The organism is Streptomyces sp. CC208A (assembly GCF_030010625.1).
Lineage (GTDB): Bacteria > Actinomycetota > Actinomycetes > Streptomycetales > Streptomycetaceae > Streptomyces.
This window is the reverse complement of the sequence record NZ_JASCXN010000014.1, coordinates 55735-110776: the sequence shown is the minus strand read 5'-3', so window position 1 is coordinate 110776 and position 55042 is coordinate 55735. Positions and strand designations below refer to the sequence as shown.

Here is a 55042-nt window from a genome sequence, read left to right as displayed (position 1 = left end):
AAGTCCGCGATCCGCTCCGGCGTCCACGCCCCGCCCTCCGCGTATCCGGCCCGCAGCTCCCTCGGCTGCGCCCAGACCGCGATCTTGGGGCCTGCGATCGTGTAGACCTGGCCGGTGATCGACTCCTCGCGGGCCCGGTCGCTGAGCAGGTAGACGACGAGCGCCGCCACGTCCTCCGGCTCGCCGATCTCCTTGAGCTCCATGGGGACGTTGGCGGACATCCGGGTGCGGGCGACGGGCGCGACCGCGTTCGCGGTGACGCCGTACTTGTGGAGGCCGAGGGCCGCGCTGCGGACGAGCGAGATGATCCCGCCCTTGGCGGCGGAGTAGTTGGCCTGGGCGACGGAGCCCTGGTGGTTGCCGCTGGTGAAGCCGATCAGCGTCCCCGAGCCCTGCTTCCGCATGACCGCCGCCGCCGCGCGGAAGACGGTGAAGGTGCCCTTCAGGTGGGTGGCGACGACCGGGTCCCACTCCTCCTCGGTCATGTTGAAGAGCATCCGCTCGCGCAGGATGCCCGCCACGCACACGACGCCGTCGATCCGGCCGTACTCGGACAGCGCCACGTCCACGAGCCGCTGTCCGCCCGCCATCGTGGAGATGTCGTCGGCGACGGCGACGGCCGTGCCGCCGGCCGCCTCGATCTCCTTGACCACGGCCTCGGCGACCTGGGAGGTCGGTTCGCCGCCCTCGATGGAGACGCCGTAGTCGTTGACGACGACCTTCGCCCCCTCGGCGGCGCAGGCGAGGGCGACCGCGCGGCCGATGCCGCGTCCCGCCCCGGTCACGGCGACGACCTTGCCCGCCAAGAAGTTCCCCATCTCCGGCCCCTTCCCGCAGTTTCTGACGGTCCGTTAGATTCTATGGGTCGTCAGTTGCCGGAAGACAAGACCCCGGAGGCCCGGATGTCCCTCCCCGCCGCTTTCCACGAGATCGCCAAGCGCGTGAACAACTGGGGCCGCTGGGGCCGGGACGACGAGATCGGGACCCTGAACCTGATCTCCGACGAGGTGGTCAGGGAGGCCGCCGCCACCGTCCGCACCGGCCGCCGCGTCCCCCTCGCCGTCGAGCTGAGGCAGGACGGCGTGCAGACCGGCATGATCCCCGGCCGGGTCAACCCGCTCCACGTGATGGTCCAGGTCAACCAGGAGCTCTTCGGCCCCGGCACGGTCGCCACCAGCGACGACGCCGTGACCCTGGGCCTCCAGGCCGGCACCCACTGGGACGCCCTCCCGCACGCCTCGCACTCGGGCCGCATCTACAACGGCCGCCCCGTCGACACGATCACCCCGCACGGCCGCGCCGCCTTCAGCGGCATCCACACGGCCCGGCACGTCGTCAGCCGGGGGGTGCTCCTCGACGTGGCGGCGGCGAAGGGGGTGGACCGGCTGCCCGGGGACCACGCGGTGACGCCGGAGGACCTGGACGAGGCGGCGGAGTTCGGGCGGGTGACGGTACGGGCCGGCGACGTCGTCCTCGTACGGACCGGGCAGATGCGGCTGTACCTGGGCGGGGACAGGCACGGGTACGCGTTCCCCTCGCCCGGCCTCTCGATCCGTACGCCCGAGTGGTTCCACGCGCGGGACGTCGCGGCCGTCGCCAACGACACCCTCACCTTCGAGATCTTCCCGCCGGAGATCGACGACCTGTGGCTGGGCGTGCACGCGCTCGACCTGGTCGAGATGGGGATGCTCCAGGGGCAGAACTGGAACCTGGAGGAACTGTCCACAGCCTGTGCACAAGAAGGCCGTTACGCATTCCTGCTCTCCGCGATGCCGGAACCCTTCGTCGGCGGGACGGGCACGCCGGTGGCGCCGGTCGCGGTCTTCTGAGCAAGTCCGACCGGCGGTGCGCACGGGTGGCGGCGCGCCCGCGCGCGCCCCGAGCACGGCACGGTCCGCCGCCACCCGGCCACGACCCGCACATGCCGAGGGCACACGGCCCTCGGCTCCCCTCACCACGAATCGCTCACCCCGGGTGGGCAAAACGGAACGAACCGTCAACAGTGCACCCGGCCGGGCGACCCGACGCCCCCGGCCGGCGCGGCCTCGGCGGGCCTGCGGTCCACCTCGCACCAGATGCTCTTCCCGGCCCCCTCGCGCTCCCAGCCCCACCGGTCGGCGAGGCCGTCCACCAGCTCCAGGCCGCGCCCGTTGGTGTCCTCGCCGGCGGCGTGCCGGGGCCGGGGCGGCAGCTCGCTGCGGTCGGCGACCTCGACCCGCACCCCGCCCTCCGCCGCGAAGAGCATCCGCAGCACGGCGGGGCAGCCGGTGTGCACCACGGCGTTGGTCACCAGCTCGGAGATGAGCAGCACCAGCGTCTCCGCCAGCGGCTCGTCGTCCCCTATCCCGGAACCGGCCAGCCGTTTCCGGGCCCACCTGCGCGCACGCCCCACCTCCGCCGGGTCCGGCCCGACCTCCAACTGAACCTGAAGCACCTGCACCGTTCACACCATCCGAACCGGCGAACACACCTTTACGGAACGTGATTCCCTTGTGAGACAGCATGGTTGACGTACAGTCACCGCAACAAGCGCTTCGGGCATATTCCAGCGCGAAGGAGTACGCATGGTCCATACTGTGCGACGCACGCGGCGGGGAGTCGAACGCAGGGCGCGATCCGGGCTCGCAAGCACTCGCATCTCTCGGAGAGTACCGGAGCGGGGACCGCTCCCACTCCGCGACAACCCTCCTGAAGGACACAACCCGATATCGACATTCCACCCCGAATCGAACACGCTCCGTCACCAGTTCGGGCGTGAGGCGACCTCCTCAGAGCGCCGCCGCCACCTCCTCCGCCGCCCGGTCCCCCGGCAGCACGAGCGCGGCCCGCACCCAGGCCCGCTTCAGGTGCAGATGGACGTCCGCCTCCCACGTGAACCCCATGCCGCCGTGCACCTGGAGGCAGTCCCGGGCGTTCGCGACGGCCGCCTCGTCGGCGAGCAGCTTGGCGCCCGCGATCTCGACGGGATCGGCGGTGACGGCGGCGGCGTGCACGGCGGCCCGCGCCAGCTCGGTCCGCACCAGCATCCCCGCACAGAGGTGCTTCACCGCCTGGAAGCCGCCGATGACCTGCCCGAACTGCTCGCGCTGCCGGGCGTACGCCACAGCCGCATCGGTGCACCAGGCCGCCGAACCGACCTGCTCGGCGGCGGTAAGGAGTACGGCCTCCGGCACGTGCCCCCCGGTGCCGGGCACTCGATGAAGCGGCGTGAGCGGATCCACCGACCGCACCGAAACCGCGCCCCCGGCGGGCCCGAGCACCACGTCGGCGGCGTCCAGCCAGGGGACAAGGCCCTCGGGAGACACCTCGGTCACCACCGTACGGCCCTCCGCCGCCCCCTCCACGTACCCCGCCGCCACGTGCGTGGCGACCAGCGGCCCCGGCACCAACGCCCGCCCCACCTCCTCGAAGACGAGCGCCGCCTCCGGCAGCCCGAGCCCCACCCCGCCCTCCTCCTCCGGCAGCCGCAGCGCGAAGACCCCCGTCTCCCCCAGCTCCTTCCACAACTGCCGGTCGAGCCGCCCGGGGTCGTCGACGGCCGCCCGCAGGGCCTCGCGTCCGAAGCGCCCGGCGAGCAGTTCCCGTACCCCCCGCCGCAACGCGCGCTGGTCCTCGCTCAGTCGGAAGTCCACGGTCCGGCTCACCGTCCCTTCGGGAGGCCGAGGACGCGCTCGGCGACGATGTTGCGCTGGATCTGGCTGGTGCCGGCGGCGATCGTGTACGAGAGGGAGGAGAGCCGGTCGAGGTTCCACTCCCGGTCGAGGTCGAGCGCGTCGGGGCCGAGGACGTCGGCGGCGGTGTCGTACAGCTCCTGGCGGGCGTGCGAGTAGTGCAGCTTGAAGACGGAGCCGCCGGTGCCGGGGACGCCGCCGGTGGCCTGCGCCTCGCTGACGTTCCGCTGGGTGAGCCGCCACAGGGCCTGGAACGTGGCGGCGAGCCTGCCGAGGCGGCGGCGCAGGGCCGGGTCGTCCCAGCGGCCGTTCTCCCGTGCCGTACGGGCGAGTTCGCCGAGGAGGCGGCGGCAGGCGACGACCTCGCCGACGAAGGCGGTGCCGCGTTCGAACGACAGGGTCACCATGGTGACCCGCCAGCCGTCGTTCTCCTCCCCGACCCGGTTCGCGACCGGCACCCGCACCTCGTCGAGGAAGAGTTCGGCGAACTCGGCCGACCCGGCGAGGGTCCGCAGCGGGCGGACGGTGACGCCCGGCGCGTCCATGGGCAGCGCCAGCCAGCTGATCCCCCGGTGCCGGGGCGCCTCGGGGTCCGTCCGTACGAGGAGTTCGCACCAGTCGGCGACCTCGGCGTGCGAAGTCCAGATCTTCTGCCCGGTGACGACGTACGCGTCCCCGTCCCGTACGGCCCTGGTCCGCAGGGAGGCGAGATCGGAGCCGGCATCGGGCTCGCTGAACCCCTGGCACCAGACCTCGTCGCCGCGCAGGACCGGCTCCAGCCACCGCTCCCGCTGCTCCGGCGTGCCCTCGGCGTCGATGGTGGGCCCGGCGTGCAGGAGGCCGACGAAGTTGGCGCCGACGTAGGGCGCGCCGGCCCGCTCGGTCTCCTCCAGGAAGATCAGCCGCTGGGTCGGCGAGGCGTCCCAGTGCACGTGCCCGTACCCGGCGTCGTACAGGCGCCGCTGCCAGCCGCAGTCGTACGCCCTCCGGCCCGGCCAGTCGAGCGGGTCGGGCCGGGGCGGCAGCGCGGGCAGCTCGGCGGCGAGCCACTCCCGCAGCCGGGCCCGGAACTCCTCCTCCTCGGCGGTGTGGGAGAGGTCCATCAGACGATGCCCCGGTCGAGGTCGAGGTCGAGCATCCGGATGGCGTTGCCGCGCATCAGCTTGTAGACGGTCTCGTCGTCGAGGCCCTGGACGTGGTCGAGGGCGACCTCCCTGGTGTGCGGGAAGGTCGAGTCGACGTGCGGGTAGTCGGTCTCGAAGGTGGCGTTGTCCCGGCCGACGACGTCCAGGGACGCGATGCCGTGCTTGTCGCGGAAGAAGCAGCAGAAGATCTGCCGGTAGTAGTACGTCGACGGCGGCTCGGGGATCAGGTCGCGGACCCCGCCCCACGCGCGGTGCTCCTCCCACACGTCGTCGGCGCGTTCGAGGGCGTACGGGATCCACCCCATCTGGCCCTCGCTGTAGGCGAGCTTGAGCCGGGGGAACCTGACCAGGACCCCGGAGAAGAGGAAGTCCATCATCGAGGCCATCGCGTTGTTGAAGCTGAGGCTGGCCTGGACGGCGGGCGGGGCGTCGGGGGACGCGGCCGGCATCTGGCTGCTGGAGCCGATGTGCATGTTGACGACCGTGCCGGTCTCCTGGCAGACGGCGAAGAACGGGTCCCAGTAGCCGGAGTGGATCGACGGAAGGCCGAGGTGGGTGGGGATCTCGGAGAAGGTCACGGCCTTCACCCCGCGGGCGGCGTTCCGCCGGATCTCGGCGACGGCGAGGCCGATGTCCCAGAGCGGGATGATGCAGAGCGGGATGAGCCGGCCGCCGCTGTCGCCGCACCACTCCTCCACCATCCAGTCGTTGTACGCGCGCACGCACGCGAGGGCGACCTCCTTGTCCTCGGCCTCGGCGAAGGTCTGCCCGCAGAAGCGCGGGAAGGTCGGGAAGCAGAGGGACGCCTCGACGTGGTTGAGGTCCATGTCGGCGAGGCGCGCCTTGGGGTCCCAGCAGCCGCGCCGCATCTCCTCGCGGGTGATGCCCTCCAGGGTCATGTCGTCCCGGTCGAAGCCGACGGCGGCGATGTTCCGCTTGTACGGGAACCTGAGGTCCTCGTAGATCCACCAGTCGGTCGGGGGCCCGTCCGGGTCCATGGTGATCCGGTACTTCCCGCCGACGTAGGCGAGCTGCCCGATCCCGGCGGTGAGGGGCTTGGGTCCCCGGTCGCGGTACTTCGCGGGCAGCCAGGTGTCGAACAGGTGGGCGGGCTCGATCACGTGGTCGTCGACGCTGATGATGCGGGGCAGTTCGGTCATGACCCCTCCACTTATCTGATGGATCGTCAGATCCTGATGGAGTCAAGCTAACGCGTTTCCCCGGGTGCCGGTAGTGCTTGCCTAATGAGCCGTCACTTTCAGTTCGCTCACGGGTTCGCTGGCCGTACGCGTGACCTTTCTGTGGTGGTGTCGTTGATCGGATGACAGCACCAGGAGTGAGGGGAGGGGTGCCGGTGGGCCGGAGGCTGCCGCTGGGCGCGGGGGAGTCTGCCCGTACCGCCTGCGCACCCGTCCTGCTCCGGGCGGGTGTGGACGAGAAGACCGGGGAGGTCCTCACCGCGGCCGTTCTCACCGAGCGGGTCGGCTGGTGCGCCGACCTGGTGACCGGGATGACCGGTGCGCTGCTGTCCGGGCACTGGAACGCCGCCGACGTCGATGCGCTGGCCTCCGGCGTGGACGGTGGCGGACGCAGCCTGCCGTCGCAGGCGTGGATGGCGCTGCGGCGCCTGGGCTGGAGTGTGGCCCCGCCGGGCGGGGTGCGGGTGAACGACCGGATCGTGCGGATGGCCCAGGAGCAGGCGGGCCGGGTCCTGCGGTCGGTGAAATGGCGCGCCGATCTGGTGGCCGGGGTGCTTGCGGCCTGGCCCGCCGCCCCGGACAAACGCACCCGCGAGGAGTGGGACCAGGTACGCGCCGCGATCCCCGGCGGGGAGCACCTGCCCTCCGGCGTGATCCGCTCTCGCACCCGGCAGGTCGCCGCGTACGCGCGCCAGCACGGGCGTCTTCCGGCCGGTGTGTTCGAGCTGGAACCCTCGCCGGGTGCGGCGCGGATGCTGCTTCTTTCCGCGTGCGACGGCCAGCAGGCCGCCCTCGAACGCTCCGACGACAGGCGCCGGGCGCTGCTGCGCCTTCAGCTGCCCGTGCGCCCCGACCCGCGCAGCTACGCGGACTGGACCTGGGTGGCCTGCCCCATCGCGCTGCCGTCCACCATCCCGGCGGACGCGGTCCTCCACCTGCCCACCCTGCGCCCCACCGGAGGGAGAGTCCGCGCCGATCTGGCCTTCACCCACCCCGTGCCCAAGACGAAGCGCACCGGCCACACCGTGGCACTCGGGGTGGACTGGGGCCTCAACACCCTGCTCAGTGCGGGCGCGGTCCGGCTGCACGCCGACGGCACCCTCACCGCCCTCGGCGCCGGCGCCCAGTTCCGGGCCGCCGGGGTCCTGGCCAAACAGCACCGGCTGCGCCGCACCAGCGAGCACCTCAACGCCAAGACCGGCCACTACACCCGGCTCGCCGACCCCGCCCTGGACGCCAGGCACGCGGTGCTGGCCGAGGAGACCCGGCGGGTGTCGCAGCGGCGCTCGCACCTCAACGACGCCCTCGCCTGGGGTGCGGCCCGCTGGGCCGTGGACCAGGCCGTCGCGGCCGGGGCCACGGTCATCTACCTGGAAGACCTCAGGTCCCTGGAAGCCGGCGGCATGGGCCGCACCCACAACACCCGCCTCTCGCAGACCGTGCGCGGGAAGATCGCCGACCGGATGCGGCACCTGGCCGCCGAGGCGGGGATCGCCGTGGTCACCGTCCCCGCCAGGAACACCTCGAAGCACTGCCCGCACTGCCTGGCCCCGCTGCGGCACCGCAAGGCCCCCGACCGGCCCACCGTGCCGGGCTGGAAATGGGCCCTCTGCCCCCAGCCCGGCTGCGGGTGGCAGGGCGACCGGGACCAGGGCGCCTGGCGCCGCATCGCCGCCCGCGGCCTGACCCACCAGACCAAGACCACCACCGACCGCACCAGCGGCATCATGGTGATCCGCACGGTGGTCGACCGGCTCGAAACCGCAGCCGTCCTCACCACCACCCCGAGAACCGCCGGGTCGGGCCGGTCCAAGACCGGCCCGACCCGGCCGCGCACCCACCGCCCCGCGCCCAGGCGACGCGGGGCTCCCTCCCCGGCGGGCCCCTCATGCGGCCCCGCCGGCCGGCGTCCGGAGGGACACGCACCGACGGACCGGTCTCGACTGCCCCGCGCAGCCGACCGGCACCAGGACGTGGCCACGATCAGCACACCCACCACCCGCCGACACCGGCCACGAGGAGCAGCCCTGGGCGCCGGATTCCACCTCCACGCCCACGCCTCCCCACCCAGGTGGACAGAACCCGTACCGGACCCGACGGTTCACAAGGGATCACGCAGCTGATCAGAGACGCTAGCCCCGAGGGTCTGGACCGACAAGGACCGCCCCTCTACGCTCTCCGCACGATCTGACGCTTCGTCAGCAATGGAGGCCCTGGTGACCGCGACCGAAACCGAACAGGCGCAGGCCCTGGCTCAGGCCCTGGAACTGGGCGAGTCCCGCACCCTCTGGGAGCTCGTCGAGCGCCGCGCCGCCCTCACACCCGACCGGCCCGTCCTCCTCCAGGAGGACCGCGTCCTCACCTTCGGCGGTCTGCGCGAGCGCGCCGAGCGGTGCGCCGCCGGGCTGTACGCCAGGGGCGTCCGGCCCGGCGCCCTCGTCGCCTGGCAGCTGCCGACCCGGATCGAGACCGCCGTGCTCTCCTTCGCGCTCGCCCGTCTCGGCGCCGTCCAGAGCCCCGTCATCCCCTTCTACCGGGACAAGGAGGTCGGCTTCGCGCTGCGCGAGTCCCGGGCCGGGTTCTTCGCGGTGCCGGGGGTCTGGCGCGGCTTCGACCACACGGAGATGGCCCGGCGGCTCGGCGCGCGGGGGATCTTCGAGGCGTACGCCCCCGAGGACCTGCCCGACGGCGACCCGGCCGCCCTCCCCCCGCCGCCCTCCTCCGGCACCGACGTCCGCTGGATCTACTGGACCTCCGGCACCACCTCCGACCCCAAGGGCGTCCTGCACACCGACCGTTCGCTCCTCGCGGGCGGTTCCTGCCTCGCCCACGCGCTGCGCCCCACCGCCGCCGACGTCGGCTCGATGGCCTTCCCGTACGCGCACATCGCCGGGCCCGACTACACGGTGATGCTGCTGCTCTACGGCTTCCCCGCCGTGCTGCTGGAGCAGTTCGCGCTGCCGGAGTCGCTGGCCGAGTACCGGCGGCACGGGGTCACCGTCGCCGGCGGCTCCACCGCCTTCTACTCGATGTTCCTCGCCGAGCAGCGCAAGAACCCCGGCGAACCGGTCATCCCCACCCTGCGGCTCCTCGCGGGCGGCGGGGCGCCCAAGCCGCCCGAGGTCTACCACGCGGTGCGCAAGGAGCTGGGCTGTCAGCTCACCCACGGCTACGGTATGACCGAGGTCCCCATGATCACCATGGGCGACCCGGAGGACACCGCCGAGAACCTCGCCACCACCGAGGGCCGGCCGCCCGCGGGCATGGAGATCCGGATCGCCGACGACGGCGGGATACGGCTCCGGGGCGAGGCCGTCTGCCGCGGCTACCTCGACCCGGAGCAGACCGCCGCCGCCTTCGACGAGGACGGCTTCCTCGTCACCGGCGACCTCGGGCACCTGACGCCGAGCGGGCACCTCGTCCTGACCGGTCGTGTGAAGGACATCATCATCCGCAAAGGGGAGAACATCTCGGCCAAGGAGATCGAGGACCTCCTCCACGGGCACCCGGCCGTCGGCGACGCCGCCGTCATCGGCCTCCCGGACGCCGAACGCGGCGAGCGGGTCTGCGCCGTCGTCGAACAGCCCGAGGGCGCGGAGCCGCTGACCTTGGAGGGGCTGACCGCTTTCCTCCGCGCGGCCGGGCTCTCCGTCCACAAGCTGCCGGAGCAGCTTGAGGTGGTGGAGGCCCTGCCGCGCAACGAGACGCTGCGGAAGGTCCTCAAGTACAAGCTCAGGGAGCGGTTCGGGGAAACGAAGAGGACGGGGCCGACGGGGCCGGCGGCGGACTGACGGCCGGCCCCTCGGTCGCCCTGGGGGCCGGGATCACGGGCGACTCGCCCGCGAGGGCCGCCGGGACGTCCTCGTACACGTCGAAGAGGCGGGTCACGCCGAGCGCGGTGAAGACCCGCGTCACATGGCCCTGCGACTCCTCCGGCTCGGGCAGGACCAGGCGCAGCCGCCCGCCGCAGGAGCGCAGCAGCCGGCGGGCGGCGACGAGCACGCCGACCCCGCTGGAGTCGCAGAACCGGACCCCGGAGAGATCGACGACGAGGTCGTGCCGGCCGACGGCGACGGCGTCATGGACCCGTCGCCTTATCTGTGGGGAGGTCACCAGGTCCAGCTCACCGCGCAGGCGCAGCACCGTCCATCCGCCGCGGTCCGCCTCGTCGGCCTCGATCGTCGTCACGGACGGGCGCCTGCCCCGGCCCGCCGGGACGAAACCCCCCGGGCGAGGGATGACGCTTTCCTTACCATCCGTCCTGGTGTCAAGGGCGAAGTTGCGGCAAACAAGCGTGCGCCGTCGGCGGCTCGCATTACTTTGGAGTTCCGGACGGGGACCGAGATCGGGTGAGGCGCGGAAACGGAAGGCGGAGGGCTCGAATGGCGAACGACACACCACCGCGCTGGGACCGCAGGATGCAGCAGCGGCTCGCACGCGGTGAGGCCGCCGCCCTCGGCGAGCTGTACGACCGCTTCGCCTCCCTGGTGCACAGCCTCGCCCACCGGATCCTCGACGACGACCAGGCGGCCGACCAGGTCACCCGGGAGGTCTTCGGCCACATCTGGGAGAACCCCGAGACGTACGACCCCCGGCAGGGCAGCCTGCGCTCCTGGGTGGCCCGGCTGGCCCAGCGCCAGGCCGTGCACCGGCTGCGGGAGGCCGAGGCGACGGCGTACGCGGAGACCGGCGTCGGCTCGGCGGAGGAGCTGGAGGCGAAGGTACGGCGGGCCTCGGTCGCGGCCCGCGCCGACTACATCGTCACCTCCATGCCGGCCCCGCTCCGCAAGGCGCTCGAACTGGCGTACTTCCAGCGGCGGGACTACCGCCAGACCGCCGCCGACCTGGCGATCAGCCACGAGGAGGCCCGGCGTCGGCTGCGGCTCGGCCTCCAGCTCCTGTCCACGGCCCGCACCCGCCCGCTGGACGCTCCGCCGGGCGGCTACGGACGTGTTCTGTGACCGGGGCGAACGGCGAGGGCGAGGACCTCGCACGCGCCCCGTGGATACCGGGCCCGAGGGAGGCGGCGGACGACCACGCGGACCTGACGGCCCCGGCTCGCAGGCCCCCACCGGCGGACCCTCCGGAGGCCCCTGAGGAGGACCCGCCGCCCGACCTCTCCCACACCGTGCTCAAGTCCCTCCTCGGGGCCTGGGCACTGTCGGCGTGTTCGGGGGCGGAGACGCGCGCGGTGGAGGAGCACCTGACGGCGTGCGCGCCGTGCGCGGAGGAGGCGCTGCGGCTGCGGGACGCGGTGACGCTGCTGCACGAGGAGCGGGACCTGGACCTCGACCCGCTGCTGCGCTCGCGGGTCCTGGAGAACTGCCTGGGACGGCGCCCGGCCCGCATCCCGGTGCCCGCGTGGGCGACGCCGTACGACGCGGAGACCGCGCGGCTCGACGCGCTGCTGCGGGACATCGGCGAGTCGGAGTGGCACGCGCCGGTGCGGCTCAAGTGGTACGAGGACGACCGGCCGGTGCGGCGGAAGTCGACCGTCGCCGGGGTGATCGGCCACCTCCTGGCCGTCGACGGCCTGGTGGCGGGCGCCCTGGGACTCGCCGACCCGCTCGGCGCCGGCGTGCCGGAGCTGACGCCGACGGAGCGGACGGAGCGGTTCTGGGGGTCCCTCGACCGGCCGCCGAACCGGGAACTGCGGGCGCCGTGGCGGGAGCAGAGCCACGCCCTGATCCGGACGGTGTCGTTCGCGGGCCGCGGGGTGTCGAACCTGACGGTCACGTACGGCGACTTCGCCCTCCCCCTGAAGGACGCGCTCCTGGAGCGGGCCTTCGGATGCTGGCTCCACGCGGACGACATCGCGAACGCGGTGGCGTACCCCTACGATCCGCCCAGCGGCCCGCACCTGCACGGCATGATCGACCTGGCGGCGCGGCTCCTCCCGGCGGCCCTCGCCCACCGCCGCCGCACCGGCCGCGCGGCCCCGCCCCGCCGGCTCGTCACGGCGGGCGCGCCGGGCCGCTCCCTGCACCTGGAGGTGGAGGGAGCGGGCGGCGGCCACTGGTACATCGCCCTCGACTCCCCCGCGGCGCTCGGCTCCGCGGAGCACACGGTGGCGCAGGTCGCGATGGACGGCGTCGAGTTCTGCCAGCTGGTGGCGGGCCACATCTCCCCCGAGGAAGCGGCGGCCGGCCAAGACGGCGACCGAGAAGCCATCCACGACGTCCTCTCCGCCGCGTCCTCCTTGAGCCGCCTGTAGGGGCGCGCCCGGCGTCCCTGTGAGCTGCGCCCGCAACGGAAGACGCGGCCCCGGGCGCGGCCCGCCGCAGGGCTACGCGAAGACGACCGTGCGGCGGCCGTTGAGGAGGATGCGGCGCTCGGCGTGCCACTTCACGGCGCGGGCCAGTGCCTGGCACTCCACGTCGCGGCCGATCGCCACCAGCTGCTCCGGCGTCACCTCGTGGCCCACCCGCTCGACCTCCTGCTCGATGATCGGGCCCTCGTCGAGGTCCGCCGTCACGTAGTGCGCCGTCGCGCCGATCAGCTTCACGCCGCGGGCGTGCGCCTGGTGGTACGGCTTGGCGCCCTTGAAGCTCGGCAGGAAGGAGTGGTGGATGTTGATGATCCGGCCGGACAGCCGCTTGCAGAGGTCGTCGGAGAGGACCTGCATGTAGCGGGCGAGGACGACCAGTTCGACCTTCTCCTCCTCGACGAGCGCCAGCAGCTCCGCCTCCGCCGCCGGCTTGGTCTCCTTCGTCACGGGGATGTGGCGGAAGGGGATGTCGTACGAGGCGACGAGCTCGGCGAAGTCGGTGTGGTTGGAGACGACGGCGACGATCTCGACCGGCAGCGCCCCGATCCGGGACCGGAAGAGGAGGTCGTTCAGGCAGTGGCCGAACTTCGAGACCATCAGCACGACCCGCATGCGCTCGTCGGCGCGGTGGATCTGCCAGTCCATCTGGAAGGAGTCGCCCACCGCCGCGAAGCTCGCCCGCAGTTTCTCCACGGTCACCGGCGCCTCGGCCGAGAAGTGCACCCGCATGAAGAAGAGTCCGGTGTCACGGTCTCCGAACTGCTGGCTGTCCTCGATGTTGCATCCCGTGATGAAGAGGTAGCTCGACACGGCGTGCACGATGCCCTGCTTGTCCGGGCACGAGATGGTGAGGACGTACTGGTCGGTCATCGCAACAGCGTGCCACACCGCGGCGTCCGCGCCCCACCCCGTCCGTCCACCGGACCGGTCCCGAACGGATCCTCACGCGCGCGTGAGGATCCGCAGCGCCTCCAGGGAGTGCGGCGGCGCGTCCGGGTCGTCCCCGTCGGCGGTCGCGAGCCGGACGTGCGCCTCGCGCGCCGCCTGGACGGCCTCGGGCCAGCCGGGGTGCTCCAGGTAGGCGGAGACGGGCGCGTCGGGGCCGACCTGGTGCAGGATCCGCAGCACCCTGAGGACGGCGACGTCCACGAGCTGTGCCTCGCCGGAGTCCCGGAAGATCGCGCCGACGTACTTCTCCGCGGACCAGTTGTCGAGCCAGGTTTCCTCGACGAGCCGGTAGACGGCGTCGGTGACGTCTCCGTACCCCTCGTGGCCCGCGAGCCATACGGAGTGGTGGAACCCGGGATCGGAGAGCATGTGCAGCGCGGAGCGCACGTTGGCGCGCCAGCGCCACCACGGCATGTCGTTGAGCGGCATGCCGCCCATGGTGGAGGAGCGACGGCCGCGACGGGAAGGGGTGACCTGAGCGGGGACGGAACCGGCGGCGGGACCGGAGGCGGCACCAGGGGCGGAACCGGGGGCGGAACTGGACATCGTCCGATCGTACGGTTCCCCACCGACAAGCGGAGTCACACCCTCCTCTTACGCCCCGCGACCCCCGTAATTCACCTTCGCGTCACCCTCCGTTGAGCAGTGCACACTCCCGCGTTACCTCGGGCGCGGAAGGGTTCATGCACATGACCGGTAGGCGACTGTCCTCACTTCTCGCGTCCGTCACCGCCGCGGCGGTCGGCGCGTCGATCCTCACCGGGTGTGGCGTGCTCCCTGGTGCCACGGGGGGCTCCAGGGAGCCCGTCACGGTGATGACCTGGGCCCCCGACGAGACACGCGCGACCAACATGCCCGGCATGCCCGCCATGGCCCAGGCGTACGCCCGCTGGGTGAACGCCCAGGGCGGCATAGACGGCCACGAACTCCGTGTCCTCACCTGCAACGAGCAGAACACCCCCTCCGGCGCCGCCGCCTGCGCCCGCCGCGCGGTCCGCGAGAAGGCGGTCGCCGTGGTGGGCTCGTACAGCCAGAACGGCCGCGCCTTCATGGCCCCGCTCGAAGCGGCGGGCATCCCGTACATCGGCGGCTACGGCCTCACCGACGACGAGTTCTCCAGCCCCCTCTCGTACCCCGTCAACGGCGGCCTGGCCGCCCTGATCGCCGGACACGGCATGCAGCTCGCCGAGTCCTGCCGCAAGGTCTCCCTCGTCCGCCCCGACACCCTCGCCGGCGACCGGCTGCCCAAGCTCCTCGACGCCGGACTGAAGAAGGCGGCCAAGCGCGGCGCCGTCGACATCCCGGCGGTCGAGGACGCCACCGAGTACGCCGACCAGGCCAGCCACGCCCGGGAGAAGGCGGGTTCGGAGAACGGCTGCGTCGCCGCCGTCCTCGGCGAGCGCACCCAGACCTTCTTCGACTCCTTCCGGCGGCTCCCCGAGGCCACCGGCGGCGCCCAGGCGGAGGGCGAGGGCGACCGCGTGCGGATCTCGTCCGTCCTCGGCAGCGTCGGCCAGCCCGTCATCGACCGCACCGGCGGCGCCCGCAGCCCCTTCGAGGGCGCCTTCGTCACCGGCTGGTACCCGGAGGCCGACGACAAGAGCTGGGAGCCGATGCGGAAGGTCATCAAGGAGCACGCCTTCGCCGACAACCGGGTCGACCCGACCGACACCGGCGTGCAGACCACCTGGATCGCCTACACGGTCCTCAAGGAGGTCATCGAGTCCCTCGACACCGACACGGTCACCGCCTCCCGCATCACCGACGCCCTCGACCGCGGCACCCGCGTGGACACCGGCGGCCTCACCCCGCCGCTGCGCTGGATGTACGAGGACCTGCTCGGCGCCCCCGCCTTCCCCCGGATCGTCAACCACGAGGTGACGTTCCAGGTGGTCCGCAAGGGCCGCCTCGTGGCCCAGAAGCCGGGCTTCGTCGACGTCGGCCCGACCGTCACCGCAGGCGGCTGACCCACCTGGGCCCGGCGGGGCCGCCGCCTACAGCTGGGTGGCGCCCCGCCGGTCGAGGCCGTACTTGTCGGCGGTCGGGTTCCACAGCTTGGCCGCCTCCTTCTTGGCCGTGGTCGCCTCGCCGCTCTTGTTGTTGGCCGCCTGGAAGTGGTTGGTCGACTTGGCCTGGCCGTCCTTGCAGGCCTTCTTGTCCTTCTTCACCTGGACGGCCCAGGCCGCGTAGTGGTCGTCGGCCGAGGCCGACGCCTGCCACGCGCGCGTGAGGGCCGACGTCAGCGCCGCGTTGTTCGGGATCTTGTCCACGCTGAGGGCCTGGAGCCTGGTCACCAGGCCCCGGCGCTGCTGGGCCGCGCCGCGCAGGTCGGCGGCCGCCTTGTCGAGGTCCTTGCACTGCTTGATCAGCTCGACGGAGCTGATCACCGTGTCCCGGCTGCTGTTGCTGGTGGCGAGCAGCTTGTCCAGCTCCTTCGCCTGCGGCTCGGCCGGGTCGGGCTTCTTCTCCTCCGGCGTCTCGGAGGCGCCGTCGCTCGGCGCGGGGGCCTGCGAGCTCGGCGGCGCGCTCTGCCCGGCCGTCGGGGTCTTCTCGTCGTCGTCACCGCCGCTGAGCATGGCGCCCACGGTGAGCCCGACGGCCGCGCAGCCCACGACCACGGCCGCGATCAGCGCGACCGGCGACTTCCGGCGCGGCGCGGGCTCGTCGGCGTAGTAGTCGTCGTAGGCGTCGTGCCCGCCCTGCTGGTAGCCGCCGGGCGCCTGGTAGCCGTACTGCTGCTGGGGAGGCTGGTGGGGCTGCTGGTGCTGCGGCGGGTACGGGGCGGGCGCCGGCTGCTGGTACGCGGGGGGCGCGGGCTGCGCGGGCGCCGAGTCCCGGAACAGGCTGTCGAACTCGGCGGGCGGCTGCGACGGCACGGGACCGCCGGGCACCGGACCACCCGGCACCGGACCACCGGGCACGGGACCACCCGGTATGGGACCACCCGGTACGGGGGCGATGTACTGGGTCGCGTCCGAGGCGCCGGCCGGGGCGGGAGGCTGCTGCGGCAGGCGGCCGGTGCCCAGGAACTGGGTCTGGCCCCCGGCGCCCGCCCCGCCCTGCGGCGGGATCGGCGCCATGTGCTGGGTGGCCTGGAGGTCGGCGACCGGCGGCGGGTAGCCGTACCCGGCGGGCGGGCCCATGGGCGGGGCCGCGGGCGGCGGGTAGCCGTAGCCGGCCGGCGGACCGGCGGGAGGCATCGCCCCGGCGCCGCCCTGCGGCGGGACCGGTGCGATGTACTGCGTGGCCTGGAGGTCACCGGCGGGCGGCGCCTCCGGGGGCAGCGGCTGCGCGGGCGGCAGCGGCTGTCCGCCCGGCTGCGGCGGACCGCCGGCGGGCCCCCAGGCGCCGCCCCACGCCTGCGCGCCCCCCTGCTCCGGACCCTGTCCGTTCTGCGTCACCGGGACTCCTACCGATAAACCTATGGAATCGTCGGCTCACGCTACCGGCTGCGCCCGTGGCTCCGCACACGCGTGTGAGCCCGGTAACACCCTTCGTACGGAACGGGACCGGCCCCGGAACCGTCCGCTCAGGCCACGCCCGCCTCGAACCGCGCCTCGAACTCCCGCACCACCGCCTCGCCCGCGAACGGCTCCAGGCGGTCCCTCAGGTCCTCCAGGTACTCCGCACCCCGCGACGACCGCAGCGTGCCGAGGAGTTCGAGCGCGCGCGTGCCCGTCCGGCACGCCTCCTCGATCTCCCGCTGCTGCACCTGGGCCGCCGCGAGCAGCGCGAGCCCGATCCCGCGCCGCCGCGCCCGCCCCTCCGGATGCCCGGCGAGGGCCTCCTCCGCCGCCTGCGCCGCGGCCTCCGCCCAGCCCAGGTCCCGGTAGCAGTGGGCAAGTTCGTCGGCGAGGTACGCCCCGTCGAAGTGGGCGATCCACGCCGGGTCGTCGCCCGACTCCGGATCGGCCGCCTCCAGCGCGCGTACGGCACGTCCCGCCGCCGACTCGAAGGCGCCGACGTCCCCGAGCAGGGCGTGCCCGCGCGCCTCCGCCGCCAGGAACATCGCCTCCGCGCGCGGCGGCACCCCGCCCCGGGTCCCCTCCTGCGCGGCCCGCGCCAACTGGGCGATCTCCCGCGGGTTCCCCAGCTCCGCCGCCAGGTGGCTCATCGACGCGGCGAGCACGTAGCCGCCGTAGCCCCGGTCGCCCGCGGCCTGCGCGAGCCGCAGCGCCTGGATGTAGTACCGCTGGGCCAGGCCCGGTTCACCGGTGTCCACCGCCATGTACCCGGCCAGCTCGGTCAGCCGGGCCGCCGCGCCGAACAACTCCCGGCCCACCGACTCCCGGTAGGAGCCGGACAGCATCCCGGAGACCACGCTGTCGAGGTAGTGGACCACCACCGGGCGGATGTGCCCGCCGCCGAAGCGCCGGTCGAGCTCGACGAGCGCCGCCGTCGTCTCCCGTACCGCCACCACGTCCGAACGGCCGACCCTGGCCCCGGTCGTCCGCGCCACCTGCGCGTCCACGCCGCCGATCAGCCAGTCCCTGCTGGGCTCCACAAGCGCGGAGGCCGCGACCGCGGACCCGGTGAGGAACTCGCGGCGGCCCACGTCGCTCCGGTACAGCTCGCAGACCTGCTCGATCGCGTCGGGCACGGTCGGCGCGAACTGGAGGCCGACGCCCGCCGCGAGGTTCCGGCCGTTGGCCATCCCCACCTCGTCGATCGTCACCGTGCGCCCGAGCTTGCGGCCGATCGCCTCCGCGATGATGCCGGGCGCCCGGCCGCGCGGCTGCTGCCCGCGCAGCCAGCGCGCCACCGAGGTCTTGTCGTACCGCAGGTCGAGTCCGCGCTCCGCGCCGACCATGTTGACCCTGCGGGCGAGGCCCGCGTGGGAACACGCGGCCTCCTGGATGAGCGCCTGGAGCCTTTCGTTGGGCTGTCGCGGCACGAGCGGCCTGGCTGCCATGAGTGAACCCCCAGACGGGACACGGAACACGGAACATGGACGGACACGGACTGATCACTGCCCGGCGGATATCCGGTCAATGCCGATGTGAACACGCGAAACCGGACACGTCGGTCGACGGCCGCGACTCCCCCCCTCCCGGCCCGTCCCGTGTCCGCTCCCCCGCCCTTTCCGTACCCCTCCCCCGCTCCCCCGTCCCCCGCGCGCCCCCGCGCGTGCACCCATGCGCCCCGCATGCAGGATCGATGCCTCACACCCGGCGCCGCCGCGCCCGTAACCCCAGGTGACGGGCGCAGTTGTCTTCACCGTGGATGAGACCATCGGAGTCACGACGGAAGACGCACAGATCCCCAAGCAGCGAGGGGAGCAGCTGCTCGACAGCGCCGTGCGGTATGCGGAAGAGCGGCACTGGGACGTTTTCCCGGGGACCTGGCTGGAAGCCGTCGACGGCCGGGAGCACTGCTCCTGCGGCGCCGCCGACTGCCCCCTGCCGGGCGCCCACGCCGTGAAACCCGACTGGTCGACGCTGGCCACGGGGAGCGCGGTGGGCGCCCGCCGCATGTGGTCGAAGCAGCCGAAGTCCTCGATCCTCCTCCCCACCGGCCGCACCTTCGACGCGATCGAGGTGCCCGAGGCGGCCGGTTTCCTGGCGCTCGCCCGGATGGAGCGCATGGAGCTGACGCTCGGCCCCGTGACCTGCACGCCGGACCGCCGGATGTTCTTCTTCGTGCTGCCCGGCGCCTCGGCGAAGGTCCCCGACCTGATCCGCAAGCTGGGCTGGACCCCGGCCTCCCTCGACCTCGCCACGCGCGGGGAGGGGCATTACGTGGCGGCGCCGCCCACCCGGATCGGCGGCCGGGGCGCGGTCCAGTGGGCCCGGCGCCCCACCCCCGCCAACCGCTGGCTGCCGGACGCGGAGGAACTGATCAGCGCGCTCGCGTACGCCTGCGGGCGGGAGGCCGCGGAGTCCCGGGCCCGCCGCCAGTGACCAGGCCCCTTGCGATAACCGGGTCCCGCCGTCAGTGACCTGGGGTTTTCCCCGGCCGCCCCTTTAAGGTGGCTCAAAAGGCGTGCACAACGCCGTACGGGGACAACCGAAGGGTTGACGGATCATGCCTGACCAGGCATTCGACGGGACGTACGAAGCGGCGGGCGTCGCACCGGAACCATCCGGTGCGACGCCCGCCGTGCAGGTGGAGGGGGTGTGGAAGCGGTTCGGGCAGCAGATCGCGGTGAACGGGATCGATCTGGTGCTGCCCGCGGGGAAGTTCATCGGCCTCGTCGGCCCCAACGGCGCCGGCAAGACCACCACCCTCTCCATGATCACCGGCCTGCTGCGGCCGGACGCCGGCCGGATCCGCGTGGCCGGCCACGACGTGTGGCGCGACCCGGAGTCGGTCGCGCAGGTGAAGGCGCGGATCGGCATCCTGCCGGAGGGGCTGCGGCTCTTCGAGCGGCTCTCGGGCCGCGAACTCCTCGCGTACAGCGGCCGGTTGAGGGGACTGCCCGGCGCGGAGGTCGACAAGCGGGCCACCCAGCTGCTCGACGTCCTCGACCTGGCCGGTTCGCAGCACAAGCTGGTCGTCGACTACTCGACCGGCATGCGGAAGAAGATCGGTCTGGCGGCGGCGCTGCTGCACAACCCGGACGTGCTCTTCCTCGACGAGCCCTTCGAGGGCGTCGACCCGGTGTCGGCGCAGACCATCCGCGGCGTCCTGGAGCGGTACACGACCTCCGGCGCGACCGTCGTCTTCTCCAGCCACGTCATGGAGTTGGTGGAGTCGCTGTGCGACTGGGTCGCGGTGATGGCCGGCGGCCGGATCCGCGCACAGGGCCCGCTGGCGGAGGTGAAGGGCTCGGCGCCGACCCTCCAGGAGGCGTTCCTGGAGCTGGTGGGCGCGAACGGCCGGGCGGCGGCGGGCGATTCGCTGGACTGGCTGGGCGGCAAGGGCGAGCCCCGATGACGGCACCGACGACGCCGACGACACCGGCCACGCCGACGACGGCCGACGACACGGCCGCCCCGGTCCCGCTCACCCCGATCTTCGTCCGCCTGAAGCTGTCGCTGATGCGCAACGGCCTGCGGCAGTCCGGCGGCCGCACCGCCGCGTTCGTCGCCTCCCTGGTCGTGGTGATGCTGATCGCCGCCTTCATGGTGCTCGGCTTCCTGCTGCTGCGCGGCCACGCGGCGGCCGGAGCGGTCGCGGTCCTCACGGTCGGCGTCTTCGGCGCCGGCTGGGCGGTGATGCCGCTGTTCCTGCCGAGCGGCGACGAGACGCTGGACCCGTCCCGCCTGGTGATGCTGCCGCTGCGGCCGCAGCCGCTGGTACGGGCGCTGCTCGTGGCCTCCCTCGTGGGCATCGGCCCGCTGTTCACGCTCTGCCTGGCGGTCGGCGCGGTCGCCGCGGTGGCGCACGGCGCCGCGGCGACGGTGCTTGCGGTGCTCGCGGTGCCGCTGGTGCTCCTGGTGTGCGTGGCGCTGTCCCGGGCGATCGCCACGGCCAACGTCCGGCTGCTGTCCTCCCGCAAGGGCCGGGACATGGCCCTGCTGAGCGGCCTGCTGATCGCCCTGGGCATCCAGGCCGTCAACTTCGGCGCCCAGGCGCTGGGCCGCGCGAAGGACCTGTCGGTGCTCGACACGGCGGCGGCGGTGGTGGGCTGGCTGCCGCCGGCCTCCGCGGTGGCCGCCGTGCGGTCGGCGGCGGACGGTGACCTCGTCCTCGCCGTGGCACGCCTGCTGCCGTCGGTGGCGCTGCTCGTGGTGCTGCTGTGGTGGTGGCGCCGGAGCCTGGTGCGGCTGATGGTCGAGCCGGACGGTTCGACCGTCGGCGCCGCCCCTGACACGGTCCGGGACCCGGCGCGGGGCCGCGGCCCGGTGGCCCGGCTGCTGCCCGGCGGCCGTACCGGCGCGGTGATGGAACGTTGCTTCCGCTACATCTGGCGCGACCCGAAGACGAAGGCCGCGTGGGTGTCGGCGCTGGCGATCGGCGCCCTCGTCCCGATGTTCAACGCCTTCCAGGAGGCCGGCTCGGTCTACTGGGCGTGCTTCGCGTCCGGGATGCTGGGCGTGCAGATGTTCAACCAGTTCGGCCAGGACTCGTCGGCGTTCTGGATGGTGGCGCAGACGATCTCGTCCCCGGCGGACGCGTACGCGGAACTCCGCGACCGGGCGTACGTGATGATCGCGATCACGGTCCCGTTCACGGTGGTGGTGGCCCTGGGCACGGCCGCGGTGACGGGCGGCTGGTCGCAGCTCCCGGAGGTCTTCGGCCTGGCCTTCGCCCTGCTCGGCGCGATGCTGGCGCTCGGCGTGGTCGCCTCGGTGAGGTACCCGTACTCGATCCCCCAGGACTCGCGCCGCAACGTGGCACCGGGCCAGGGCGGCATGGCGATCGCCGCGATCTTCGGCGGCATGTTCGGCGGCCCGCTGCTGTGCGCCCCGCTGATCGCCCTCCTGGTCGGGCTCCGCGTCACCGACCACCACGGCATGCTGTGGCTCCTGCTCCCCCTGGGCGTCACCTACGGGGCCCTCCTCCTCTGGGGCGCCCTGAAGCTCATGTCGGGACGCATGTACCGGCGCCTGCCGGAGATCCTGGCGGCGGTCAGCAAGGGCTGACGGCGGTACGGAGACGCGCGAAGGGCCGCCCCGGCGCGGGATGCGCGGGGCGGCCCTCTCCTGTTCAGCGGAACGTGTGGGTCACCGTGATCGGGCCGACGATGTGGGCGGTCAACTACCCGGCCCTGAAGGGCCGGGCTTGGAGGTAGAGCCCAACTGGCTGCTGGGTTTTCTCCTCCGTCCAGCACCCTGAGCGGGTGCAGGGGCGTGTGACTCCGCCCCGCTTCGCCACAGCTTCCACGCACGGGCGCGGATGTTGCGGGAGGCATTGCGGTCTGCGTGATCAACGAATCCGCACGACCGGCACGCGAACCGTCCCTGAGAGACACGGTTCAGCTTGTCCGTGTGCCCGCACTCCGCGCACATGCGGGAGGTGCAGGCGGGGTCGACGAACAGGACGGGAACCCCGGCGCGGCGCGCTTTGTACTCCACGAACTGTCCGAGCTGGGCGAAGGCCCAGGAGTGCAGCGCGACCCGTTGGGGCTTGCGGAGCCGTACCCGGGTGCGGATACCGGCGAGGCCTTCCATGCCGATCCCGCGCCCGGTGCGTTCAGCCTCGGTCACGATGCGCTTCGAGATGATGTGGTTGGTCTCGGTTGCCTTGCGCCGCTCCTTGCGGCGCTGCCGCTTGAGCACGCGCTTGGCGGACTTGGTGCCCTTCTTCTGGAGCTTGGCCCGCAAAGCGAGTTGCCGCCTGCGGTAGCGGTTCAGCTCGCTTCCGGCATGGATCTTCCCGTCGGAGGTGGTGGCGATGTTGACGATGCCGAGGTCCACGCCGAGGAAGCCGTCCGGCTCGTACCGGTCGGCCTCGGGGACCTCGCATGTGGCGATGAGGAACCACATGCCGTCGCGGTGGACGAGGTCGGACTCGCCCTTGCGGTGCTCGGCCAGCAGCTTGCGAGCCTGCCCGGAACAAGCGAACCGCACGCCCCGCAGGCGTCCGGCCACCGTCCAGATGGACACGGTCTGCTCATCGACCTGCCAGGAAAGGCAGCGGTCGTCATACGGCTGCGCGGCGCCGGGACTGAAGGTGATCGGCTTCGCCTCGGCCTTCTTCCGGCGCTTACTGCCGGGCTTGCCGAGGTTCCCGTTGCGGATGTTCGCCTTGAGCGTCGAGTACGCGTCGGCGACCTTCCGCAGCACATGAAGCGCGGGCTGAGCCGACAGGCCCCGGCCCTTCAGGTCGCGATAGGCGAAGCCCTGCAACGCCTTGCGGGAGAACTCGCCCCGCCCATGGGCCTGGCCGGAGAGCCAGTTCGCTGCCTCGTTCGCCGTGCGCAGGGTGCGCTCAAGTGCCGACGCCACCTCGGGTGTCGGCATGAGGCGAACCTGCACGACGACCTTCATGAGCACACCGTAGCATCGTGTCTATGTCACCACGATGGGAACAGAATCCCGATATTCGCAGGGGTCGCAGCGTCGTTCACGCCCTCCACGCGCATCTGGTCTTCGTCCCGAAGTATCGGCGTGGAGTCTTCACCGACGAGATCCTGACCCGGTGCGAAGAGATCATGCGGGAGGTCTGCGTCAAGGCGGATGCCGAGCTGCGCGAGTTCAACGGAGAACGCGACCACGTGCACCTGCTCATCCACTACCCGCCGCAGGTCAAGCTGTCCGCCCTCGTCGGCTCGCTCAAGGGCGTCTCGGCGCACTACCTGCGCAAGGAGTACGCCGACCACATCCGTACGCACCTGTGGGGCGAGCACTTCTGGTCACCCTCGTACTTCGCGGCCTCCGCCGGCGGGGCCCCGCTGTCCGTCGTCAAGGAGTACATCGAGCAGCAAAAACGCCCACTGTAAGGCGGGCGTCAGAGCAGTCCGGAGAAGCCGCTCCTCCCGAGCCCTAAAGGGCCGGGATTCTTGGCTGGATCACGTTGAACTCGTCCAGTTCCTCGGCCGGGACCCACAGCTCCAGGATCGTGCGGCCGCCGGCCTGCTGGACCGGGTAGCGGGCGAGGAAGGCGGAGTCGACCTCGAAGCGGGTGACGTGGCCGACACCGCTGTGCTTCACGTTCCGGTCGCGGGCGATGCGGATCGCGTAGTCCTCGTTCAGGACGGGGTAGAAGATCGGCTGCTCGGGCAGCCGGGGCGGCCAGGCGCGCCGGCCCGACGCGCGGACGAGGGCGAGTTCCTCGGGGCCGGTGGGGCGCCAGAGGGTCGTCGTCGGCTTCGGGTCCGGTCGGCGGGGGCTGGTCAGGGCGGGAACGTATCCGGGTGGGGAAGGCGGCCGCCAGAGGTTTTCCACCGGGACGCGGAGGCCCGGCCGGGCACCGCGTTCCGGTGCCCGGCCGGGTCCTGACCCCTGCTAGATGTACGGGCGGGTGATCAGCTCGATCGCGTGGCCGGCGGGGTCCTTGAAGTAGACCCCGCGACCGCCGTGCTCGTTGTTGATCTCACCGGAGCGCCGCATCTGCGGATCGGCCCAGTGCTCGACGCCCTGGTCGCAGAGCCGCTGGTACGCCCGGTCGAACAGCTCGTCGTCGAGCAGGAAGGCGTAGTGCTGCATCTGGATCTCCACCGGCGGCTCCGCGAACTGGAGCAACACCCCGTCGTGGAGCTGGACGTTGGTGAAGGGACCCCAGGACGGCGCTTCCGGAAGTTCCAGCAACTCACGGAAGAACCGGGCCGATTCGTTGCGGTCCTTGGCGGCGATGATGGTGTGGTTGAACGTGACGGACATGCGGTCGACCTCGTTTTCGCTCGGCATGGAGACTGGGGAAATGGCCTCGTGATGCGCGAGCGCGGGGAGGTCCGCGTGCGTGAGGGGGATGGGGGTGCCTTCTGCGCACCCGCCGTGCGGTCAGCTACCCACCGGGTAGCCGATCCGTGCGTGGCATGGAGCCGATCCGGTGTTCACGTCGGAAGACCCTACGTGATCTACCCGCCCCCGACAACGGTACGGAGCCACCCCGGGTCCGGGTTGGTGTGCGCCCGGCCGTCCACGAAGACGGTGGGAACGGTCTCGTTGCCGTCGTTCACGGACCGGACGACCGCCGCCGCCTCCGGGTCGCGCCAGATGTTCACCCAGTACGCGCGGCGGGCGCGTGCTCCGAGGCGGAGCCGCAGGCGGATGCAGAAGGTGCAGCCGGGCCGCCAGTAGACGACGGGACGCCCGTCGGCCTCGCTGCGGCGCAGGGCCTCGGCGGAGGTGAGCGATCTCGGGAAGAGGAGAGGGGAGTTGACCCCGCCGAGGAGAAGGAAGACCGCGAGGAGGAAGAGCCCCGCCCCCGTGTCGCCCCTGGCGATCGAACCGGCGGCGAGCCCCGCGCCCACGAGCACGAACGCCGACGGGAGGGCCCAGGAACGCATCACCGGGCCAGGGTATCGCTCCTTCCTCCCGCGCCATGCGGAACAGCCGTCCCCCGGCCCGAGGGCGCAGGGGGGCCGGGGGACGACAGTCAGGTCCTCAGCTTCCCAAGGGCCTCAGGAACCTCAGGTCCACTTCGTGCACAAGACCGTGACGTCCGACCAGTACATGTACGGGCTCATCTGCCGCGTGAACGGGATGCCGACCGGGTTGCACATGTAGCGGGAGTAACCGGCGAACGACGCCTTCATGTATGCGTCGTTGTAGGCGGAGTTCTCGGCCGTCCACGTGCTCGACCCGGTGCCCCAGCCGTAGAAGTACTGGGACGAGTAAGCCGTCGTGCCGGCCGAGGCCGTACCCACGCCACCCAGGCCCACCAGGCCGAGCGCCGCGGTGAAGGCGAGAGTCAGACGTACGAAGGATCTCTTCATTGCCGTTTCGTCTCCCTGATTCTGGAGCGTGTCTCGCTCCGGAGGGGAAACTAACAGCGGGTCAGCACCGGTGACGGGGGCTTCGGCAAACGTGGCCGGAAAACGCAGGAGCACTCAACTCCCTTATCTCTCAAGGAGTTTGTCCAAGGATTGCCGCACGCCGAACCGAGGCCGACGTCAGCGTGCCTCCACGCGGTGGTGGCGGGCGCGGGTGAGGCACGTGGAGCCGACGTGAGCCGACCGGTGCGCTGATGTCCGGGCGGTGCTCATGGGACATGGCCCGGCACCCGGCTCAGGTTCCGGGGAGGATACGGCGCGTTTCGTAGGCCCACATCGCGATCTCGACCCGGTTGCGGGCGCCGAGTTTGGCCATCAGGCTGGCCAGGTGCGTCTTCACCGTGCTGAGGCTGATGTGCAGCGCGTCGGCGATCTCGGTGTTGGTCAGCCCGCGAGCGACGGCGAGGAGCACCTGCTCCTCGCGGGCGGTGACGGGGGAGACCGGCTGGGCCACGGGCCGCCCGGCGGGCAGGTCCGCGAACGCCTGGAGCAGACGGACGGTGACGCTGGGCGCGATGAGCGCCTCGCCGTCGGACGCCGACCGTACGGCCTGCGTCAGGAGGTCCGGTCCCGTGTCCTTGAGGAGGAATCCGCGGGCGCCGGCGCGCAGTGAGCCGTAGACGTACTCGTCGAGGTCGAACGTGGTGATGACGACCACGGCCAACGGGTCGGCGACGCCCGGTCCTGCGACCAGCCGGGTGGCCTCAAGCCCGTCGAGCACGGGCATACGGATGTCGAACAGGCAGACGTCGGGGCGCAGTTCGCGGGCCAGACGTACCGCTTCCCGTCCGTCGGCGGCCTCGCCGACCACCTCGATGCCGGGCTGGGCGTTCAGCATGATCCTCAGCCCGGTGCGGATGATCGCCTGGTCGTCAGCGACGAGGACGCGAATGGACGCCGCTCTCGGAAGGGACACCGCTCTCGCTCCTCGCTCTCGGCAGTTCGGCTTCGACGTGCCAGCCCCGGTCGGTGCCCGGGCCGGCTCGTAGTGTGCCGCCGAGCAGGGTCGCGCGCTCGCGCAGTCCGGTAAGTCCGTATCCGTCGCGGCCCCGGCCGGTGCGCCGGCCGTCGTCGCGCACGCTCACCCGTACCGTGTGCCGTTCCGCGGCGACCCGGACGACGAGCTCGGTCGCGTCGACCGCATGGCGCAGGGCGTTGGTCACCGACTCCTGCACGATCCGGTAGACGGCCGCGTCCACGGCCGGGGGCAGCGCCTCCAGTTCGCCGTCGAGCCCCAGGTCGACCCTGAGGCGACCGGCCGGGGTGCGCACCAGGCGCTCCAGATCCGCGACTCCGGCAGGGGGCGCCAGCTCGGCGCCGACCCCGCGGTCGCGCAGCGCGGCGACCATGGCGCGCATTTCCTCCAGCGTGCGCGCCCCTTCCTCCTCGACCCCCTCCAGCGCCTCGACGGCGGCGGACGGGTCGGTGCCCGCGAGCACCCGGCCCGCCTGGGCGATGATCACCATGGCCGACACGTGGTGGGCCACCGTGTCGTGCAGTTCCCGGGCGAGCTGCTCGCGCTCGCGGGAGCGCACCTGCTCCAACTGCCGCTCGCGAGCGGTCACCCGGAACCGCACGGCGGCCCCGACCACGCCGGGCAGCAGCAGGAAGACGACGCCCACGGCCTTTTCGACGACCGGGGTCTCGTCCATGACGGCACACAGCGTGCCGACCGCGACGATCACCGCGCCGCCCAGCACGATCTCGCGTCCCGATCCCCACCGGGGCAGCGCGTACACCAGCACGAGCACGACCAAGCCGGTGTACAGGCCGACGGGCTCGCGCGGCGCGGCGACCAGCGAGGCCACCTCTAACGGGATCATCGAACCGAACGCCAGCGTCACCATCGTCAGCGGGCGGGTCCGGCGCCACAGGGTCAGCAGGCACAGCCACACGGCGAACACCACCGCCACCGGCCACCACACGACGTTCTCGCGCAGGCCGGCCTCCAGCGCCACACCGGCGAGGCCCGCGGCGAGCAGCGCCCAGTCCCGCCGCACCCGGGCGGGCGCGCCGGGCGGCCGGGGTTCGGTCCACAGGGTTCGCAGGTCGTCTCGGAGCACGGTTCTCAGCCTAGGGACCGCGGCGTGCCGCGCATCGGCCGAAAGGACGGGTCGTCGCTCCGCCCCGGGGCCGACGGATCCGCGGCCCGCGGGCCGATGCCGCGGAGCGCCGTGGCGACGAGCCTCGGTACCGGCGGCCGTACAAGGACGGCCGACGAGGTGGTTGGAGGACCCGATGCTCTCGAAAGCCCTGTTGCGCCTGGGCGCAGGCGCCGCCCGCCATCCCTGGCGGGTGATCGCGGCATGGCTGGCCGCCGCCACGCTCGTCGTCCTCGCCGCCATCGCCTTCGGCGGGCGGACCGCGGACTCGATGACCGCTCCGGGACTGGACTCCCAGCGGGCCGCGGAACTGATCGAGCGGGCCGCCACCGGCCAGGAGGGGATGACCGCCCAGGTGGTCGTCACCCCCCTCGACGGCGCCGCGACGTTCTCCGACGACGACGGCGCGCGCACCGCTCTCGCGCGGCTGCGGGCCGAGGTGCAGCGGCTGCCGCACGTGCTCGGCACGAGCGACCCGGTGGGGGCGCTCGACGCGGGCGGGGACACCGCCGTGCGCGGCGGCCTCGTCTCGGCCGACGGGCGGATCGCGGTCGTCCGGGTGCAGTACCCCGACCAGAGCCGGCTGTCGTCCGAAGACCTCGACGCCCTCATCGCTCTCGGCGACCGGCTGCGCGCCGAACTGCCCCTGCGCATCGAGATGGGCGGGAACCTCTTCTACGCCTTCTCCGACCCCGACGGCGGCGTGAGCGAGCTGATCGGCCTCCTCGCCGCGGCCGCGATCCTGTTCCTGGCGTTCGGTTCGCTCGTCGCCGCCGCGCTGCCGATCGGCATGGCGGTCTTCGGGCTGACCGTCGGGGTCGCCACGATGACGGTACTGGCGGGGGTGACGGACGTCCCGACCTTCGCGCCGGTCCTGGGCAGCATGGTCGGGCTCGGAGTGGGCATCGACTACGCGCTGTTCGTGCTCGCCAGGCACCGGGAGTACCTCGCGCGCGGGCTCGATCCCCGCGAGGCGGCGGGGCGGGCGGTGGCCACGGCGGGGCGACCGGTGGTCTTCGCCGGCGGCACCGTCGTCGTGTCGATCCTCGGCCTGGCGGTCGCGAACGTGCCGTTCATGACGGTCGGCGGGCTCGCCGTCTCGATCGTCGTCCTGATCATGGTGGTCGCGTCGGTGACGCTGCTGCCGGCCTTCCTCGGCGCGGCCGGTCCGCGTCTGGGCCGGGCCGGCCGGATCGGCCGGGCGCTGGGGGCCGGCCGGATCGGCCGGGCTCTTCGGGCCGGGCGGCTCGGCCGCCGGCGGGGCGCGGCGGAGGGCGCCGTCCCCGCCGCCGGGTGGCGCCGCTGGATCGGGCACGTCACCCGGCACCCGGGGCCGTACGCGGTCGGCGCGGCGGGGCTGCTGCTGACGGCGACGCTGCCCGTGCTCGGCCTGCGCGTCGGCCTGCCCGACGACGGCTCACTGCCGCAGAGCCGGACCGAGCGCCGCGCGTACGACCTCGTCGCCGAGGGGTTCGGCCCGGGCACCAACGGTCCCCTCGTCATCGCCGCGGACCCCACCGGTGACCCGGGAGTGCTCGACCGGCTCGTCCGGGCGGTGGCGGCGGATCCGGGCATCGCGTCCGTCGCGCCGGCGCACATCGACCGGGCCACCGGCATCGCGACCCTCGTGGTGTTCCCGACCACCAGCCCTCAGGACAAGGCCACGGCCGACACCATCGCCCGGCTGCGCACCGACGTGCTGCCCACGGCGATCGGGCCCGGCCCGGCCAGGGCCCACGTCGGCGGCGCCGCCGCGAGCCTGTCCGACGTAGGCCGACGCACCAGCCAACGCCTGCCGGCGTTCGTCGCCGCCGTGCTGGCGATGTCGTTCCTGCTGCTGATGCTGGTCTTCCGCTCGGTCCTCGTACCGCTCAAGGCGGTACTGCTGAACCTGCTGAGCATCGGCGCGGCCTACGGCGTCATGGTCGCGGTCTTCCAGTGGGGCTGGGGAGGCGCACTCATCGGGCTGGAAGCGACGGTTCCGATCGTGTCGTTCATCCCGATGTTCCTCTTCGCCATCCTGTTCGGCCTGTCGATGGACTACGAGGTGTTCCTCCTCTCCCGCGTACGCGAGGAGTACCTGCGCACCGGCGACAACGGCACGGCGATCGTCGAGGGCATCTCGCGCACCGCCCGGATCATCACCTCGGCCGCCCTCATCATGGTGGCGGTCTTCCTGTCCTTCGCCGTCGCCGAGGACCCCTCCGCCAAGATGTTCGGACTCGGCCTGGCCACCGCGATCTTCATCGACGCCACGGTCGTGCGCATGGTGCTGGTACCGGCGACCATGACACTCCTCGGCCGGACCAACTGGTGGCTGCCGAAGTGGCTGGACCGGATGCTTCCCCGCGGCCCGGTCGGCACCGACGACACCGACGCGGAATCCACAGGTGAGGCCCCGCGTCCACGGCTGGTCGACCGTTGACTCGACGCCTGCCCGCCCCCCGCTTCGCGGCTTCCGTGACCAGGCCCTCCAGCAGGGCCTCGAAGACGCCGGCATCGCACCACCGCCGAAGGCGGTTGCGGACGGCCGACCAGGCGCCGGACTCCGTCGGCATCTCCCGCCACCGCCCGCCCGCCCTGGACCGCCGGATCACGCCCTCGAACCGCTACCGCAGTCGCTCGGGGGGAGGGGGGCGGGCCGTACTCGCCGACCGGCAGGCACGGCTCGATGAACTCCAGCTCCGGATCCGTCAGTTGCACTCGCGTCACGTAAGACCGTCTGCCGGACCGGACCGCGCCACGAAGGCACATCCCGCACATCGATCACGACGCGATACGCGACCTAGGCGCCGGACGCTCCGGCCCCCGCCGCACGGTCGAGGGCGGCCCAGGCGAGCCCCGGGCGTTCCGCGAACGCCTCGGCGACCAGGTCGCGCCAGTCCGGACGGGCGGGACGGCCCTCGGGCCGCCGGGCGGGCGGTTCGGCCCGCAGCGCGGCCTCGCGGCGGCAGGGGCCGCAGACCGTCTCGTCCGCGACCGGCCGGAAGGCGTGGGGCTTGTCGCCCGTCCCCTGGCAGGTCACCAGCGGACCGGGCGCCGCGCCAGGGGCCTCGCCGGGCAGGGCCTCCACCGGCTCCGGCGGAAGCTTCTCCGTCAGCCGATGCCGGAGGAACCCGACCGCCGAACGGACGCCGGTACGCGGCAGATGCGCGGTCAGGGCGTGCCGGAGGTCCGCCGCCGAGACCCCCCGCCGCAGCCACTCCGCCGCGATGGCGGCGAGCCCGCGCGCCTCACGGACGCCGAGGCGCAGATCGCGGTCGGTGTGGTGGAGCGTGAGGAGGAGGCGTTCGGCGTGGACGAGCGCGGGGTCTTCCTCGTCGCGCTCCTGCGCCTGCCGCTCCTGCTGCTGCTCCTGCGGCAGGCCCCCGGGTTCCTCCGGGTCCGTCGGCGGCGTCGGCCCGCCGGGGGGTTGGCGGTTGGTCTTCTCCCCGTCTTCGTCTGTTGGAGAGCCACCGGATTCCGGTGCTGCCGGTCCGCCGACCGTCGGACCGGCCACAGTCGGTGACCGGTCGCCGTTCCGTACGGCCGCCGCCTCGTCACGCGTGAGGGTGACGTTGGTGACGAGCTGCTCGGTGATCCAGCGCCCCCGGCCGCCCTGCCATCGCCACTCGTGCAGGTGCCCGCATGCGACGAGGGATTCCTTGGCCCGCTGGTACGCCCGCGGCTTCATGCCCAGGTCAACGGCGTGCTCACCAAGGGGTTTGGCGGCGGCCACGTTCTCCGGGAGGCCCTGGAGGTAGACAAGGAGGACTTTCGCGTCGCTGGTCAGCCGCGGATTCCGGACGACACTGTGCGAGACCTTCGTGTACGCCGCCGAGGGCGCGATAACATGCCGAAGCATTTCTGGTGGAGCTCCTGTCCACTGGTAGTGAAGGCCCTCGGAATGGTGTTGGTGCACCGCCGGGGGCCGCTCCCTTTACGGAGCGTGATACTGGCGTCACCGTAGCGCAGACTCCACCGCCCGATGCAACAACTCTCCCTCTACGAACGGATCTTCGAGCGTCGGAAGCGACCTCCAGCCGAGCGGCCACGTCGTCCCCCCGAGCGCGGGAATCCCGACGTACGACTCGCCCCGTCCCCCGCCGCACAGCGCCCGCGTCGGCGCGGGCCACGCGTACCCGGAGGCCGTACCCGGCGCCAGGAGAAAGTAGACGTTCCGCTCGCGCGTCGCTTCCCGGACGATCGGTCCGGCACGGAAGCCCGTGAACGCCATGAGGTCGTACGCAACCTCCTCCCCGAGGTACCCGCCGATCCGTACGGCGTCGAAGTGCACGCCCGCGAGGCGGAGGGCGTGACCGGCGGCGGGAACCCAAGAGGGCCTGATGTCAAGTGACTTGCGGAGATTCATGCGGCCAGCTTTGCGGCCGTGGTCTGCTATGACCAGCGACACAGAGGAGTTGTGCCGCACTGTGCACTCGGGGAGGTCGGGTGTGAACAACCAGAACAAGCAGGGCCCAGGGGCCTCCAAGGCCTTCGGGAGGATGCTGCGGTTCTATCGCGAGCGGGCGAAGCTCTCGATGGAGGCGGTGGGCAGGGAGGCCGGGTACTCCAAGTCCCAGGTGGCAATGATCGAGCGTGGGCAACGCCACCCGAAGGGATCCTTTGTCCAGATCGTCGACGAGTTGGTGGGTGCACAAGGTGCACTGGTCGAGTTGGCGGAAGAGATCACGGCGAGCGGAATCGCCGCCTGGTTCGAGGACTACCTGGCGGAGGAAGCCAAAGCAGTCGGCATCCATAAGTACGACAATCACCTGATCTCGGGGTTGCTTCAGACGCATGACTACGCGCGAGCCGTCTTTCTCAGCGCCATCCCGCCCATGGACGACGACGAGATAGAGGCGAGTGTCGCTGCCCGAATCAACCGGCAGGAGTTGTTCTTTCGCAAGCCCCCGCCGCTGGTGACCTTCGTCCTTGAGCTGGCAGCGCTCACCAAGCCGCTCGGCAGCCGGGAAGTCCTCCGGAAGAATCTGCTGCACATCCGGGAGCGCGCCGACCTGAGGAATGTCACCATCCAGGTCATGGAGGAGGGAAGGCACACGCACGCCGGGCTCAGCGGCCCCTTCACCCTGCTGGAGACCGAGGACCACCGAAGTCAACTCGTCTACGTGGAGGGGCAGGGCGGCAGGTACTTTCTCACCGAACAACCGGAGGTGGGGAACTGCTTCGCCCGCTACAGCGCTCTGCGGGCCCAGGCCCACACCCCGGAGTACTCCGCACGACTCATCGAACAGGTGGCACGAGAGCTATGAGTACCGACCTCAAGTGGTTCAAGAGCAGCTACAGCAGCGACCAGCAGGGTGACTGCGTCGAGGTCGCCTCCTGTGTGCACTCTGTGCACGTCCGCGACTCCAAGGACACCGCCCTCCCCTCCCTCTCCGTCTCCCCCACCGCCTGGCACGCGTTCCTCGCCCAGGTGAAGTAGCGGCCGCACGCACGCGAAAGGGCCTCCACCCTTCTCCGGGGCGGAGGCCCTTCACGTATCACCGGGTCAGAACTGGCCGTTCAGCCCGAACCAGGACTCGTCCTCCATGACGCCCGGCTGGAAGCCGTTCGTGGAGCGGCCGTCGTACGCGACCAGGAGCCCCGGACCGTTGCCCCAGTTCGACGTGTAGCGGCTGTTCGTGATGGTGGCCATGTCGGCGTAACCGTCACCGCTGCGGTCGCCGACCGCGAGGAAGCCGGCCATGGTGTTCCAGCCGCTGCCGATCAGGACGCGGGTGGCGAGGCCGCCGGTCTTGCCGGGGTACAGCCACAGCTTGCCCGTGGACGCCTCGCGGGCGAGGAGGTCGGCCTTGCCGTCCTTCGTCATGTCGCCGAAGCCGACGAGGGCGTTCATGCTGTTCCAGCCGCCCGTGCCGATCAGCTTGCGGGCGCCGAGGGTTCCGGAGGACGTACCGGGGTAGAGCCACAGCTTGCCGGTGGACTTCTCCACGGCGAAGAGGTCGGAGCGGCCGTCGCCGGTGAGGTCGCCGAAGGCGGTGAGGTGGTTCATGGCGTTCCAGCCGCCCGTGCCGATCAGCTTGCGGGCGCCGAGCGCACCGGTGCCGGTGCCGGGGTACAGGTACAGCTTGCCGGTGGACGCCTCGCGGGCGATCACGTCCTCCTTGCCGTCGCCGGAGAAGTCGCCGTGCCGGGTGAGGGCGTTCATCGCGTTCCAGCCGCCCGAGCCGACGAGCTTGCCGCTGCCGTCGCCGGGGAGGAACCAGAGGCGGCCCGCCTTGTCGCGGGAGAGGACGTCGGACGTCTTGTCGCCGTTCAGGTCGCCGAAGGCGGGCGCGGTGGCCTGCGGGTTCGCGTACCAGGAGGGGTAGGGCTCCCAGCCGCCGCACTCGCGCTCGGTGGCGACGAGGCGGACGGAGCTGACGCTGGTGCTGCCGGCGCCGCCCCACTCGGTGCCCGACGGGTTCGGGGCGATGGACCAGACGTCGCCCTGGTAGCCGAAGTTCGCGTCGTCGTGGAGGCAGGCGAACTTGCTGGTGCGGTTCGAGACCGTGCGGAACTGGTTGTCCCAGCCGCCGAGCGTGGCGACGCTCGCGTTGGTCTTGTACATCGTGCCGGTGGCGTCGTTCGTCTTCCACCCGCAGAAGTAGCCCACCGGGCAGTCGGCGGGCGCCGCCTGTGCGGGCGCCGCGCCCGCACCGAGCGCGGTCAGAGTGGTGAGGCCGAGCGCCGTGGCCACCGTGGCCAGGCGCCGGCGCAGGGGTATGCGCATGTGTTGCCTTTTGTCTTCCGTGACTTCGGTGTCCTGCCGTGGGCGACGCGGAGGCGTACCGCTCGACGCGCCGCGGGAGGGACCGTACCGCGCCCGGGGGGGCGGCGTTCGGTCAGGGGGTGGGGTCGGGGTCGCGCATGCCGGGGAAGCCGTAGCCCTCGGTCTCGTCCCAGTCGACGTCGAGGTCGTCCACGTGGACGTGCCACTCCGCTTCCGGGAGGGCGCGGCGCAGTTCGGTGACGGAGTCCAGTACGTGGATCAGGGCCGGGAGGAGGCGGTCCGGGTCGAGGAGCAGCTTCGTGGAGCCGGCCACGATCGCGTCCGGCTCGCCGCCGCCGTCTTCGTACAGGCAGAGGCTCTCCTCGTCCTCGTACGGGAACGTGGCCAGGTGCACGGCGGTGACGCGCTCGACGGCGGTGGTCTCGGGCGGGGTCAGGGGGGTCGGGCGGCGGGCGGAGTAATAGAGGGAGACGCTCACGGGGGTGAGCGCAGGGGGCGGGTACGACAGGGGGCCTCGGGTCGTTCGGTCGTCAGGGCGTCAGGACGCCCGTCAGGAAGGGGTCCACCGCTTCCGCCCAGGCCTCTGGGTGGGTGTAGTGGAGGAAGTGGCCGGCGTCGGGGATCTCCGCGTACGCGCCGTGAGGGAGGACGCGGACCATCTCCTGGGCCTCGGCGCGGCCCAGTTCGCCGTCGAGGCCCCGGACGACGAGGGTGGGGCAGCGGACCTGGGCGAGGGAGTCCCAGTGGGCGTCGTGGACCCAGGTCTCCCGGGAGGTCAGCATCTGGTCCGGGTCGAAGACGGGGTGCCAGCCGTCAGGGCGTTCGGTCATCACCTCGGCGAAGAAGGCGCCGCGCGCCGGGTTCGGCGTCTCCACCCACGGGTCGTCCGCGCCGAACCAGCGGTGCACGGCCTCCAGGGTCGGGAAGGGCGCCGGCCAGGTGCGGAACCAGTCCTGCCAGGCGCGCTGCGAGGCCGCGCCGAGCGCGGACGCCCGCATGTCGCAGATGACGAGGGCGCGGACCAGGTCCGGGCGCTCGGCGGCCAGCTGCCAGGCGGTCAGGGCGCCCATGGAGTGGCCGACGAGGGTGACGGGGGCGAGGCCGAGCCGCTCGATGACGGCCGCCGCGTCCGCCACGTACGCCTCGCGCGTGAACGGTCCCCCCTTCGGCTTCTCGCTCGCGCCGTGGCCGCGCTGGTCGAGCGCGATCGTGCGGTGCCTGCCCGTCAGGAAGCGTGCGGCGGAGGCCCAGTGGGCCGCGTGGCCCATCAGGCCGTGGAGCAGTAACACCGGGGCGGCGGCGGACGGAGAAGGGGGTGCCGGACGGTCCTCCGGGGACGAGGGCTGACGGGCGATGCTCACCGCCGCCGGGCGCGCGGTCGTATGGGCCTCGGGGCGGTCCGACCCTCTGCGGGTCTCGCCCTCGGCCGTGAAGTCCCAGGCCGCCAGCCGGATGCCGTCGGCTCCGGTGACGTCGAGTCGTCGCGCCATGATCTGGCACCCCCTCTTTCCCGTCGAACCCCGCCAGACTATCGAACCCGCATTCGAAAATGCGCTTCTGCCACGCAACACCCCTCGTTCGAGTGACAGGCCTCAAGGATTGGGGCGCGCTGCCGAGGGGAGATCTTCAACGGGAGGCGGACCGCTCGGGGAAAACGGTCCGAGGGGACCGACCTTGAGAGCTCGGGGCTCCAGGTCGGAACAGGGGAGGACAGGCCCCGGCGCCCCAGGGCGCCGGGGCCCTCTGCCGTCCGGGAGGGCGACGGACCGACGGGCAGATGGCCGACCGGCAGATGGCCGACCGGCAGGTGGCCGACCGTCACCTGGCGGGGCGTCACCTGCTGGGACGTCACCTCGCGGGCCGCCAAGGGCCGGAACGCCGTCGGGTGGCGCTCCGCCGCGCGGGACCTCGCCCTCTGGTCCGTTCGCCGCATGCCCCTCCCCTCTCCGCCCCCGTCACCACGTCTCGTATCAGCGTGGCACGCCAAGGGCGCGGGCGGGGCCATTCCGGCGTAAACGGGGCGCACGACGAGGGTCCCGGGGAAGCGGAAGGGGCGGTACGGGTCCCGTACCGCCCCTTCCCCGCGTCGCCCGCCGACGCTTCGCTCAGCGCTTCGCGACGAACACGTGCGCCGCGACCTCCGGGTCCAGCTCCGCCGCCTCGCCGCCGCTGCCGACGAGCACGCCGCCCGCCGACTCCGAGACGGACACGACCGAGCCGGGCTGCACGCCCGCCCGCCGCAGGGTGTACATGAGCTGGGCGTCCGTCTGGATCGGCTCGCCGATGCGGCGCACGACCACCGTCTTGGGCTCGCTCGCCTCCAGGTCCGCGAGCGACACCATCGAGTCGTCGAGGAAGGACTCGGCCTCGGCCTTCTCGCCCAGCTCCTCCAGGCCCGGGATCGGGTTGCCGTACGGCGACTCCGTCGGGTGGCGCAGCAGCTCCATGACGCGGCGCTCCACGGCCTCGCTCATCACGTGCTCCCAGCGGCACGCCTCCGCGTGGACCTGCTCCCACTCCAGGCCGATCACGTCGACGAGCAGGCACTCGGCGAGGCGGTGCTTGCGCATCACGCGGGTCGCGAGGCGGCGGCCCTCCTCGGTCAGCTCCAGGTGGCGGTCGCTCGCCACGGCCACCAGGCCGTCCCGCTCCATGCGGGCGACCGTCTGGCTCACCGTCGGGCCGCTCTGGTCGAGCCGCTCGGCGATCCGGGCACGCATCGGGACCACACCTTCCTCTTCCAGCTCCAGGATGGTGCGGAGATACATCTCCGTGGTGTCGATCAGTCCGGACATTCGTGCCCCTCGATGAGTCGTGCGCTGGCCCTGCACCAATTCTTGCGCATCGGGCCGACAAGCGGGCCGCCCCGCCACAGAGCGGGACGGCTGAGGAGGGAGAGGGTGCGCGGGGCGGTATTGACAGGGCAATGGTCCAGACCGCACCGTGATCGGCGACCTCGACGAGAAGGAGCTTCCTCACATGGGCGAGAGCAAGCTGGCGGGACGGTTCTTCGATGCGGCGATCGGGCTGCTCCAGAAGGTGCGGGACGAGGACGCGGCGGAGATCGCCGCCGCCGGGGCCGCCGTCGCCGGGGCCGTCGCGAACGGCAACCGGCTCTTCGCCTTCGGCGCCGGGCACTCCTCGCTGGCCGCCCAGGACGTCGTCTACCGGGCCGGCGGCTTCGCCCTGATGAACCTGCTCGCCGTCCCCGGCGTCGTCGGCGTCGACGTCATGCCGGCGACGCTCGGCTCCGCCCTCGAACGCGTCGACGGGCTCGCCGGAGCCGTCCTCGACTCCTCCCCCGCCACCGCCGGCGACGTGCTGTTCGTCGTCTCCCTCTCCGGGCGCAACGCCCTGCCGGTCGAGATGGCGATGAACGCCCGCGCGCTCGGCCTCACCGTCATCGGCGTCACCTCGGTCGCGTACGCGACGGAGACGAAGTCGCGGCACGTCTCGGGGACGTACCTGAAGGACCACTGCGACATCGTCCTCGACTCGAAGATCGACGTCGGGGACGCGGAGCTGACCCACGAGGGCATCGAGGCGCCGTTCGCCCCCGCCTCCACCGTCGTCACCAGCGCCCTCATGCAGGCCACCATGGCCGCCGCCGCCGAGGAGCTGGTCCGGCGCGGGATCGAGCCGCCGCTGCTGCGCTCGGGGAACGTGGACGGCGGGCACGAGTGGAACGGGCGCGTGATGACGGAGTACGCGGACCGGATCTTCTACCGGCGCTGACCCGCTTACCGGCACTGACCCGCTCTCGAAGCGTCAGAAGCGTCAGGCGAGCGGCGGCGCGTCCAGCGCCGCCGCCACCCGCGCCGCCACCGTCTCCGCGTAGACCGCGTCCTGCCGGTCGAAGCCGCCCCTGGCCGCCGTCCGCAGGAAGGTGAGGACGCCGACCGTACGGCCCCGGGAGCGCAGGGCCGTGCACAGCGCGTGCGCGGTGTCCGCCGGCCAGTGGCGGGCCGCCGCCCACTCCGCCGCTTCCCGGCCCGCGCTCACCCGCAGCGAACCCGCACGGTCCCACGCCTGGAGGGCAGGGTGATCGGAGCCGTACGGCTGCGGGAAACCGCCGCCGAGACCGTCCGCGTCCGGGGCGCCCGCCGGGGACGCCACCGCGCGGGACAGCCGACGGTCGCCCGCCACCCGGTCCACCAGGCCGTGGTCGGCGAACCCGGCCAGCGCGAAGTCGAGGAGCACCGCCACCGCCTCCGCCGGATCCGCGTACTCGGCCGCCGCCACGCCCGCCCGGTGCAGCTGGCTCCAGCGGAACCGGGTCCTGTCCGCCTCCCGCGCCGCCAGCCGCTCCTCCGTCACGTCCTGGAACAGCCACGCCACCCCCAGCGGCACCGGCTCCTCCGTCATCGGCGAGGCCAGCCGTACGAAACCGCTGCGCCAGCACCGCCGCCGCTCCCCGGCACCCGGGGCCGCCGCGAGGGTCACCCACAGGTCCGCCGGGGCCGGCGGGGCGCCTTCCGCGAGGACGTACTGGAGGGCGCCCTCCAGCTCCTCCACGCCCCGGGCGACGACATCGCCCAGGGGACGGCCGAGCAGGGTCGTACGGCCCGCGCCGATCGCCTTCGCGGCGTAGCCGTTGACGACGGCCGGGCGCAGGTCGGCGTCGATGAGGACGACCCCGTAGGGGGCGTCGTCGAAGAGGGCCTCGCTCAGGGCGATCGACCGTTCCAGGTCGATCTGCACGTGCACCTCGCTGAAGGCGCAGTAGACCCCGGCGGGACGGCCGTCGGCGCCCCGCACCCCCGCCGACTGGCAGCGCACAAGGACCCGGCCGCCGTCCTTGCGGAGCAGCGCCAGCTCGTGGACCTGCCGGCCCGGCGTCCGCATCGCCCCCATCACGCGGGCGAGCGTCTCCCCCGCGTCGGCACTGCGCGCCGCCCAGCCGTCGAAGCCCCGCCGCCCCACGGCCTCCGCCGCCGGCCAGCCGAGGATCCGCTCGGCCTCGCGGTTCCAGTGCGTCACCGTCCCGTCCGCGTCCAGCGCGCACAGCGCCGCGTCCATCCCGTCGAGCAGCGCGGCCAGCAGATCGGCCCCCGCTCCCGGTACGGAAGCGGTGTCCCGCGCGGACCCCGTGAAAGCACTCACCCGGCACTCCCCCCGGTCACCCCTGACGCAGGCCATTCAACTGGAACGTGACTCAGAACACACCGGGTTCGGCGAAACGGTTTCAGCCGGATTACTCCGGGGGCCTATGTCGGCGAGACGAAGCCCGACTCGTAGGCGGCGATGACCGCCTGGGTGCGGTCGCGGGCGCCCAGTTTGGCGAGGACGGAGCTCACGTGGGACTTGACCGTCTCGGTGCCGACGACGAGACGGGCGGCGATCTCGGCGTTGGACAGGCCCCGGGCCATGAGGCGGAGGACGTCCTCCTCCCGGTCCGTCAGATGCGCGCGGACCAGGGCCTCGTGGGCCTCGTTGGCGGGACGGTCCCGGGCGTGGGCCGCGGCCAGGTCGCGTACGGCCGCCGGGAAGAGGAGGGAGTCGCCCTCCGCGACCAGCCGGACCGCGTGGACGATCTCGGCGGGGCGGGCGCGCTTGAGGAGGAAGCCGTCGGCGCCCGCGCGGAGGGCGCCGTACACGTACTCGTCGTTCTCGAAGGTCGTCACCACGAGGATCTTGGGCGGGGGGTCGACCGTGCGCAGGACGGCCCGGGTCGCCTCGATGCCGTCCATGAGGGGCATGCGGACGTCCATCGCCACGACGTCGGGGCCAAGGCTCCGGACGAGCGGGATGACGGCGGCGCCGTCCGCGGCCTCGCCCACCACCTCGATGTCTGGCTGCGCCTCCAGGACGGCGCGCAGGCCGGCCCGTACGAGCGGTTCGTCGTCCACGAGGAGGACCTTGATCGACATCCCGCCAGCCTAGGGTCGGTTGAGCGCTCAGCGAAGCGGAAGGGACACCTCCACCCTCCACTCGCCGTCCTTCACGGCCGACCTCGCCTCGCCGCCCAGCAGCGCCGCCCGTTCGCGGATGCCGCGCAGGCCGCTGCCCGAGCCGGGGGCGGCGGGGGGACGGCCGTCGGGGACGGGGTTGGCGACCAGGAGGGCGAGGCGGGTGCCGTCCGCCGTCACCCTGACCGTGACGGGGACCGGGCCCGCGTGGCGCAGGGCGTTCGTCAGGGCCTCCTGGAGCATGCGGTACGCCTCCCGGGAGACGGGGCCCGGAAGGTCCTCCACGGGGCCCGTGATCTCGGCGTCCACCCGCGCGCCCGAGGAACGGGCGGAGTCCAGGAGGCGGGCGGCCTCGTCGAGGCCGGGGCTCGCGCCGGCAGGGCGGCGGCCGGTCTCGCGGAGGAGGAGCAGGACGCGTTCGAGGTCCTCCAGGGCGGTCCGGCCGGTCTCCTCGATGGCCGCGAGCGCCCGGTCGGTGAACTCGGGGTCCTTCGCCGCCCGCGCGGCGCCCGCCTGCACCACGGCCAGGGTGAGGGCGTGGCCCAGGGAGTCGTGGAGTTCGCGGGCGATCCGGTTGCGTTCGAGGAGCCGTTCCGTCCGGTCCTCCAGGGCCGCCATGCGCTCCTTCACCGAGGGGCCCAGGAGGCGGCGGGCGACCCGCGCGTCCAGCCGGCCGCCGGCGACGACCAGGCCGAGGAGGGCCAGGAGGGGGAGCGGGGCCAGGAACGCGGGAGCCGACGACGGGGTCAGGGCCTCCGCCACCGGCTCCTCCACCGACACGCCCGCCAGGACCAGGGCGCACTGGACCAGCCAGACCGACAGGAGCCAGGTCGCGAGGCCCGCCTCCAGCCGGAAGACCATCCACAGCGCCGTCCTGCCCCGGTCCGTCCACGACGCCGAGGGGGCCGCCGAGATGCCGGTGTCGCCGTCGGTCGCGCCCCGCACGCGCGCGTGCTTCCCGGGAAAGAGCATCAGGCGCGCCTGGAGGCCCTCGGCGCGGCGGGCCGACGGGACCAGGGCGACCGCCGCGACCAGCGGGACCGGCAGGGTCGCCACGACCAGCCAGTCCACGAGGGTCGGGGCGGACAGGCCCGGATAGATCAGGGCGACGGCGAGCGGCACGACCGCGCCGACCAGCAGATGCAGCCAGCGGGTGTACGTGACCGCGCGGACCAGGGGCCGGAGCGGCGTCAGGAACGGTGCGGGCATTCGGTGATCTTCTCAAGGGGCGGTCCCGCGCGGCTCCCCCGCACGGGGGAGACGGTCTCCACGCGTGGGGGATGGTTCGGGGCCGCCCGACGGCGAGAGTCGAGCCATGACCAGCATCGACGTCAAGAACCTCACCAAGGAGTACGGCGGCGGGCGCGCCACCCGGGCCGTGGACGAGCTGACGTTCCGGGTCGAACCGGGACGCGTCACCGGCTTCCTCGGCCCCAACGGCGCCGGGAAGTCGACCACCATGCGGCTCGTCCTCGGTCTCGACCGGCCGACCTCGGGCACCGCCACCGTCGGCGGCCACCCGTACGTGACGCTCGACGAGCCCCTGCGTACGGTCGGCGCCCTCCTCGACGCCCAGGCCGCGCACCCCTCCAGGACTGGCCGCGACCACCTCCGCATGCTCGCCGCGAGCAACGGCCTGCCGGCCCGCCGGGTCGACGAGGTCCTCGCGGAGACGGGCCTGGAGCCGGCCGCCCGGCGCCGGATCCGCGGCTACTCGCTGGGCATGCGGCAGCGGCTCGGCATCGCCGCCGCGCTCCTCGGCGACCCGGAGGTCCTGATGCTGGACGAGCCCGCCAACGGCCTGGACCCGGAAGGCATCGTCTGGATCCGCGGACTGCTGCGCCGGCTGGCCGCCGAGGGCCGTACGGTCCTGGTCTCCAGCCACCTCATGAACGAGACGGCCGCCTTCGCCGACCACCTGGTGGTCCTGGGCCGCGGCCGGCTCCTCGCGGACGTGCCCATGCGGGAGTTCATCGACGCCCACAGCCACGCGCGCGTGCGGGTGCGCACCGCCGATCCGGTACGTCTGCGGGCGACGCTCCTGGCGAAGGGCTGGACGGTCGGGGAGACCGCCGACCCCGACGGCCGGTGGATGGTCGAGGGCGCCTCCGCCGAGGAGATCGGGGCGGTCACCGCCCGCGAAGGCATCCCCGTCTTCGAACTCGCCGACGAGCGCGCCTCGCTGGAGCAGGCGTACCTGGCCCTCACGGCGGAGGCGGAAGCCGCCGAGTTCACCGCCCGTCCCCTGCAGGAGGCCTGACCATGTCCACCGCCGTCACCGTCCCCGCCGTCCTCCGCTCCGAGTGGATCAAGATCCGGTCGGTCCGGTCGAGCTTCGGCTCCCTGCTCGCCGTCCTCGTCGCCGCGCTGGGGGTCGCCCTGGCGGTCTTCCCCGCCATCGGGCAGCCGGAGGCGGAGACCGGCGAGATCGACCCCCTCTTCTGGATCTACTATCCGATGAACTTCGTGCAGATCGCCGCCATCGCCTTCGGCGCCACCGCCGCCTCCTCCGAGTACCTGAACGGCGCCCTGCGCAACTCCCTGGCGGCCGTGCCGCGCCGGACCCTCTTCTACGCGGCGAAGGCGGCGACGGTGGGCGCGAGCGCGCTCGTCGCGGGCGTGGCGGCCGGCTTCGTCATGTTCTTCACGGCCAACGCGTTCCTCGGGAAGTACGCCATCGGGATCGGCGACCCGGGCGCCCTGCGGTCCTGCTTCGGCGCCGGGCTCTACCTCGCGCTGATCACGCTGTTCTCGATGGGGCTGACCTTCCTGCTCCGCAGCGCGGTCGCGGTCCTGAGCATCCTGATCCCGTTCGTCCTCATCGTGTCCTTCGTCATCGGCGGCGTCTCCGAAGGCGCCGCCACCTGGCTCCCGGACCGCGCGGGCCAGCAGATCCTCTTCCAGTCCCCCCTCGGCCCCCTAGGCCCCTGGACCGGCCTCGGCGTGACCGCCCTGTGGACCGCGGCGGCGCTGCTGGCGGGGTGGTGGGCGATGCGGCGGCGGGACGCGTGAGGCAGCGGGTAAGCGCCTGTGGCGCCCCGGCCCAAGCGGTCACCGACCCCTGAGCCGCTGGTAAGTCCGGTCGGCTCCCGTCCGAACCTAAGACTTGGTCCGTCATTCACCAGAGGGTGAGTTGTGGACTGCACGCCGTTCGGGTGCCGGGCGCTCCAGCGTGGTCGCGCACGCGGCGCGGCTCATCCGGGGTTGCTCGGTCCCGTCGTGCGACGGTTCGGTGAGCAGAGGTCCCACGCTGACGCGGGACTGCCACGCGACCAGCACCCCGGGGGGTGTTCTGGCACGGTGTGGTTGACTCACGCAGGGCTTCTTCCAGCCCTTCTCCGTATGTGATCTGTGCGTTGCGCGACCAGGCTGAGTCCAGTCGGGCGGTCTTGGGGGCGTCGGAATCGGCCAGACCCACGAAGGCGGCCAAGGCGGCGGATACGAGGTCGCGCTTTCCGGCGAGGCCGCAGGCGGTGCACCGGTGTTCCCGGTCGCGGAGGGTCTTGGTGACGCGCTGGCCGCACAGGCAGTGCTGGGACAGGGCGGTGGACCAGGTGGAGGCGCGTACGAGCCTGCCGCCTGCGGCCTTGCACTCGGTCTCCAGGGCGGAGATCAGCATGCCGGGTGTGGTCTGGGACAGGCGTTTGCCCCATAGCCGGTACCAGGTGCGGATGTCGCAGTCCTCGACCACGAGCACGGGTCCGTGCACGGCGATGATCTCCCGGGCGATCTTCCGGGCGCGGTGGCGCCGGTACTCGGCGGCCGAAGCGGCGGCTTCGGCCTGCCGGGCACGCAGCTCCCGGTAGCCGGCGGAGAGCCGGTCGCGCCGGTACGCCTGCTTCGGCCTCCCATCGGACCGGGAGTCGCGGGCACCGCCCGGCACCGCCACCGTCCTGGGCCTCAGGCCCTTCCTGGTGCGGCGCTCGGCGCGCTCACGCTGCCGCTTCGACATGCCGTACTGCGCGGCGTTCGCGGCCCGGCGCGAACGCTCAAGGGCTCGCGCCCGGCCGCGCCGTTTCTTCGCGGCCTTCTCCAGCCGCGCCCGCTCCTGGTCGGTCAGCACGATCTCCGAAGACGCCGGAGCACCGTCAGCGGGGTCCAGCGAGGCGGGGAAGGAGACGACGGACAGGTTCGAGACGTTACCGTCCACCCCGCCGATCCGGTCCAGTCCGGCAGCGCGCTGCCGCATCTGCCGGACCGCCGGGGAGGCGTAGCCGGGGCCGAGGACCATCAGGTGCGCCTCGTATACCCAGCCGCCCGGCGCACCGGCTTTGCGGCGGCGGACGAGATCGACCTTGTGCCAGCGGACACCGGCCTCAAGGAAGTGCCGTACGCGGGCTTCCTGGCCCGGCCCCTGGGGGATGCGGACGGGCAGGACGAGGTCACCGCGCCTGCCGTCCGGGCCTCCGGCGAACACCACGGCGAGGGGTCCGGTGTGGTCCCACCAGGTGGCCTTGCGGGTGCCCTTGCCGGTGGTGACCCTGCCGTCCGGCTTGGCCGGTGTGGGCATCCGGTGCGGCTGCATCAGACCGTGCCGACCACCGCCGGTATAGGCCATCAAGTGCCCGTCCAGGGTGCCGACCAGGCGGAAGGTCTCCCACTTGCGTTCGGTGGTGTGGGAGCGGGCGCGGCCCGGAATGCGGGTGAAATCGTGCCACCGTCCGACCTTGGGGCGGCCGTGACGCTTGCCCGTGTTGTCGGCGAACAGGTGGCGGTCGACACCGTTCCACACCTCGTCGGCCATGTGCATCGCCAGGGCCTTGGAGACATGGTGCTTGAGATGCCCTGCTGCCTCCAGATGCCGGTACGCGCAACGTTCCAGGGCCTCACGGGACAGGCCCAGGCGCTGCCGTACGGCCTTCGCACCCTGCTCGTTCCGCTCGTGGAAGGCGGCCCAGTACGCATCGACCCTGGCGCGGGCGTCGCGCTGCACGGCCCGCTTGAGCGACCACATCGCGCCGAACAGCCTCTCCAGCCGGACGAGGTCGGCGGGATCGGTGACGGCCAGCGGCAGCACCATCACCGACACCATCCCGTCATCGGGTCTGGTCCACCTCGGAGCCTTGTTCTTCCCCCGGAACTTCTTCGACGCCCGGACAGCCTGCACCGCCATCACCCCCTCCCACCACTAATGAACCGACTTCAGGCAAACTACGCGATGAATCCGAATATGAGAAAAGAAACTGGAATAAACTGATAATCCTTCAGAATTTCTGGTCCCTTCGGCACCCGACAGGCGACGGAATGACCTGGCTCCGCCATGCCGCATGTCCGTAGCTTCGACAGCAGCCATGTCGGCTTTCCCTCCAGGAAGAGCCCTGTTGTCGCCGTCCTTGCTTCCGGGCCCCTGTCGCCGCGGCTCAGGCCATCGCGAGGCGGCCCGTGCGCTGGGCGCGGGCCTCGCCGAGCCGCAGGATCAGGGCGGCGGCGGCCAGGAGCAGGGCGCTGAGGGCGGCCAGGCCGGTGAGCGGGAGGGCCAGGTCCGTCAGGGTGCGGTGTTCCAGGAGGGCGCCGCGGAGGGCGACCAGGCTGCCGGTGAGCGGGAAGACCGCGCCGACGACCTGGACGGCGGCCGGGAGCGCGAAGTGGGGCAGCCGGACGCCCGCGACGAACCACAGCGGCTCGTCGAGGATCGTGTACAGGAACGCCGAGTCGCGCGAGAACACCAGCAGGCTGTTGAGGAACGCGCCCCACGCCACCGCCGGGATCAGCAGGGCCAGGAAGACCACCCCGTACATCCACCACGCGGACACCGACAGCGCGCCGAAGCCGGTCAGAGCGGCGACGGTGAAGCAGGTGAGCAGCCAGGCGTTCTGGAGCAGCGCACCGGCGCCGTTGGCGATCATGAGGGTGAGCCGGTGTGCCGGGGAGAGGAACAGCAGCTCCAGGGTGCCGGTGGCGCGTTCGTACGAGAAGTGCCAGGCGGACTGGACGAGCGAGAAGAAGAACGCGTACGCCAGGGTGCCGGTGGCGAGGAATGCGAGGAGGCGGTCCGGGTCGGCGGCGAGCGGCCAGTTCTCGGCGGCCCGGGAGGCGGTGGCGACCGGTCGCAGCGTGTAGTAGGTGGTGGCCAGTTGGAGGACGGGCCAGACCAGCATGGAGAAGGCGACGAGCGGCTGGCCGAAGAGGCGGCGGTGCTGTTTGAGCGCCTCGGCGGCGAAGATCCGCAGCGCGTGTCGCACGTTCATCCGGCCACCGCCTCGGGGGCGGGGGCCGGGGCCGCGACCGCTGCGGTGCCGTCCGCCAGGCGCAGGATCGCGTCCTCCAGGCTGGCCTCGGCGATCTCCAGGCCGCCGATGGAGCCGCCGGCCTCGACGATCGCCGCGGCCAGCGGGCCCGCCATGCCGTCGGGGTGGCGCAGGACGATCACCTCGCCGCCGTCCGGCAGCGGTTCGCGGGTCGCGCCGAAGCGGGCGGCGACGGCGGCGGTGGCCTCGCTCGGGTCGGTGACCGTGACCCGTACCGTGCGATGGCTGCCGGTCGCCGCCTTCAGTTCGGCCGGGCTGCCCTGCGCGAGGTGCCGGCCGCCGGAGATCACGTACACGTGGCCGCACAGCTCCTCGACCTCGGCGAGGTAGTGCGAGGTGAGGAGCACGCCGGTGCCGGTGGCGGAGAGTTCGGCGACGACCCGGCGCAGGTCGCGGGCGATCGGCGCGTCGAGGCCGAGGGTGGGTTCGTCGAGGAGCAGGTAGTCGGGACGGTTGATCAGGCCGCGGGCGATGGCGAGTCGCTGGGTCATGCCGCGCGAGTACCGCTCCACCGTGGTGTCGGCCGCGTCCGACAGGCCGACCAGGTCGAGGAGTTCGTCGATGCGGGGGCGCAGCTCGGCCTTGGGGACGTCGTAGAGCTGGCCGAAGTACCAGAGGTTCTCCCGGCCGCTCATCCGCGTGTAGACCATGCGCTCGCCACCCGCGATGAGGTTGATCCGGCGGCGTACGGCGCGGGCGTCGGCGACCGTGTCGAGGCCGTCGACCCGGACCGTGCCCGCGCTGGGCCGCAGCAGGGTGGCGAGGATCTTGATGGTGGTGGTCTTGCCGGCGCCGTTGAGGCCGAGGAGGCCGGTGATGCGGCCGGGCGGGATGTCGAGGTCGAGGCCGTCGACGGCCCTCTTGAGGGTACGGGGGCCGAAGAGGCCCTTGTCACGGACGGGGAAGTCCTTGCGGAGTGCGCGCACCTGGATGCCCGTCATCGGTCAGTACGTCCTTTCGGCGGCGCGGGCCTCGGCCCGCGGCAGGTACAGCAGGCCAAGGAGGAGGTAGGCGGCCGCGACGAGCACGCAGGTCCCGAGCCTGGGGAGGAGGTCGGCGAGCGACTGGCCGCCGGTGGTGGCGCCGTGGAGGACGTCCACCGCGGCGGTGGTGGGCAGGAGTTCGGCGCACCACTGGGCCCATTCGGGCAGGTAGGTGCGGGGGAAGGTGAAGCCGCCGAGCAGGCCGAGGACGACGAAGACGGTGTTCTGCGAGATGTGCGCCTCGCCCGCCGCGATCATCAGGCCGCCGAGGCCGACGGAGAACGCGAAGACCGTGCCGATCAGGGCGGCCGTTCCGAGGAGCACGCCGGCCGGTGAGGAGACGGGGATCGCGATCCCGAAGGCCGCGACGACGGCGCCGAGCGCCAGGAACTCGACCAGGCTGCCGGCCACGGCGAACGCGGTGAAGCCGGCGAGGTACGGGAAGCGGCCCGCGGGCGCGATGAACAGCGCGCCGAGCGTGCCCTCGCGCATCTCGGTGATGAGGGCCTTGGCGGCCCAGAGGATGAGCCGGACGGTGAACTGGAAGGCGACCGCTCCGACGGTGAGGTAGGCGAGGTACGCGGTGGTGCCGGTGTCCTCGGTGAAGTCGGCGGCGACGGTGCCGCCGCCGATGGAGTGGTAGGCGAAGGAGGCCAGTGCGATGGCGAGCGCGGCGGGCAGCACGGTGCCGACGGCGTACGTCCACGGGTAGGCGCGGCGCGTCGTCTGCCAGGTGCGCCATGCGGTGGCCCGGGCGACGGGCAAGGACATCCCCCCTGCCCATAAGGCGAGTCTCTTTTAGGAACTCGCTCGTGACGAGTGAGTTTCTATCGGGAACTGACCGTTTGGCGCAAGATAGGGACCAGAGGAGCCCCGAGGGGGCGAGAGGGAGACGAGAGACATGGCGCGAGCCGTACCCGAGCGCGACACCGCTTGCGCCGTCGCCCAGGCGGCCGCCGTCATCGGCGACTGGTGGAGCCTGCTGATCGTCCGCGAGGCCGCCCGCGGCCGGTACCGCTTCGACGAGCTCCAGCGCGAGCTCGACATCTCCCGCAAGGTCCTCACCGAGCGGCTCGGCCACCTCGTCGAGAGCGGCGTCCTGGAGAAGACGCCCTACCAGCAGGGACCGCCCCGGTACGAGTACCGGCTCAGTGCCGCCGGCCGCGCCCTGCTGCCCGTCCTGGTCTCCATGCAGGACTGGGCCGACCGCTGGGTCCTCGGGGACGGCAGCCTCACCGCCACCGCCGACGCGGACAGCGCCGAGGCGGTGCGCGTCCACACCCTGCCCGGCACCCGGCTCCCCCGGCTCTCCCTGCCCGCGCACACCGGCGGCGAGCTCGACCCGATGGATCCCGGCGCCGCCGCCACGGTCCTCTTCTGCTACCCGGCCACCGGGCGGCCGAGCCCGCTGCCCGACGGCTGGGCCGACATCCCCGGCACGGTCGGCTGCACGCTGGAGAACCGGCTGTTCCGGGACGCGTACGAGACGTTCACGGCGGCCGGGGTCGCCGTCCGGGGCGTCTCCACGCAGCGCCCCGACGAGCAGCGGGCCTTCGCCGCCGCGGAGGACATCCCCTTCCCGCTGCTCTCCGACACGGACACCCGCCTCGCGGCGGCGCTGCGGCTGCCGACCTTCCGGGCCGGGCAGCTGCTCCGGCTCAAGCGGCTGGTCCTGGTCGTGGACCGGGAGCGGACCGTGCGGCACGTCCAGTTCCCGGTCACGGACATCCCCGCGGCCGTGCACACCGCACTGGTCCTGGGGCGCGCCCTCGCGGAGGGCGGGGCCGCGCAGGGCGGGCCCTCCAGGGGCGGGGACGCTTAGGGCGCCAGCCGCTCCACGCTCCAGCCCTCGCCCCCGTCGCCGCGGACGTACCGCAGGCGGTCGTGGAGGCGGTTCTCGTGGCCCTGCCAGAACTCGACGGTCTCGGGGATCACGCGGAAGCCGCCCCAGGCCGGGGGGACGGGGACCTGTTCGGAGTCGGGGTAGCGGGTGGCCAGCTCGTCGTAGCGGGCCAGGAGCTCTTCGCGGGAGGAGATGACCGAGGACTGCTCGCTGGCCCAGGCGCCCAGCTGGGAGCCGTGGGGGCGGGTGCGGAAGTAGGCGGCGGTCTCGGCGCGGGGGGTGCGGGCGGCGCGGCCGGTGACGATGACCTGGCGGGCCAGGGGGTGCCAGGGGAAGAGCAGGGAGACGTACGGGTTGGCGGCCAGTTCGGTGCCCTTGCGGGAGCCGTAGTTGGTGAAGAAGACGAAGCCGGCCTCGTCGTAGTGCTTGAGCAGGACCGTGCGGGACGAGGGGCGTCCGTCGGGGGTCGCGGTCGAGACGATCATCGCGTTCGGTTCGTGGATCGCCGGATTGGCGGCGGTCTCCTTGAACCAGGCGGCGAACTGCTGGATCGGGTCGGGTGCGAGGTCGGCCGCGGTCAGTTCCTTGGTGCGGTACTGCTCGCGCATGTCGGCGGGGTCCAGGGCGTCGGTCACGGGGCCATCCTGCCGCAGCACCCCAGTTTGCCCGCCACGGCGGGGCGTCAATCCTCTGTCGCCGGATCGGCGGAGTGTGCCGGATGTCACGCTTCCCCGCATCATCGGAACCGTACAGACTCATGCGCTGGATGACTGTTGAGTCCCGCCAGCGACCGCCGGTCGGTTGATCGATCATCGATAAGAGACCATCGATTAGAAGGAGCCGCCTGATGTCCGACTTCGTACCGGGCCTCGAAGGAGTCGTCGCGTTCGAGACCGAGATCGCCGAACCCGACAAGGAGGGCGGCGCGCTCCGCTACCGCGGGGTGGACATCGAGGACCTCGTCGGCCACGTCTCCTTCGGCAACGTGTGGGGCCTGCTCGTCGACGGCGCCTTCAACCCCGGCCTGCCGGCCGCCGAGCCCTTCCCGATCCCGGTCCACTCCGGCGACATCCGGGTCGACGTGCAGTCCGCGCTCGCCATGCTCGCGCCGGTGTGGGGCCTCAAACCGCTCCTCGACATCTCCGTGGAGCAGGCCCGCGACGACCTCGCCCGCGCCGCCGTCATGGCCCTGTCGTACGTCGCCCAGTCGGCGCGCGGGCAGGGGCTGCCGATGGTGCCGCAGAGCGAGATCGACAAGGCCGAGTCGGTCGTCGAGCGGTTCATGATCCGCTGGCGCGGCGAGCCGGACCCGAAGCACGTCAAGGCCGTCGACGCCTACTGGACCTCGGCCGCCGAGCACGGCATGAACGCCTCCACCTTCACCGCCCGCGTCATCGCCTCCACCGGCGCCGACGTCGCCGCCGCCCTCTCCGGGGCGGTCGGCGCCATGTCCGGGCCGCTGCACGGCGGCGCGCCCTCCCGCGTCCTCGGCATGATCGAGGAGATCGAGCGGACCGGCGACGCCACCGCGTACGTGAAGCAGGCCCTCGACCGGGGCGAGCGCCTGATGGGCTTCGGCCACCGCGTCTACCGCGCCGAGGACCCCCGCGCCCGCGTGCTCCGCCGTACCGCCAGGGAGCTCGCCGCACCTCGCTTCGAGGTCGCCGAGGCGCTGGAGAAGGCCGCCCTGGAGGAGCTGCACAACCGCCGTCCGGATCGCGTGCTCGCCACCAACGTCGAGTTCTGGGCCGCGATCGTCCTCGACTTCGCCGAGGTCCCCGCGCACATGTTCACGTCGATGTTCAGCTGCGCCCGGACGGCCGGCTGGTCGGCGCACATCCTGGAGCAGAAGCGCACCGGCCGCCTGGTCCGCCCGTCGGCCCGGTACACGGGCCCGGGGCGACGGGACCCGCGTGAGATCGAGGGTTACGCCGACATCGTCGGCTGATCCTGCCGGAGCAGGAGGTCCGCGTGGTGGCGCGCCGCCACCAGCGGGTGGGCGCGGACCTTCCCCTTCAGGGCGTTGCGGCCGTACTCGGCGAAGAGCGGGTTCGCCGGGTCGGTGGTGATGCCGGGGGCCCGGTCGGCGTACGGGAAGTCGAGCGGGGCGATCCGGGCGTCGAGCCGCGGGTTGTAGAAGAACGGGACGGAGAACCGTTCCGTCGCGCCGGGCGGGGAGACCACCCGGTGGTTGGTGGCGATCAGATAGCCGTTCGTCGCGACTTCGAGGAGTTCACCGAGGTTGACGACGAAGGCACCGGGCAGCGGCGGCACGTCGTGGAACCTGCCGTCCTCCCGCTGCACCTGGAGCCCGCCCACCTGGTCCTGGAGGAGCAGGGTGAGGAAGCCGTAGTCCTTGTGGGCGCCGACGCCCTGGTCGTCGCCCTCGCCGCTGCTGCCGGGGTAGCGCACCAGCTTGAGCTGCGGGTGGGCGCGGGGGCCGAAGATGTCGTCGTAGAAGTCCTCGGGCGCGCCGATGGAGGCGAGCAGCTCGTGGAGCAGCCGCTCGGCGACGCCGCTGAGCCGGTCGATCCAGTGCAGGGCGGCGGTGCGCAGCTCGGGCAGCGCCTCGGGCCACTGATTGGGGCCTTCGAGCCACCAGTACGGGGGCTCCCAGGGGGCGGGCGCGCGGGCGGGCCGCTCGGCGCCGATGTCGAGCTGGTCGCGCCAGTCCCGGGCACCCTGGGTCCGCTCGTCGCCGACGCGGGTGTAGCCGCGGAAGTGCGGCGAGTTGAGGTTGTCGAGGGCGCGCCGGTCCGCCTCGGGCAGGGCGAAGAAGGCGTGCATGGCGTCGGTGAGGGCCCGGGTCTCGGCCTCGGTCACGCCGTGCCCGACGAGCTGGAAGAAGCCGACGTCGTGGGCGGCGGAGTGCAGCTGGGCGTGGAGCAGCCGGCGGGCCTCGGGGCCGCGGCCGGCGGCGGAGAGGTCGACGATCGGGAGCTGCGAGGCGTACGAGACGGCGGGGGTGGCGAGGGGTGCGCTGAGGCTCATGGATGCGTCCGCGGGTGTACGGGTCCCGGGGCGGCCGCCGGGGTGGGGCGGGGGCCGCGGGTGCCGGTCGACAGGGGTCGGTGGAGGGACCCCGCGGGGCGGGAGGGTGGTGCCCCTGGGGTCAGGCGGCGCGGCGACAGCTCATGCTCGTGACGCGGACGAAGTCCACGTGGCGGCGGCGTACGAGCAGAGGCATGCGACCAGCGTACTGCGGCCCGCCCGGATCGCCTGTGGCCCGCGTCACAGCGGATCGGAGGGGCCGGGGCCTGTTCAGGGAGGCGGCCCGTACGCGAAGATCGCCGCCTTGACTGTCACGCGCATGCCAATCGTCTCGTCGCCGCGTCCCCGCGCAGGAGGATGTCCATGACCGCCCACCGCACCCCCCGGCGCCTCCTGGCCGCCGCCGTCGTCACCCTGGCCGCCGCCGCCACGCTGACCCCCGCCGCCACGGCCGGCGCCGCCGCCCCCGCGCCTGCCTCCGCCTCCGCGCCCGCGCCCCAGGGCCGGATCTTCATGGTCAACCCGGTCCAGTCCACCGGCGACCAGACCCTCGCCGACCACAAGGACGCGGCGAGCGACGTCCCCGCCTCCGCCTACGCCCTCGCCACCCTCCGCAACCTCGACGGCAGCGGCGGCCTCTCCGGCAAGTGGGCCGCCGTCCGCTCCGAGACCGGCAAGCCCGCGAGCGTCGCCCTGGCCGCCTCGTACGACCGCTCCGACGACGGGTTCGAGCAGGTCATGGCGTACTTCTGGGTCAACGAGGCCCAGGAGTACCTGCAGAGCCTCGGCTTCGGCACCGAGCTGCCCGGCGCCAACGACCGCGTCCAGCCGGTCCGGCTGAACCAGTGGGGCGCCGACAACTCCTACTTCACCGACAAGAAGGCCGAGATCCGCTTCGGCAAGGGCGGCGTGGACGACGCCGAGGACGCCGAGGTGATCCTCCACGAGTACGGCCACGCCGTGCACCACGCCCAGGTCCCCGGCTTCGGCACCTCCGTCGAGGCCGGCTCCATCGGCGAGGCCTTCGGCGACTACCTCGCCGTCACCGTCGGCAACCACGCGGTCCAGAAGTACGGCTGGCCCATGAAGGCCGACGAGGCGTGCGTCGCCGACTGGGACGCCACCGGCTACAGCCCCGCCCCGCACTGCCTGCGCCGCCTCGACGGCACCAAGACCTACGCCGACCGCGAGGGCGAGGTCCACGCCGACGGCGAGATCTGGTCCCGCGCCCTCTTCGACATCCGCAAGGCCCTCGGCGCCCGCACCGCCGACCGGATCATCGTCAACGCCCAGTTCGGCTTCGCCCCCGACACCAGCTTCGAGGCGGCGGCCCGCACGACGATCGCCACCGCCCAGGGCATGTACGGGACGAAGGCGGCGACGGCGGTACGGGACGCCTTCCGGGCGCGGGAGATCCCGGGCATCTGACCGATACCCGTTGTCGGAGGCGTACGGCACAGTGGAAGGCGTGCTGATCACCGTCGCGGACGTCGAAGCCGCTGCCGAACGCCTCACCGGACATGTCGTACGCACTCCGACCCTGCCCAGCCCCGGACTGACCGCCCTGCTCGGCGCGGACGTCACCGTGAAGCTGGAACTCCTCCAGCGCACCGGCTCGTTCAAGGCGCGCGGGGCGGCCGCCAAGCTGCTCGCCCTCGACGGGGCCGAGCGCGCGGCCGGCGTCGTCGCGGTCAGCGGCGGCAACCACGGCGTGGGGCTCGCCGTCATGGCCGGGGCGCTCGGCGTGCGGGCGACCGTCGTCATGCCGAGATCCGCCCCGGCCCGCGCCGTGGACACCGCGAAGGCCGCCGGGGCCGAGGTCCTCCTCGCCGACACCATGCCGGGCGCCTTCGCCCTCATGGACGAGCTGCGCGCCGGGGGCCTCACCCTCGTCCACCCCTTCGACGACCCGCTGGTCGTCGCCGCCCAGGGCACGGTCGGCCTGGAGTTCGCCGAGGACGCGGGCGAACTCACCGACGTCCTCGTCAGCATCGGCGGCGGCGGTCTGATCGCCGGCGTCGCCACCGCCCTGCGCGCCCGCCGCCCCGGCGTCCGGATCTGGGGCGTGGAGACGGAGGGCGCCCACGCCATGGCGGCGGCCCTCGCGGCGGGCGGCCCGGTGCCGGTCGAGCTCTCCTCGGTCGTGTCGACGCTGAGCGCGCCCAGCGTCTCCGCGCTCACCTACGCGCACGTGGAGGCGCTGGTCGAGGACGTGCTCACGGTGACGGACGCGGAGGCGGTCCAGGGCACCCTGGACCTGGCCGAACACGCCAAGGTCTGGGCCGAACCGGCCGCCGGATGCCTGCTCCCGGCCGCCCGCCGGGTCCTGGACCGGGTCGGTCCTGACGCCCGCCTCGGTCTGGTGGTCTGCGGCGGCAACGCGACGACGGCCGACGTCGCGGCCTGGGCGGACCGCTTCGGCCTGCGCGCCTAGCCGGTCCGCGCCGGTCCAGCCGGTCCGTGCAGGTCCGCGCCGGTCCAGCCGGTCCGTGCAGGTCCGCGCCGGTCCAGCCGGTCCGCGCTAGTTGCTCAACGCCTCGTCGATCAGCCGCGCCCACTGGGCGACCACCCGGTCGCGGCGGGCGGTGTCGTCGCTGAGGAGGGTGGCGAGCCCCAGGCCGCGGGCCATGTCCAGGAGTCCCTGGACGGTCTCGCGGACGCCGGGCCGGGACTCGTCGGCGCCGAGGAGTTCGACGGC

At 72.7% G+C, this 55042-nt stretch carries 53 protein-coding genes and 1 pseudogene (2 of these 54 running past the window's edge); 20 read left to right on the top strand and 34 right to left on the bottom strand.

Annotation, left to right across the window (positions count from 1 at the left end):
• On the bottom strand, positions 1 to 818 hold the 5' portion of the coding sequence (locus tag QK442_RS17540; RefSeq protein ID WP_282694884.1) for an SDR family oxidoreductase. The gene continues 97 nt to the left of window position 1, outside the view; only the first 818 of its 915 coding nucleotides appear in the window; the start codon lies at positions 816 to 818; the stop codon falls past the left edge of the window.
• An 84-nt stretch (positions 819 to 902) separates the two neighbouring features.
• Here QK442_RS17540 and QK442_RS17535 point away from each other — a divergent pair, with 84 nt between their 5' ends.
• Entirely contained in the window at positions 903 to 1829 is a 927-nt protein-coding gene (locus tag QK442_RS17535) for a cyclase family protein (RefSeq protein ID WP_282694883.1), read from the top strand.
• A 167-nt stretch (positions 1830 to 1996) separates the two neighbouring features.
• Here the strand turns inward: QK442_RS17535 and QK442_RS17530 are convergent, their stop codons facing one another.
• The 4 genes from QK442_RS17530 to QK442_RS17515 all read right to left on the bottom strand — a co-directional run bounded on the left by QK442_RS17530 (position 1997) and on the right by QK442_RS17515 (position 5976).
• Positions 1997 to 2440, bottom strand: coding sequence for an ATP-binding protein (locus QK442_RS17530; protein WP_282694882.1), 444 nt, complete (start codon positions 2438 to 2440; stop codon positions 1997 to 1999).
• 328 nt (positions 2441 to 2768) lie between these two features.
• Complete coding sequence (locus tag QK442_RS17525) at positions 2769 to 3632, bottom strand: acyl-CoA dehydrogenase family protein (RefSeq protein WP_282694881.1); 864 nt, start codon at positions 3630 to 3632, stop codon at positions 2769 to 2771.
• A gap of 8 nt (positions 3633 to 3640) precedes the next feature.
• Positions 3641 to 4774 carry an acyl-CoA dehydrogenase gene (locus tag QK442_RS17520; protein ID WP_282694880.1) on the bottom strand — a complete coding sequence of 378 codons (1134 nt, stop codon included), beginning with the start codon at positions 4772 to 4774 and terminating at the stop codon, positions 3641 to 3643.
• Positions 4774 to 5976, bottom strand: coding sequence for an amidohydrolase family protein (locus QK442_RS17515; protein WP_282694879.1), 1203 nt, complete (start codon positions 5974 to 5976; stop codon positions 4774 to 4776). The genes QK442_RS17520 and QK442_RS17515 overlap by 1 nt, the downstream gene beginning before the upstream one ends.
• 194 nt (positions 5977 to 6170) lie before the next feature.
• Between QK442_RS17515 and QK442_RS17510 the strand changes: the two genes are divergently transcribed.
• Complete coding sequence (locus QK442_RS17510) at positions 6171 to 8138, top strand: zinc ribbon domain-containing protein (RefSeq protein ID WP_282694878.1); 1968 nt, start codon at positions 6171 to 6173, stop codon at positions 8136 to 8138.
• A 93-nt stretch (positions 8139 to 8231) separates the two neighbouring features.
• Positions 8232 to 9806 (top strand): AMP-binding protein, encoded by a 1575-nt coding sequence (locus QK442_RS17505; RefSeq protein WP_282694877.1) that lies wholly within the window; start codon positions 8232 to 8234, stop codon positions 9804 to 9806.
• Here the strand turns inward: QK442_RS17505 and QK442_RS17500 are convergent.
• Positions 9748 to 10203, bottom strand: a complete 456-nt coding sequence (locus QK442_RS17500; RefSeq protein WP_282694876.1) for an STAS domain-containing protein — start codon at positions 10201 to 10203, stop codon at positions 9748 to 9750. The genes QK442_RS17505 and QK442_RS17500 overlap by 59 nt on opposite strands.
• 194 nt (positions 10204 to 10397) lie before the next feature.
• Between QK442_RS17500 and QK442_RS17495 the strand changes: the two genes are divergently transcribed.
• Complete coding sequence (locus QK442_RS17495) at positions 10398 to 10976, top strand: sigma-70 family RNA polymerase sigma factor (protein WP_282694875.1); 579 nt, start codon at positions 10398 to 10400, stop codon at positions 10974 to 10976.
• Positions 10973 to 12229, top strand: a complete 1257-nt coding sequence (locus tag QK442_RS17490; protein ID WP_282694874.1) for a zf-HC2 domain-containing protein — start codon at positions 10973 to 10975, stop codon at positions 12227 to 12229. Before QK442_RS17495 ends, QK442_RS17490 begins: the two co-directional genes overlap by 4 nt.
• Positions 12230 to 12301: 72 nt before the next feature.
• On the opposite strand, the gene purU is transcribed toward QK442_RS17490, so the two are convergent.
• Positions 12302 to 13153 carry a formyltetrahydrofolate deformylase gene (purU, locus tag QK442_RS17485; RefSeq protein WP_282694873.1) on the bottom strand — a complete coding sequence of 284 codons (852 nt, stop codon included), beginning with the start codon at positions 13151 to 13153 and terminating at the stop codon, positions 12302 to 12304.
• Between the two features lie 72 nt (positions 13154 to 13225).
• Positions 13226 to 13669, bottom strand: coding sequence for a hypothetical protein (locus QK442_RS17480; protein WP_282694948.1), 444 nt, complete (start codon positions 13667 to 13669; stop codon positions 13226 to 13228).
• 251 nt (positions 13670 to 13920) lie between these two features.
• On the opposite strand from QK442_RS17480, the gene QK442_RS17475 reads away from it, so the two are divergent.
• The gene (locus tag QK442_RS17475) at positions 13921 to 15198 is read left to right on the top strand and encodes an ABC transporter substrate-binding protein (RefSeq protein ID WP_282694872.1); all 1278 of its coding nucleotides are present in this window, start codon (positions 13921 to 13923) and stop codon (positions 15196 to 15198) included.
• Positions 15199 to 15225: 27 nt separating this feature from the next.
• Here QK442_RS17475 and QK442_RS17470 read toward each other — a convergent pair whose 3' ends face one another.
• The gene (locus QK442_RS17470) at positions 15226 to 16632 is read right to left on the bottom strand and encodes a hypothetical protein (protein ID WP_282694871.1); all 1407 of its coding nucleotides are present in this window, start codon (positions 16630 to 16632) and stop codon (positions 15226 to 15228) included.
• A 128-nt stretch (positions 16633 to 16760) separates the two neighbouring features.
• Positions 16761 to 18143 (bottom strand): transcriptional regulator, encoded by a 1383-nt coding sequence (locus QK442_RS17465; RefSeq protein WP_282694870.1) that lies wholly within the window; start codon positions 18141 to 18143, stop codon positions 16761 to 16763.
• Positions 18144 to 18450: 307 nt separating this feature from the next.
• Here QK442_RS17465 and QK442_RS17460 point away from each other — a divergent pair, with 307 nt between their 5' ends.
• From QK442_RS17460 to QK442_RS17450, 3 genes are all read left to right on the top strand, one after another.
• The gene (locus QK442_RS17460; RefSeq protein ID WP_282694869.1) at positions 18451 to 19131 is read left to right on the top strand and encodes a bifunctional DNA primase/polymerase; all 681 of its coding nucleotides are present in this window, start codon (positions 18451 to 18453) and stop codon (positions 19129 to 19131) included.
• Positions 19132 to 19255: 124 nt separating this feature from the next.
• The gene (locus QK442_RS17455; RefSeq protein WP_282694868.1) at positions 19256 to 20107 is read left to right on the top strand and encodes an ABC transporter ATP-binding protein; all 852 of its coding nucleotides are present in this window, start codon (positions 19256 to 19258) and stop codon (positions 20105 to 20107) included.
• Positions 20108 to 20211: 104 nt separating this feature from the next.
• Complete coding sequence (locus QK442_RS17450; RefSeq protein WP_282694947.1) at positions 20212 to 21759, top strand: transporter; 1548 nt, start codon at positions 20212 to 20214, stop codon at positions 21757 to 21759.
• Positions 21760 to 21870: 111 nt separating this feature from the next.
• Here the strand turns inward: QK442_RS17450 and QK442_RS17445 are convergent, their stop codons facing one another.
• Positions 21871 to 23106, bottom strand: coding sequence for a transposase (locus QK442_RS17445; RefSeq protein ID WP_282694867.1), 1236 nt, complete (start codon positions 23104 to 23106; stop codon positions 21871 to 21873).
• A gap of 23 nt (positions 23107 to 23129) precedes the next feature.
• On the opposite strand from QK442_RS17445, the gene tnpA reads away from it, so the two are divergent.
• A complete protein-coding gene (tnpA, locus tag QK442_RS17440) occupies positions 23130 to 23558 on the top strand; it encodes an IS200/IS605 family transposase (RefSeq protein WP_282694866.1) in 429 nt (142 codons plus the stop codon).
• A gap of 43 nt (positions 23559 to 23601) precedes the next feature.
• Here the strand turns inward: tnpA and QK442_RS17435 are convergent, their stop codons facing one another.
• The 6 genes from QK442_RS17435 to QK442_RS17410 all read right to left on the bottom strand — a co-directional run bounded on the left by QK442_RS17435 (position 23602) and on the right by QK442_RS17410 (position 27616).
• Positions 23602 to 23955, bottom strand: a complete 354-nt coding sequence (locus QK442_RS17435; protein WP_282694946.1) for a hypothetical protein — start codon at positions 23953 to 23955, stop codon at positions 23602 to 23604.
• A gap of 108 nt (positions 23956 to 24063) precedes the next feature.
• Positions 24064 to 24438 (bottom strand): VOC family protein, encoded by a 375-nt coding sequence (locus tag QK442_RS17430; RefSeq protein WP_282694945.1) that lies wholly within the window; start codon positions 24436 to 24438, stop codon positions 24064 to 24066.
• A 197-nt stretch (positions 24439 to 24635) separates the two neighbouring features.
• Positions 24636 to 25070, bottom strand: a complete 435-nt coding sequence (locus QK442_RS17425) for a glutaredoxin domain-containing protein (protein WP_282694865.1) — start codon at positions 25068 to 25070, stop codon at positions 24636 to 24638.
• 120 nt (positions 25071 to 25190) lie between these two features.
• Positions 25191 to 25496 (bottom strand): hypothetical protein, encoded by a 306-nt coding sequence (locus QK442_RS17420; protein ID WP_282694864.1) that lies wholly within the window; start codon positions 25494 to 25496, stop codon positions 25191 to 25193.
• A 292-nt stretch (positions 25497 to 25788) separates the two neighbouring features.
• Positions 25789 to 26391 (bottom strand): response regulator transcription factor, encoded by a 603-nt coding sequence (locus QK442_RS17415; protein WP_282694944.1) that lies wholly within the window; start codon positions 26389 to 26391, stop codon positions 25789 to 25791.
• Positions 26392 to 26425: 34 nt separating this feature from the next.
• Positions 26426 to 27616 carry a histidine kinase gene (locus QK442_RS17410; protein WP_282694863.1) on the bottom strand — a complete coding sequence of 397 codons (1191 nt, stop codon included), beginning with the start codon at positions 27614 to 27616 and terminating at the stop codon, positions 26426 to 26428.
• A 175-nt stretch (positions 27617 to 27791) separates the two neighbouring features.
• Here QK442_RS17410 and QK442_RS17405 point away from each other — a divergent pair, with 175 nt between their 5' ends.
• Positions 27792 to 30080, top strand: coding sequence for an MMPL family transporter (locus tag QK442_RS17405; RefSeq protein ID WP_282694862.1), 2289 nt, complete (start codon positions 27792 to 27794; stop codon positions 30078 to 30080).
• A gap of 16 nt (positions 30081 to 30096) precedes the next feature.
• Here QK442_RS17405 and QK442_RS17400 read toward each other — a convergent pair.
• The 3 genes and pseudogenes from QK442_RS17400 to QK442_RS17390 form a co-directional block, all read right to left on the bottom strand.
• Positions 30097 to 30367: pseudogene (locus QK442_RS17400) on the bottom strand (transposase); the annotation flags it as partial.
• Positions 30368 to 30440: 73 nt separating this feature from the next.
• Positions 30441 to 31499 carry a hypothetical protein gene (locus QK442_RS17395; RefSeq protein ID WP_282694861.1) on the bottom strand — a complete coding sequence of 353 codons (1059 nt, stop codon included), beginning with the start codon at positions 31497 to 31499 and terminating at the stop codon, positions 30441 to 30443.
• Between the two features lie 96 nt (positions 31500 to 31595).
• Complete coding sequence (locus QK442_RS17390; protein WP_282694860.1) at positions 31596 to 32006, bottom strand: hypothetical protein; 411 nt, start codon at positions 32004 to 32006, stop codon at positions 31596 to 31598.
• A gap of 82 nt (positions 32007 to 32088) precedes the next feature.
• On the opposite strand from QK442_RS17390, the gene QK442_RS17385 reads away from it, so the two are divergent.
• Together QK442_RS17385 and QK442_RS17380 are read left to right on the top strand one after the other, a co-directional pair.
• The gene (locus tag QK442_RS17385; protein WP_282694859.1) at positions 32089 to 32907 is read left to right on the top strand and encodes a helix-turn-helix transcriptional regulator; all 819 of its coding nucleotides are present in this window, start codon (positions 32089 to 32091) and stop codon (positions 32905 to 32907) included.
• The gene (locus tag QK442_RS17380; protein WP_282694858.1) at positions 32904 to 33080 is read left to right on the top strand and encodes a DUF397 domain-containing protein; all 177 of its coding nucleotides are present in this window, start codon (positions 32904 to 32906) and stop codon (positions 33078 to 33080) included. The genes QK442_RS17385 and QK442_RS17380 overlap by 4 nt, the downstream gene beginning before the upstream one ends.
• A 66-nt stretch (positions 33081 to 33146) precedes the next feature.
• On the opposite strand, the gene QK442_RS17375 is transcribed toward QK442_RS17380, so the two are convergent.
• The 4 genes from QK442_RS17375 to QK442_RS17360 all read right to left on the bottom strand — a co-directional run bounded on the left by QK442_RS17375 (position 33147) and on the right by QK442_RS17360 (position 37165).
• Entirely contained in the window at positions 33147 to 34370 is a 1224-nt protein-coding gene (locus tag QK442_RS17375) for an FG-GAP-like repeat-containing protein (RefSeq protein WP_282694857.1), read from the bottom strand.
• A 112-nt stretch (positions 34371 to 34482) separates the two neighbouring features.
• The gene (locus tag QK442_RS17370; protein ID WP_282694856.1) at positions 34483 to 34848 is read right to left on the bottom strand and encodes a hypothetical protein; all 366 of its coding nucleotides are present in this window, start codon (positions 34846 to 34848) and stop codon (positions 34483 to 34485) included.
• Positions 34849 to 34900: 52 nt separating this feature from the next.
• Positions 34901 to 35860 (bottom strand): alpha/beta hydrolase, encoded by a 960-nt coding sequence (locus tag QK442_RS17365; RefSeq protein WP_282694855.1) that lies wholly within the window; start codon positions 35858 to 35860, stop codon positions 34901 to 34903.
• Positions 35861 to 36475: 615 nt separating this feature from the next.
• Complete coding sequence (locus QK442_RS17360) at positions 36476 to 37165, bottom strand: metal-dependent transcriptional regulator (protein WP_282694854.1); 690 nt, start codon at positions 37163 to 37165, stop codon at positions 36476 to 36478.
• Between the two features lie 184 nt (positions 37166 to 37349).
• Here QK442_RS17360 and QK442_RS17355 point away from each other — a divergent pair, with 184 nt between their 5' ends.
• Complete coding sequence (locus tag QK442_RS17355) at positions 37350 to 38105, top strand: SIS domain-containing protein (RefSeq protein WP_282694853.1); 756 nt, start codon at positions 37350 to 37352, stop codon at positions 38103 to 38105.
• Between the two features lie 42 nt (positions 38106 to 38147).
• Here the strand turns inward: QK442_RS17355 and QK442_RS17350 are convergent, their stop codons facing one another.
• The 3 genes from QK442_RS17350 to QK442_RS17340 form a co-directional block, all read right to left on the bottom strand.
• Positions 38148 to 39473 (bottom strand): PAS domain-containing protein, encoded by a 1326-nt coding sequence (locus QK442_RS17350; RefSeq protein WP_282694852.1) that lies wholly within the window; start codon positions 39471 to 39473, stop codon positions 38148 to 38150.
• 104 nt (positions 39474 to 39577) lie between these two features.
• Positions 39578 to 40240 carry a response regulator transcription factor gene (locus QK442_RS17345; RefSeq protein ID WP_282694851.1) on the bottom strand — a complete coding sequence of 221 codons (663 nt, stop codon included), beginning with the start codon at positions 40238 to 40240 and terminating at the stop codon, positions 39578 to 39580.
• Positions 40241 to 40267: 27 nt separating this feature from the next.
• The gene (locus QK442_RS17340; RefSeq protein ID WP_282694850.1) at positions 40268 to 41488 is read right to left on the bottom strand and encodes a histidine kinase; all 1221 of its coding nucleotides are present in this window, start codon (positions 41486 to 41488) and stop codon (positions 40268 to 40270) included.
• Positions 41489 to 41594: 106 nt separating this feature from the next.
• Between QK442_RS17340 and QK442_RS17335 the strand changes: the two genes are divergently transcribed.
• The gene (locus QK442_RS17335) at positions 41595 to 42539 is read left to right on the top strand and encodes an ATP-binding cassette domain-containing protein (protein ID WP_282694849.1); all 945 of its coding nucleotides are present in this window, start codon (positions 41595 to 41597) and stop codon (positions 42537 to 42539) included.
• A 2-nt stretch (positions 42540 to 42541) separates the two neighbouring features.
• Complete coding sequence (locus tag QK442_RS17330) at positions 42542 to 43291, top strand: ABC transporter permease (RefSeq protein ID WP_282694848.1); 750 nt, start codon at positions 42542 to 42544, stop codon at positions 43289 to 43291.
• 106 nt (positions 43292 to 43397) lie between these two features.
• Here the strand turns inward: QK442_RS17330 and QK442_RS17325 are convergent, their stop codons facing one another.
• The 4 genes from QK442_RS17325 to QK442_RS17310 form a co-directional block, all read right to left on the bottom strand.
• The gene (locus QK442_RS17325) at positions 43398 to 45392 is read right to left on the bottom strand and encodes a zinc ribbon domain-containing protein (RefSeq protein WP_282694847.1); all 1995 of its coding nucleotides are present in this window, start codon (positions 45390 to 45392) and stop codon (positions 43398 to 43400) included.
• A 247-nt stretch (positions 45393 to 45639) separates the two neighbouring features.
• Entirely contained in the window at positions 45640 to 46467 is an 828-nt protein-coding gene (locus QK442_RS17320) for an ABC transporter permease (protein WP_282694846.1), read from the bottom strand.
• Positions 46464 to 47468 (bottom strand): ABC transporter ATP-binding protein, encoded by a 1005-nt coding sequence (locus tag QK442_RS17315; RefSeq protein ID WP_282694845.1) that lies wholly within the window; start codon positions 47466 to 47468, stop codon positions 46464 to 46466. Before QK442_RS17315 ends, QK442_RS17320 begins: the two co-directional genes overlap by 4 nt.
• Before the next feature lie 3 nt (positions 47469 to 47471).
• Complete coding sequence (locus QK442_RS17310) at positions 47472 to 48281, bottom strand: ABC transporter permease (protein WP_282694844.1); 810 nt, start codon at positions 48279 to 48281, stop codon at positions 47472 to 47474.
• Between the two features lie 130 nt (positions 48282 to 48411).
• On the opposite strand from QK442_RS17310, the gene QK442_RS17305 reads away from it, so the two are divergent.
• On the top strand, positions 48412 to 49332 hold the full coding sequence (locus QK442_RS17305) for a winged helix-turn-helix transcriptional regulator (protein WP_282694843.1): 921 nt from the start codon (positions 48412 to 48414) through the stop codon (positions 49330 to 49332).
• Here the strand turns inward: QK442_RS17305 and pdxH are convergent.
• Positions 49329 to 49961, bottom strand: a complete 633-nt coding sequence (pdxH, locus tag QK442_RS17300; RefSeq protein ID WP_282694943.1) for a pyridoxamine 5'-phosphate oxidase — start codon at positions 49959 to 49961, stop codon at positions 49329 to 49331. The genes QK442_RS17305 and pdxH overlap by 4 nt on opposite strands.
• Positions 49962 to 50200: 239 nt before the next feature.
• Here pdxH and QK442_RS17295 point away from each other — a divergent pair, with 239 nt between their 5' ends.
• Positions 50201 to 51301 (top strand): citrate synthase 2, encoded by a 1101-nt coding sequence (locus QK442_RS17295; protein ID WP_282694842.1) that lies wholly within the window; start codon positions 50201 to 50203, stop codon positions 51299 to 51301.
• On the opposite strand, the gene QK442_RS17290 is transcribed toward QK442_RS17295, so the two are convergent.
• Positions 51280 to 52344, bottom strand: coding sequence for a 2-oxoglutarate and iron-dependent oxygenase domain-containing protein (locus QK442_RS17290; RefSeq protein WP_282694841.1), 1065 nt, complete (start codon positions 52342 to 52344; stop codon positions 51280 to 51282). The genes QK442_RS17295 and QK442_RS17290 overlap by 22 nt on opposite strands.
• Positions 52345 to 52707: 363 nt before the next feature.
• Between QK442_RS17290 and QK442_RS17285 the strand changes: the two genes are divergently transcribed.
• Positions 52708 to 53772 carry a M4 family metallopeptidase gene (locus QK442_RS17285; protein ID WP_282694840.1) on the top strand — a complete coding sequence of 355 codons (1065 nt, stop codon included), beginning with the start codon at positions 52708 to 52710 and terminating at the stop codon, positions 53770 to 53772.
• A gap of 43 nt (positions 53773 to 53815) precedes the next feature.
• Positions 53816 to 54778, top strand: a complete 963-nt coding sequence (locus QK442_RS17280) for a threonine/serine dehydratase (RefSeq protein ID WP_282694942.1) — start codon at positions 53816 to 53818, stop codon at positions 54776 to 54778.
• Positions 54779 to 54865: 87 nt separating this feature from the next.
• Here the strand turns inward: QK442_RS17280 and QK442_RS17275 are convergent, their stop codons facing one another.
• Positions 54866 to 55042: the end of a TetR/AcrR family transcriptional regulator gene (locus tag QK442_RS17275; RefSeq protein ID WP_282694839.1), read on the bottom strand. 432 nt of this gene lie beyond the right edge of the window; the window shows 177 of its 609 coding nt (coding positions 433–609); the start codon falls outside the window, past its right edge; its stop codon occupies positions 54866 to 54868.

What these genes read in the sequence shown, in the direction of transcription:
- QK442_RS17535 (WP_282694883.1), top strand. Translation starts at nt 903, where the DNA reads ATGTCCCTCCCCGCCGCTTTCCACGAGATCGCCAAGCGCGTGAACAAC.
- QK442_RS17520 (WP_282694880.1), bottom strand. Translation starts at nt 4,774, where the DNA reads ATGGACCTCTCCCACACCGCCGAGGAGGAGGAGTTCCGGGCCCGGCTG.
- QK442_RS17515 (WP_282694879.1), bottom strand. Translation starts at nt 5,976, where the DNA reads ATGACCGAACTGCCCCGCATCATCAGCGTCGACGACCACGTGATCGAG.
- QK442_RS17495 (WP_282694875.1), top strand. Translation starts at nt 10,398, where the DNA reads ATGGCGAACGACACACCACCGCGCTGGGACCGCAGGATGCAGCAGCGG.
- purU (WP_282694873.1), bottom strand. Translation starts at nt 13,153, where the DNA reads ATGACCGACCAGTACGTCCTCACCATCTCGTGCCCGGACAAGCAGGGC.
- QK442_RS17480 (WP_282694948.1), bottom strand. Translation starts at nt 13,669, where the DNA reads ATGGGCGGCATGCCGCTCAACGACATGCCGTGGTGGCGCTGGCGCGCC.
- QK442_RS17475 (WP_282694872.1), top strand. Translation starts at nt 13,921, where the DNA reads ATGACCGGTAGGCGACTGTCCTCACTTCTCGCGTCCGTCACCGCCGCG.
- QK442_RS17465 (WP_282694870.1), bottom strand. Translation starts at nt 18,143, where the DNA reads ATGGCAGCCAGGCCGCTCGTGCCGCGACAGCCCAACGAAAGGCTCCAG.
- QK442_RS17455 (WP_282694868.1), top strand. Translation starts at nt 19,256, where the DNA reads ATGCCTGACCAGGCATTCGACGGGACGTACGAAGCGGCGGGCGTCGCA.
- QK442_RS17450 (WP_282694947.1), top strand. Translation starts at nt 20,212, where the DNA reads ATGCGCAACGGCCTGCGGCAGTCCGGCGGCCGCACCGCCGCGTTCGTC.
- QK442_RS17445 (WP_282694867.1), bottom strand. Translation starts at nt 23,106, where the DNA reads ATGAAGGTCGTCGTGCAGGTTCGCCTCATGCCGACACCCGAGGTGGCG.
- tnpA (WP_282694866.1), top strand. Translation starts at nt 23,130, where the DNA reads ATGTCACCACGATGGGAACAGAATCCCGATATTCGCAGGGGTCGCAGC.
- QK442_RS17430 (WP_282694945.1), bottom strand. Translation starts at nt 24,438, where the DNA reads ATGTCCGTCACGTTCAACCACACCATCATCGCCGCCAAGGACCGCAAC.
- QK442_RS17420 (WP_282694864.1), bottom strand. Translation starts at nt 25,496, where the DNA reads ATGAAGAGATCCTTCGTACGTCTGACTCTCGCCTTCACCGCGGCGCTC.
- QK442_RS17415 (WP_282694944.1), bottom strand. Translation starts at nt 26,391, where the DNA reads ATGCTGAACGCCCAGCCCGGCATCGAGGTGGTCGGCGAGGCCGCCGAC.
- QK442_RS17405 (WP_282694862.1), top strand. Translation starts at nt 27,792, where the DNA reads ATGCTCTCGAAAGCCCTGTTGCGCCTGGGCGCAGGCGCCGCCCGCCAT.
- QK442_RS17395 (WP_282694861.1), bottom strand. Translation starts at nt 31,499, where the DNA reads ATGCTTCGGCATGTTATCGCGCCCTCGGCGGCGTACACGAAGGTCTCG.
- QK442_RS17390 (WP_282694860.1), bottom strand. Translation starts at nt 32,006, where the DNA reads ATGAATCTCCGCAAGTCACTTGACATCAGGCCCTCTTGGGTTCCCGCC.
- QK442_RS17380 (WP_282694858.1), top strand. Translation starts at nt 32,904, where the DNA reads ATGAGTACCGACCTCAAGTGGTTCAAGAGCAGCTACAGCAGCGACCAG.
- QK442_RS17375 (WP_282694857.1), bottom strand. Translation starts at nt 34,370, where the DNA reads ATGCGCATACCCCTGCGCCGGCGCCTGGCCACGGTGGCCACGGCGCTC.
- QK442_RS17365 (WP_282694855.1), bottom strand. Translation starts at nt 35,860, where the DNA reads ATGGCGCGACGACTCGACGTCACCGGAGCCGACGGCATCCGGCTGGCG.
- QK442_RS17360 (WP_282694854.1), bottom strand. Translation starts at nt 37,165, where the DNA reads ATGTCCGGACTGATCGACACCACGGAGATGTATCTCCGCACCATCCTG.
- QK442_RS17355 (WP_282694853.1), top strand. Translation starts at nt 37,350, where the DNA reads ATGGGCGAGAGCAAGCTGGCGGGACGGTTCTTCGATGCGGCGATCGGG.
- QK442_RS17345 (WP_282694851.1), bottom strand. Translation starts at nt 40,240, where the DNA reads ATGTCGATCAAGGTCCTCCTCGTGGACGACGAACCGCTCGTACGGGCC.
- QK442_RS17340 (WP_282694850.1), bottom strand. Translation starts at nt 41,488, where the DNA reads ATGCCCGCACCGTTCCTGACGCCGCTCCGGCCCCTGGTCCGCGCGGTC.
- QK442_RS17335 (WP_282694849.1), top strand. Translation starts at nt 41,595, where the DNA reads ATGACCAGCATCGACGTCAAGAACCTCACCAAGGAGTACGGCGGCGGG.
- QK442_RS17330 (WP_282694848.1), top strand. Translation starts at nt 42,542, where the DNA reads ATGTCCACCGCCGTCACCGTCCCCGCCGTCCTCCGCTCCGAGTGGATC.
- QK442_RS17325 (WP_282694847.1), bottom strand. Translation starts at nt 45,392, where the DNA reads ATGGCGGTGCAGGCTGTCCGGGCGTCGAAGAAGTTCCGGGGGAAGAAC.
- QK442_RS17320 (WP_282694846.1), bottom strand. Translation starts at nt 46,467, where the DNA reads ATGAACGTGCGACACGCGCTGCGGATCTTCGCCGCCGAGGCGCTCAAA.
- QK442_RS17315 (WP_282694845.1), bottom strand. Translation starts at nt 47,468, where the DNA reads ATGACGGGCATCCAGGTGCGCGCACTCCGCAAGGACTTCCCCGTCCGT.
- QK442_RS17310 (WP_282694844.1), bottom strand. Translation starts at nt 48,281, where the DNA reads ATGTCCTTGCCCGTCGCCCGGGCCACCGCATGGCGCACCTGGCAGACG.
- QK442_RS17305 (WP_282694843.1), top strand. Translation starts at nt 48,412, where the DNA reads ATGGCGCGAGCCGTACCCGAGCGCGACACCGCTTGCGCCGTCGCCCAG.
- pdxH (WP_282694943.1), bottom strand. Translation starts at nt 49,961, where the DNA reads ATGCGCGAGCAGTACCGCACCAAGGAACTGACCGCGGCCGACCTCGCA.
- QK442_RS17295 (WP_282694842.1), top strand. Translation starts at nt 50,201, where the DNA reads ATGTCCGACTTCGTACCGGGCCTCGAAGGAGTCGTCGCGTTCGAGACC.
- QK442_RS17290 (WP_282694841.1), bottom strand. Translation starts at nt 52,344, where the DNA reads ATGAGCCTCAGCGCACCCCTCGCCACCCCCGCCGTCTCGTACGCCTCG.
- QK442_RS17285 (WP_282694840.1), top strand. Translation starts at nt 52,708, where the DNA reads ATGACCGCCCACCGCACCCCCCGGCGCCTCCTGGCCGCCGCCGTCGTC.